Genomic DNA, 57,523 nt, shown 5'->3' on the forward strand with positions numbered 1-57,523 from the left:
GCCGGCGGGCCGGACGCGTCGTTGGCCCGCGGCCTGGCGGTCGACTACCCGGCCGACCCGGGGGTGCTGGTGGCGTTGCTGCTGCATCACGTCCGGCTGGCGCCGGGCGAGGCGATCTGGATGCCGGCCGGCAACCTGCACGCCTATCTGCGGGGCACCGGCGTGGAGATCATGGCGGCCAGTGACAACGTGCTGCGCGGTGGCCTCACGCCGAAGCGGGTCGACGTGGACGAGCTGCTGCGGGTGCTGCGGTTCGAGGTGCTCGACGAGCCGGTGATCGCGCCGCTTCCGGTGGCGCCCGGGGTGGTGACCTGGCCGGTGCCGGTCGAGGACTTCGCGCTGCACCGGGTCGAGTTGACGGCCGGCGGTCCGGGGGCGCGGTTGGCGCTGCCGGGGCCGCGGGTGGTGCTCTGCCGGGCCGGCCGGCTCGCCGTGGACGACGGGATGGGCACGGTCACCCTCGAACCGGGGCAGGCGGCGGTGGGCACCGCGTCCGGTGGCCCGCTGGTCATCGGCGGCGAGGGCGAGGCGTACGTGGCCACCTGCGGCCTGCGCTGATCCGACGGGTTCCGGGGCGGGGCCGCCGCAGCAGAGGGGCGAGTCCGACTTTCCCGGAATAGCTTGACGTCGGCCTTGCGCAGTGTGACTCTGTGGGTACGCAGCGTTGTCGCGACGAAGGTCTCGGCGACACGCGGGGAACCAAACCGGGGGGATGCACGGGGCGGCCGGGCCGTGGGCGGAGAGTCCGTTCACGACCGACCGCCCCGTGCGCTGTCCGCCGACCCGGGCGCGGTTTCTCGGCCAACCGGGCCCGGCCGCCGGACTCCACGCGCGTAAGGTGGAAGGCTGCGCAGCACATCGTTCGACAGGAGCTTCCATGACCAGCACCCTCCCGGCGGCCCCCAGCGGCGCGTCGTCCGGAGTCCGGCCGAGCACCCTCGCCGAGGGCGACTACAAGGTGGCGGATCTGTCGCTCGCCGAGTTCGGGCGCAAGGAGATCCGGCTCGCCGAGCACGAGATGCCCGGGTTGATGGCGATCCGGCGCGAGTACGCCGACGCCCAGCCGCTCGCCGGCGCCCGCATCACCGGCTCGCTGCACATGACCATCCAGACCGCCGTCCTCATCGAGACCCTGGTCGCGCTCGGCGCGCAGGTCCGCTGGGCGTCGTGCAACATCTTCTCCACTCAGGACCACGCCGCCGCCGCGATCGTCGTCGGCCCGAACGGCACCGCCGAGGCCCCGGCCGGCGTCCCCGTGTACGCGTGGAAGGGCGAGAGCCTGGAGGAGTACTGGTGGTGCACCGAGCAGGTGCTCACCTGGCCCGACGGGCACGGCCCGAACATGATCCTAGACGACGGCGGCGACGCCACCCTGCTGGTGCACAAGGGCGTCGAGTTCGAGAAGGCCGGCGTCGTGCCGCCGGTCGAGTCCGCCGACTCGGAGGAGTACGCGGTCATCCTCCAGTTGCTGCACCGCTCGCTCGCCGAGGACGGCCAGCGCTGGACGCGGATCGCCGCCGGTATCAAGGGCGTCACCGAGGAGACCACCACCGGCGTGCACCGGCTCTACGAGATGCACCGCAACGGCAGCCTGCTCTTCCCGGCCATCAACGTCAACGACTCGGTGACCAAGAGCAAGTTCGACAACAAGTACGGCTGCCGGCACTCGCTCATCGACGGCATCAACCGGGCCACCGACGTGCTGATCGGCGGCAAGATGGCCGTCGTGCTCGGCTACGGCGACGTGGGCAAGGGCTGTGCCGAGTCGCTGCGCGGCCAGGGCGCCCGAGTCGTGGTGACCGAGGTCGACCCGATCTGCGCGCTCCAGGCGGCGATGGACGGCTACCAGGTCTCGACGCTGGACGACGTGGTCGAGCAGGCGGACATCTTCATCACCGCCACCGGCTGCTTCAACGTCATCAGCAACGAGCACATGGCCCGGATGAAGCACCAGGCCATCGTCGGCAACATCGGCCACTTCGACAACGAGATCGACATGGCCGGCCTGGCGAAGCGCTCGGACGTCACCCGGGAGAACATCAAGCCGCAGGTCGACCTCTGGAAGTTCGACGACGGCCACGCCATCATCGTGCTCTCCGAGGGGCGCCTGCTGAACCTGGGCAACGCGACCGGGCACCCGAGCTTTGTGATGTCCAACTCGTTCGCCAACCAGACGATCGCCCAGATCGAGCTCTTCACCAAGACCGAGGAGTACCCGGTCGGCGTGTACGTGCTCCCCAAGCACCTGGACGAGAAGGTCGCCCGGCTGCACCTGGGCGCGCTCGGCGCGAAGCTGAGCACCCTCACCAAGGAGCAGGCCGCCTACCTGGGCGTGCCGCAGGAGGGCCCGTTCAAGCCGGAGCACTACCGGTACTGAGCGACACCCGGAGGGGACCGGGGTCGGCCGCCGCGCGGCCGTCCCGGTCCCCTTCGCGTACGCGGGGCACCGGTCGGTACGCGGACCGGGTGACGTTGTCGTGAACGACTTGACGTCCTGCCGTACGAGGAGGAAGGTATGGCTGCCCTAACTTAGCTGAGGCGTGCCTAACCAATCACGGAGTACCGATGTTCGCCACGTACCTGATCGGCCTGCGAGAGGGCCTGGAAGCGACCCTGGTGGTCAGCATCCTGGTCGCGTTCCTGGTCAAGTCGGACCGCCGCAACCGGCTGCCGCACGTGTGGCTCGGCGTCGGCCTGGCCGTGGCGCTGTCGGTGTTCTTCGGCTGGATGATCGAGTACACCTCGGCCACGCTGCTCAACACCTCTCGGGAGCGCGAGCTCTTCGACGCCGTCACCTCGGTCGCCGCCGTGGTCTTCGTCACCTGGATGATCTTCTGGATGCGTAAGGCCGCCCGGAGCATCGCCGGTGAGCTGCGGGGCAAGCTCAGCGAGGCGCTCGCCGTCGGCGCGTTCGCGGTGACCGGCATGGCGTTCCTCGCGGTCATCCGGGAGGGCCTGGAGACCGCCCTGATCTTCTACTCCGCGGCGCAGAGCGCGGCCGGCGGCGCGGGCCGCAGCGCGCTGTTCGCGCTGGTCGGCGGCATCCTCACCGCCGTGGTGATCGGCTTCCTGCTCTACCGCAGCGCCCTCAAGCTCAACCTGAGCAAGTTCTTCACCTGGACCGGGGCGCTGCTGATCCTGGTCGCCGCCGGCATCTTCAAGTACGGCGTGCACGATTTCCAGGAGGCCGATGTGCTGCCCGGCCTGAGCACCCACGCCTTCGACATCTCCGGGGTGCTCGACCCGAGCACCTGGTACGCGGCCCTGCTGAGCGGCATGTTCAACATCACGCCCACGCCGAGCCTGCTCGAGATGGTCGCCTGGGTGGCGTACGCGGTGCCGGTGATGGTGCTCTTCCTGCGCAAGCCGGGCCAGCCCGCCGCCAAGCCGGGCCAGCCCGCCGCCAAGCCGGCCGAGGCGGCGAAGGCCGTCGCCGAAGCCCCCGCCGGTCCCGTGCAGCCCGCCTGACCGCCCGCTTCCCGAGGAGACACGCACCGATGCGTACCAGCCGATTCGTCGTGCCCACCGCCGCCGGGCTGCTCGCCGTCGCCGGCCTGACCGGCTGCGGGGGCGGCGGCGACGAGAAGGACGCCAAGAGTGGCGGGCCGATCGCGGTCAAGGCCACCGACAGCGCCTGCGAGGTCGGCGTGACCGAGGTCGAGGCCGGCCAGGTGACCTTCACGATCACCAACTCCGGGTCCAAGGTCAACGAGTTCTACGTCTACGCAGCCGGTGACCGGGTGATGGGCGAGGTGGAGAACATCGCCCCCGGGCTGAGCCGTGAGCTGCGAGTCGAACTGACCGCCGGCACGTACGAGACGGCCTGCAAGCCGGGGATGAGCGGCCGGGGCATCCGGGGGGCGCTGAAGGTCACCGGCACCGCCGCGAGCGTGGCGCCCGACGCCGCGCTGAGCCAGGCCACCGCCAGCTACCAGCGGTATGTCCAGAGCCAGACCGGCGCGCTGCTGACCAGGACCGAGGAGTTCGTGGCCGCGGTCAAGGCCGGCGACGTGGCCAGGGCCAAGGCGCTGTACCCGGTGGCCCGCACCTACTGGGAGCGGATCGAGCCGGTCGCGGAGAGCTTCGGTGACCTCGACCCGAAGATCGACGGCCGGGAGGAGGTCGTCGAGGAGGGCATGGAGTGGACCGGCTTCCACCGGCTCGAGAAGGACCTCTGGACGACCGGCGACATCAGCAAGGACGGCCCGGTCGCCGACCAGCTCCTCGTCGACGTGAAGGCGATCGTGGACCGGGCGAACGCCGAGAAGCTCAGCCCGCTCCAGCTGGCCAACGGTGCCAAGGCGCTGCTCGACGAGGTCGCCAGCGGCAAGATCACCGGCGAGGAGGAGCGCTACTCGCACACCGACCTCTGGGACTTCAACGCCAACCTGGAGGGCTCCAAGGCGGCCATCGCGGCGCTGCGCCCGGCCCTGGAGCAGCGCTCGCCGGAGCTGGTCAAGCAGCTCGACACCGAGTTCGCCAACGTGGCGACCACGCTCGGCAAGCACCGGGCCGGTGACGGCTGGAAGCTGCACAACCAACTCAGCAAGGCCGAGCTGAAGGAGCTGTCGGACAGCATCAACGCGCTGGCCGAACCGATCAGCAAGGTCGCCGCGGTCGTCGCCCGGTGACGACCGGGCCGGGAGGTCGAGCGATGACGAGCGAGCAGGGCAGCGAGGCCGCGTCCGCCGAGGCGCCGCCCCGGGCCACCCTGTCCCGGCGGCGGGCCATCACCCTGGCCGGGGTCGGCGCCGCCGGCGTGGCCGGGGTGGCGGCCGGCGCGGGCGCCCTGATCGGCGGCGGCACCCACGCGGTCGCCACCGACACCGCCGCCGGGGCGGTGCCGTTTCACGGCGAGCACCAGGCCGGCATCACCACCCCCGCCCAGGACCGCCTGCACTTCGTCGCGTTCGACGTCATCACCCGGGACCGGGCGAAGCTGGTCGCGCTGCTGCAGGAGTGGACCGCCGCCGCGGCCCGGATGACCACCGGCAGGGACGCCGGGCTGATCGGCGCCGTCGCCGGCATGCCGGAGGCCCCGCCGGACGACACCGGCGAGGCGCTCGGGCTGCCGCCGTCGCAGCTCACCCTCACCGTCGGCTTCGGCCCGACGCTGTTCCGCGACGCCCAGGGCCAGGACCGGTTCGGCATCGCCGACCGGCGGCCCGCCGCCCTCGCCGACCTGCCGCACTTCGCCGGGGACGCGCTCAAGCCGGAGCTCTCCGGCGGCGACATCTGCGTCCAGGCCTGCGCCAACGACCCGCAGGTGGCGGTGCACGCCATCCGTAACCTGGCCCGGATCGGCATGGGCGCGGTCAGCGTCCGCTGGTCGCAGCTCGGCTTCGGGCGTACCTCGTCGACGTCGCGGGACCAGGCCACCCCGCGCAACCTGTTCGGCTTCAAGGACGGCACCGCCAACCTCAAGGCCGAGGACGCCAACCTGCTCCGCGAGCAACTCTGGGCCCAGCCGGGCGACGGGCCCGACTGGATGACCGGCGGGTCGTACCTGGTCACCCGCAAGATCCGGATGCAGATCGAGACCTGGGACCGCAGCTCCCTCGCCGAGCAGGAGCAGATCGTCGGCCGGACCAAGGGCAGCGGCGCGCCGCTCGGCAAGCGCGACGAGTTCGACGAGCCGGACTTCGCCGCCAGGGGCGACGGCGGGCAGCCGGTCATCGCCGAGACCGCGCACGTCCGGCTCGCCCACCCGAGCCAGAACGGCGGGGCCCACCTGCTGCGCCGCGGCTACAACTTCGTCGACGGCTCGGACGGGCTGGGCCGGCTCGACGCCGGGCTCTTCTTCATCGCCTACCAGCGGGATCCGCGCAAGCAGTTCGTGCCGATCCAGACCCGGCTCGCCCGGAACGACGCGATGAACGAGTACCTGCGGCACGTCTCCAGCGGGCTGTTCGCCTGCCCGCCGGGCGTACGCGACGCCGCCGACTGGTGGGGCAGCGCACTCTTCTCCTGAATCGTCAGGCGTGGGAGCGCTCCGACCCGACCGGGGCGGGCTGCCCGCGTACCGGATCGGGTTGGGCGGGAACGGCGCGCGCCGGCGCGGCGGGCCGCAGCGCGGGCGGTGCCGGCGCGGCAGGCGGTGCCAGCATGGCGGGCGGCGCTGGGACGGCGAGCGGTGCCGGCATGGCGGGCGACGCTGGGACGGCGAGCGGTGTCGGCATGGCGAGCGACGCTGGGACGGCGAGCGGTGGTGGGGCCAGCTCCGGCCAGAGCGTCGCGGTGACCGACCGGGTACGGCCCAGCCGGTACGCTGCCCGCCGGCCCCGCTCGGCCAGCACGGCGGCCAGGTACGCCGGTTCGGGCGCGGCCCACGGCGGAGGCGGCGAGGTGACGGCCGCGACCTCGGCCCACAGCTCCCGGCCCAGCCGGGTCCGGTCCGGCTCGGCGAGCTGGCGCACCCGGCCGAGGTACTGCCGGACGGCCAGCGCCAACCCGTCGTCCAGCCGGGTCAGGTCGAGCGTCCCCGCCCAGCCGAGCAGCGGCGGTGCGGCCGGCGGGGCCGGCCGCCAGATCCCCGCGCCCCGGGTGTGCACCACCATGGTGCCCGCCACGAGGTCGCCCAGCCGCCGCCCGCGCGGGTCGGTCAGCATCACGCTCACGCTCGCCACCCAGCTCAGCAGCGGCAGGACCAGGCCCGGCCACTCCACCGCGACGCCCACCAGGGCCCGGGTGAGCGACTGGCCGACCCCCACCGGGCCGCCGTCGGCGCGGACCACCCGCAGCCCCACGGCCAGCTTGCCGAGCGTTCGGCCCCCGGCGAAACGCTCCATCAGCATGGGGTAGCCGACCAGCACCAGGATCAGCAGCACGGTCTGCGACGCGCCGAACAGCGCGCCGTCCACGAGGTCGCCCGGCAGGGCGAGCAGCAGCACCACCATCAGGAGCACCCCGAGCAGCAGCGCCGCCACCAGCTGGACCACCAGGTCGATCAGCAGGGCGAGCACCCGGGAACCCAACCGGGCCGCCCGGACGTCCAGCTCCACCGCCTCGCCGCTGACCAGACCGGCGTCGGCCCACCTTGCCGCTGGGGGAGGTTGCGCACGCACCCCCACAGTGAACACTATGAGCGCCGAACGGGGGAGGACCGAGTGGATCTCGACGCGTACGTGGCGGCGCACGGCGCCGAGTGGCGGCGGCTGGAGCAGTTGACCGGCCAGCGCCGGCTCGACGCGGCCGAGGTCGACGAGCTGGTCGTGCTCTACCAGCGGGCCGCCACGAACCTCTCCGCGCTGCGCAGCCGCTCACCCGACCCGGTCCTGGTGACCCGCCTGTCCCAGTTGGTGCTCGCGGCCCGGGCCCGGATCACCGGCCGGCCACGGCCGTCCTGGGCGGCGGTGCGCCGCTTCCTCCTCGCCGACCTGCCGGCCGCCCTCTACCGGGCGTGGCCCTGGTGGTGCGCGGTGGCCACCGGGTTCAGCGCGCTCAGCTTCTTCCTCATGTGGTTCGTCGCGGGCCACCCGGACACCGCCGCCGTGTTCGTCGGCGAGGAGGCCGCGGCCGAGCTGGTCGACTCGGGGTTCGCCGGCTACTACACCGAGTTCTCCGCGCCGACCTTCGCGTTCCACCTCTGGACGCACAACGCCTGGCTCGCCGCGCAGTGCCTCGCCTCCGGGGTGCTGGTGGTGCCGGTGTTCTGGCTGCTGTGGCAGAACGCGCTGAACGTCGGCGTCGTCGGCGGCGTGATGATCTCGTACGGCCGGGCCGATGTCTTCTTCGGCCTGATCACCCCGCACGGGCTGCTCGAACTGACCGGGATCTTCGTCGCGGCCGGGGTCGGGCTGCGTACCGGGTGGGCGTGGATCGCGCCGCCGGCCCACCTCAGCCGCGGCCGGGCGGTCGCCGAGGCGGGTCGCTCGGCGATCGTGGTCGCCACCGGACTGGTCGGGCTCTTCGGGGTCTCGGCGGTGCTGGAGGCGTTCGTGACCCCGGCGCCCCTGCCGGTCGCCGTCCGCGTCGCCGTCGGCGCCACGGCCTGGCTGGCCTTCCTGGCGTACGCCCTGCTGCTCGGCCGCCACGCCGCCACGCCGCCGCCCCCACCTACCGCGCCCCCACCCCCGGTGGCCGCGGATTCGGGGACAGAGCGGCCGCCCGGCGTCAGAGTTGGCCGAGGGACTTGAGTCGGAGGTAGGTGTCGGCGACCGCCGGGGCGAGCCGGTCGGCGGGGGCGTCCACCACGGTCACCCCGTGTCGGGACAGCGCGGCCCGCACCCGGTCCCGTTCGGCCAGCGCCCGCCAGGCCGCCGCGGCGGCGTACGCGTCGTCCGGGCCGGCCGGCGGGGCGACGGTCAGCCCGGTGAGCACCGGGTCGTGGGTCGCCGCGATCACCACCCGGTGTCGGGCGGCCAGTCGGGGCAGCACCGGTAGCAGCCCCTCGCCGAGCGGGCCCGCCTCCAGGGCGGTGAAGAGCACCACCAGGCTGCGGCGCCGCTCCCGGCGCAGCACCTCGCCGACGATCAGCTCGAAGTCGGTCTCGACCAGCGCGGGCTGGAGCGGGGCGAGCGCCTCCACCAGCCGGGGGAGCAGCGCGGGCCGGCCGCTGCCGGTCACCGCCGCCCGGACCGTGCTGTCGGCGGCGAGCAGGTCGACCCGGTCACCGGCCCGGGAGGCCAGCGCGGTGAGCAGCAGCGCCGCGTCGATGGCGGTGTCCAGCCGGGGTTCGTCGCCGACGCGTACCGCCGCGGTGCGGCCGGTGTCCAGCACGCAGAGCAGGCGCCGGTCGCGCTCCGGCCGCCAGGTACGCACCAGCACGTCCGCGCGGCGTGCGCTGGCCCGCCAGTCGATCGAGCGCACGTCGTCGCCGACCACGTACTCGCGCAGGGTGTCGAACTCGGTGCCCTGGCCGCGCCCGCGGGTCACCTGGACCCCGTCGATGACCCGCAGCTTCGCCAGCTTCTCGGGCAGGTGCCGTCGGGAGTCGAAGCGGGGCAGCACGCGCAGCGTCCACGGTGGCGCGGCAGGGCGACCGGTGCGCTGCCGGAACGCCAGCCGCAGCGGCCCGAAGGAGCGTACGGTGAGCGCCGCCGCGGGTCGGTCGCCGCGGCGGGCCGGGGTGAGGCGGACCGGCAGGGCCGCCGTCCCGCCCGGCTCGACCGTCAGCAGCCGCTCCGGCGGTACGTCCGGCCGTGCGCCCGCCGAGGGCACCCACGCGTCGCGTACCTGGGCGCGCAGCGGGCGGTCGGCGGCGTTGGCCAGGTGCAGGGTGACGGTGGCGGTGCCGCCCAGCCGGACCGTCCGGTCGCCGGTGCGGGTGGCGGTGAGCGCGTGCAGCGGCGCCGCGAGGGCCCAGTCGAGGGCGACCAGCAGCAGCACCGCACCGGTCATCACGGCCACCCCGAGGAACGGCGCCGGCCAGGCCGGCAGGGTCGCCGCGCCCGCGCCGAGCAGCAGCGCCGCCCGCCAGGTCATCGCGGGGTCGGCACGGTGGCCAGCACCGCGTCCAGCACCGCGTCGACGGTCATGCCCTCCAGTTCGACCTCGGGGCGCAGCCGGAGCCGGTGCCGCAGGGTGGGCCGGGCCACCGCCTTCACGTCGTCGGGGGTGACGTAGTCGCGGCCGGCCAGCCAGGACCACGCCTTGGCGGTGCTGAGCAGCGCGGTGGCGCCGCGGGGCGAGGCGCCCAGCTCCAGCGCCGGGGTGGCCCGGGTGGCCCGGCACAGGTCCACGAGGTAGCCCAGGAGCGGCTCGGCCACGTGCACCCGGTGGACTGCCTCCCGGGCGGCGGCCAGGTCGGCGGCGGTGGCCACCGGGCGTACGCCGGCGGCGTGCAGGTCGCGCGGGTCGAAGCCGGCGTGGTGGGCGCGGAGCACGCCCAGCTCCTCGTCCCGGCTGGGCAGCGGCACGGTCAGCTTGAGCAGGAACCGGTCGAGCTGCGCCTCGGGCAGCGGGTATGTGCCCTCGTACTCGATGGGGTTCTGGGTGGCGGCGACGATGAACGGCTCGGGCAGCGGGCGGCGCTCGCCCTCGACGGAGACCTGCCGCTCCTCCATCACCTCCAGCAGCGCCGACTGGGTCTTCGGGGGCGTCCGGTTGATCTCGTCGGCGAGGAGCAGGTTGGTGAAGACCGGCCCCTCCCGGAAGGTGAACGCGGCGGTGTGCGGGTCGAAGATCAGCGACCCGGTGACGTCGCCGGGCATCAGGTCGGGGGTGAACTGGACCCGCTTGGAATCCAGGTCGAGCGCGGCGGCCACGGTGCGGATCAGCAGGGTCTTGGCCACCCCTGGTACGCCCTCCAGCAGCACGTGCCCCCGGCAGAGCAGCGCGATCACCAGGCCGGTGACCACGGCGTCCTGCCCGACGACGGCCTTGGCCACCTCGGCCCGCAGCCGGTGCAGGGCGGCGCGGGCGTCGGGCTGCGCGACGGCCGGCGCGATGACGGGTCCGGTCACCGGTGGTCTCCTTCGGTCGGGTGGGTGACGGTGCGGGTCAGGGTGTCCAGGTCGCGGGCCAGCGCCAGCAGTTCCTGGTCGGTGGTCGGTTCGGCGCCGTGCAGCAGCTCCGCCACCCGCTCGGGGTCGGCGCCGACGGCTCCGGCGACCCGGGCGGCCACCTCGGCGGGCGGTGTGCCCGGCGGCAGGTTGAGCCGGTACCGCAGCCGCTCCAGCGCGGCGGCGCGCAGGGTCTCGGCGGCCGGGCCCCGGGCGCCGGCCCGCCGGTAGAGCCGGGCCCGGCCGAGCACCGTCTCGGCGGAGCGGACGGTCACCGGCAGCGGCTCGGGCACGGGTGGGCCGAGCCGGCGGGCCCGCCAGAGCACCGCGAACAGCCCGGCCAGCGCCAGCTGGACCAGCAGCGCCCAGAACCAGGCCGGGAAGGCGTCCCAGAGCGGGTTGTCCGCAGGCGGCGGCGCGTCCGCCCGGTCGTCGGGGGGCGGGGACGGCCGGGGTGGCCGGCCCTCGCCGCCGGGGTCGGCTGACCAGCTCGGCGCGGGGGCCGGGCCGGGGAGGTCGAGCCAGACCAGCGGACGGTCGCCGCCGAGCAGGCCGGTGGCGAGGGCCCGGTTGCCCCACTCGTCGATCCGGTCGTCGCGGAACGGGTCGCTGCTCCCGATCACCACCACCTCGGTACGCCAGCCCAGCCGGACCAGCCCGCCGGAGTAGCAGCGGTCGGCCGTCGAGCCGGCCCGGGTCGCATACCGCTGCCGGTCGGCGGCGGCGGCGCCGGCGCGGACGGCCTCGCTCAGCGGGCAGGGGTGACCGTCGGCGTCCGGGGAGGTCACCCGGGTGGCCCAGCGGCGCTCGGCCGGCGCCAGCGGCAGGCCCAGCAGCTCCAGCACCCGCCGGGGCGGGTCGACCAGCACCAGCCGGCTGCCGGGCGGCAGGCTGGTCAGGGCGGCGACGGTGTCCGGGTGCACCAGTTCCGGGGCCGGTACGAAGAGGGTGGCCGGGCCGGGCGTGGTGGCCTGCAGCGCCCGCAGGGTGTCGGTCTCGCGGCGTACGGTCACGCCCTGCGCGCGGAGCGCCTCGGCCAGCCGGCTGCCGCCGTCGCCGTCGGCGGCGACCGGGGAGAGGAAGCCCGGGTCGGCGGCGTCGGGCTGGTCGACGGCGTGGAGGACCAGGGTGGCCACGATCGGCAGGACGGCCAGCCCGAACGGGATAAGCACCCGGTGCCGGCGGCGCCGGGCCGGGGCGGGGGCGCCGGGGCGGGACTGATCGAGGGTGGCGGTCACCGGGGCTCACCGTCCCCGGTCAGCTCGCGGTGCAGTTCGGTGGCGAGGGCGCGCATCCGTTGGTCGTGCTCCCGGGTGGCCGGCCGTTGGGCGTACCAGAGGTCGGAGAAGATGATGGTGGCGGCGTGCAGGGCGGGGTGCACCCGGGGCCGGACGTGGGCGGCCGCGGTGGTCAGCTCGGTCACCGTCATTCCGGGGCGTACCTCGACCACCCGCCGGTGGGCCAGTTCGCGGACCATGTCGCGCAGCCGTTCCCGGACCGCCTCGGCGTACCGGCCCTCGGCGGCGAGCCGGTCGGCGAGGCCGGCGGGTGTGGTGGCCATCGGCTCGGGTGCGCGGGGCGCGGGCACCGGCGGCGCCTCGTCCGCCGACCTCGTCTTCGGCCGGCGGCGGGGCAGCCGCAGCCTCGGCAGTCGTATCCGCAGCCGGAGTCGGGGCAGCCGGAGCCGGGGCAGCCGGGGGAGGCGCGGGCGGGGCAGGCGCGGTCGGGGGAGCCGGTGCGGCACCCAGGCCGGGAAGGAGTACCAGACCAGGGCGGCCAGCAGCGCGGCGAGCAGCAGGAGCAGGGCGGCCAGCGGCAGCGGTACGACGTCCCCGAGCGCGGCGGCCGCCTCGGTCCACCAGCGGCTCACCGGGGGACCGCCAGCAGGACCGGCTCCGGCACCTCGGCGGGGGCGCGGCAGAGCCGGATGTCCAGCCCCTCGGTGCGCATCCGGGTCTCCAGGTGCAGCACCGCGTCCAGGCAGGCCAGGGCCGGATACGCGAGCGCGTTCACGCCGGCCCAGGTGGCCGTGGCGACCGGCAGCGACCAGTCGGAGAGGTCGAACAGGCCGAGCAGCCCGAGACCGTGGTAGGCGCCGATGCCGATGCCGAGGCGGATCAGCCACCAGCCCAGGTAGCCGAGCAGCCGGATGCCGGCGGCCCGCCCACCGGCGCGTACCGCGAGGGTGAGCGCCCGTCCCGGTGCCCGCCACGCCGGGACCCGGTCCACGACCAGCGCCGGGACGAGGGCGCCGAGCAGCGCGTACGCGACGAACCAGACCGGCCCGGCCAGTCCGGCGAGGCAGACGGTGAGTCCGGCCGCCACCGCGGCCAGCAGCGTCGCGCCCCACCGGGCCCCGGCGGGGCGCAGCAGCTCGCCCGGCCCGGCCCGGCGGCCGAGCAGCGCCGCACCGGCGCCCCGGGCGGCCGGGTTGCCGAGCAGGGCGATGATCAGCGCCTCGGTCCCGGCGCCGACCGCCAGCAGCAGCCAGTACCAGCCGAGCCGGTCGGCATCGAGCCACCACTCGGGGGCCCGGGCGTCGGCCAGCAGCCGCAGCGGGTGCAGCAGCAGCTGCTCACCGACGGCCAGCAGGAGGCCGAGCGGCACCAGCAGCCGGGCCTGGCCGCGTAGCAGCAGGACCGCCGAGTCCAGCAGCTCACCGACGGTCAGCGGACGGCGCGGGAGCACTGCGGTCGGGCCGACGTCGGACACGCGTACTCCTGGCGGACAGGCGGTGGTGGCAGGCGGCGACGCGCCCGAGGGATCATGGTTGCACGGCCGGTCCTGCTGCGGTGGACCCGGACGCCACGGCGCGCCACGCGGCAGGTCCGTCCGGTCGGCTGTGGTGCCGGGCCGCTGGCCGCAGGTACCGTGCCGGGAAGACGCCGAACCCTTCGAACGAACGGGGATGGAACGATAAACCCCATGAGAGCCCGGGTACTGGTGGTCGACGACGACCCAGCGCTCGCCGAGATGCTCGGTATCGTCCTGCGCAGCGAGGGCTTCGTGCCCTCCTTCGTCGCGGACGGGGAGCGGGCGCTGGCCGCGTTCCGCGAGAGCCGGCCGGACATCGTCCTGCTCGACCTCATGCTGCCCGGTATGAGCGGAATCGACGTGGCCCGGGCGATCCGGGGCGAGTCCGGCGTGCCGATCGTCATGCTGACCGCCAAGAGCGACACGGTGGACGTGGTGCTCGGGCTGGAGTCCGGGGCCGACGACTATGTGGTTAAGCCGTTCAAGCCCAAGGAGCTGGTGGCCCGGATGCGGGCCCGGCTGCGCCGGGGCGAGGACGTCGCGCCGGAGCTGCTCACCATCGGCCCGCCCGGCAACCAGATCACCATCGACGTGCCGGCGCACACGGTCAGCCGGGACGGCGAGGAGGTGAAGCTGACCCCGCTGGAGTTCGACCTGCTGGTCGCGCTCGCTCGCAAGCCGCGTCAGGTCTTCACCCGCGAGGTGCTGCTGGAGCAGGTCTGGGGCTACCGGCACGCCGCCGACACCCGCCTGGTCAACGTGCACGTGCAGCGGCTGCGCGCCAAGATCGAGCCGGATCCGGAGCGACCCGAAATCATCCTCACCGTGCGGGGCGTGGGCTACAAGGCGGGCACCGGATAGCCTGGGCAGCACTGTGGTGACCTCCCCGCCCCCCGCCTCGCCGACCATCGCCGCCCGCTTGCTGCGGGTGGCGCGGTTGCTGCGTCGCGGCCTCCCGGCCCTGGCGTCCCGGCTGACCTCCGGCCTGCACGGCGCCTGGCGACGGTCACTCCAGCTCCGTGTGGTGACCATCACGCTGGTGGCGTCCAGCCTGCTGGTCGGCGGTTTCGCGTATCTGATCGCCGACAAGATCACCGACATCCTGGTGGAGAACGCCGAGAACGACGTCCTGTCGCGGCTGCGCAACGGCAGCGACTACGCCTCGAAGCAGTTCAACCTCTACAGCCAGCCGCAGGAGGCGCAGCTCCAGGACACCATCGACGGCACGGTCAACTACCTGGCCGGCGGGGACCCCGCGCAGACCAACGGCGTGGTGGTGGCGATAACCGCGGACAACTTCGCCGAGTACATCGAGCCGCGCACCTCCCCCGAGGTCGAGGTGGGGCCGCTGATCGGCCCGGAGCTGCGGGCCTCGGTCGCCGCCGGCAACGTCGCCCACCAGATCCGCACCGGGGTCCTGGTGGACCGGCGCACCAAGTACCTCGCGTACGGCTCGCCCGTGCCGGCCCGGTTTGGGCAGCTGGAGCTCTACTACCTCGTGCCGCTGGCCCGGCAGGACGCCACCGCCGCCGACGCCCGGGCCACCGTCGTCGCCACCGGCGTCGCCCTGGTGCTCCTGCTCGGCCTGCTCGCCGCCCTGGTCACCCGGCTGGTGGTGACCCCGGTACGGGTGGCCGCCCGCACCGCCCAACGCCTCTCCGCCGGGTTGCTCGACCAGCGGATGGTGGTCAACGGCGAGGACGACCTGGCCCTGCTGGCCGCCTCGTTCAATCAGATGGCGACCAACCTGCAGCGACAGATCCTCCGGCTGGAGGAGATGTCCCGGCTGCAGCGCCGCTTCACCTCGGACGTCTCGCACGAGCTGCGTACGCCGCTGACCACCGTCCGGATGGCCGCTGACTTGATCTTCGCCGAGCGGGACGGGTTCGACCCGGCGGTGGCCCGCAGCGCCGAGCTGCTCCAGGCCGAGCTGGACCGGTTCGAGGAGCTGCTCACCGACCTGCTGGAGATCAGCCGCTTCGACGCCGGCTTCGCGATGCTGGACGCCGAGCCGACCGACCTGGTGCCGGTGGTGCACCGGGTGACCGAGCGGCTGACCGGGCTGGCCGAGCGGGTGGGGGTGACCATCGAGCTGGACGTGCCGGACCAGCCGGTGATCGCCGAGGTGGACCCGCGCCGGGTCGAGCGGGTGCTGCGCAACCTGGTCGGCAACGCGGTCGAGCACGGCGAGGGCAAGCCGGTGCGGATCACCCTCGGGATGGACCAGAGCGCGGTGGCGATCACCGTGCGGGACCACGGGGTGGGGCTCAAGCCGGGCGAGGAGAAGTTGGTCTTCAACCGGTTCTGGCGGGCCGACCCGTCCCGGGCCCGGCAGACCGGCGGCACGGGCCTCGGCCTCTCGATCAGCCTGGAGGACGCCCGGTTGCACGGCGGTTGGCTGGAGGCGTGGGGCGCGCCCGGGCAGGGGGCCCAGTTCCGGCTGACCCTGCCGGCGCGGGCCGGCGACCGGCTGACGACCTCGCCGCTGCGGCTGGTGCCGGCCGACGCCGCGTTGCCGTTCGGTGGCCCCCGGGACGGTGGGCTGCTGGCCATCGGCCCAGGTGCCGCGGGGGCGTTGGCCGTCGGGCCGGGTGCCGCGGGGGCGCTTGCGGTCGGGCCGCGTCCTACCGGGGCATTGGCCGTCGGGCCGGGCGAAGAGGCGGGCCGGGCGGAGGTGACGTCATGAGGCGTGGGGTGTTGGCGGTGCTGCTGGCCGGGCTGTTCCTGCCGGCCGGGCTGGCCGGCTGCGGCATCCCCGCGCAGACCGAGGTCCAGGTGGACGGCCGCCCGGAGCCGACGGCCGGGGCCGGCTCGCTCAACGGCCGGGCCGCCCAGCCGCCCAGCCGGACGGCCAGCAGCGAGCCCGCGCAGTTCATCCGTAACTACCTCTCCGCGGCTGCGGGCGAGCGCGAGGAGGCGTACGCCCGGGCCAAGAAGTTCATCGCGCCGGAATCCGCACACCTGCTGCGGGCGAAGCAGCAGAGCAGCGAAGTCGACCTGACCGTGGTCCGGTTGGGGGAGGACCTGGTCGTCAGCCCGCCGAGCAACGACGGCACGAGCGTGGTCACGGTGGCGGTGCAGCAGGTCGGGGTGCTCCGCGCCGACGGCACCCTGGCACCGCCGGTGGCGAGCCAGACCAGGTACGTGTTCCATCTCCGCCCGGCCGACGCCGGCGGCACCGGGCTGTTCATCACCGACCCGCCGAACATGCTGCTGCTCAGCGACACCGCCCTGCGCAGCTACTACGACACGCACACCATCTACTTCTGGAACTCCGACCAGAGTCGGCTGGTGCCCGACCAGCGGTACCTGCCGTCGGCGGTGTCCCCGGAACGCCGGGTCACCGAGGTGGTCAGGTGGCTCGCCGGTGGTCCGCCCGACTGGCTCGCGCCCGGGGTGACCCGGCTGCCCGCCGGCACCGCGCCGATCAACAACGCCACCGGCGCGGGCGACCACTGGGAGGTCAATCTGACCATGCCCGGTGCCAACGACTTCAAGCTGGCCCGGCTCGCCACCCAGCTGGCGTGGTCGTTGCAGGATTTCACCGGCGAGCTCCAGCTCAAGATCCAGAATCAGAACCGGCACACCGTCGACCTCAAGAAGACCCGGGAGATCTTCCCGCTGTACGCCCCCTCCGGGGCTCCCGAGCGATTCTGCGTCTACGACGGCGTGATCCACTCGGTCTCCCTGGCCGGCGAGCCGGCCAGCGCGGTCCCGATCTCGGACGAGGTCAACAAGGGCGTGGTGGCGGCGGCGCTCAGCCGCGCCGGCGACGAGGTGCTGGCCGCGCTGGTGGTGAGCCGGTCGAATCGGCAGCAGCGCCTCCTGGTCGGCACCGACCCGGCCCCGGTCACCCTCTTCAACGGCGGCGGGAAGTGGTACGGCTCGGTCGGCCGCCCGACCTGGCTCCGCTCGCTCGACCAGGACCATCCGGCCGGACTGGTGGTGGCCGACGGTCGGCTCTACCGCTTCGACGACATGGCCGTGATGAACCCGGTCACGCTGACGGTCGACGGTACCGTCACCGCGGTGGCCGGCTCGTTCGACGGGCACCGGATCGCGCTGATCATCGGTGGCGCGCTCTACGTGGCGTCGGTGAGCGTCGACGGAAACGCGATCACGGTGAACCCGCCCCGTCGGCTGGTCACCCGGCTCACCGGGCTCACCGCCGTCGACTGGTACGCGGAGAACCAGCTCGTCTTTGCCGGTAACGACGCGGGCCGGCCGGCGGCGATCTACCAGACCACCGTGGACGGGGGGGTGGAGACCCCGCTCAAGCGGCAGATCGGCGCCGAGGTGACCCAACTGGCGTCGTACCCGGGCGGCTCGGCCGGCTCGCTGCCGCCCGTCATGTACGAGACGAACAAGGCGGCCTTCTGGAACAACCCGTTCACCATTATCAGGCGGGAGGAGGTGCTGGGCGTGGCGCCGCCGGCACCGGGCGTCCGGGCGCCCAACCCCACCGCCCCGTTCTTCCTCTACTGAGGCGTCGGGTGCGGGGCCCGGGTGGACTCTGGTCGGACCTGACCGACCTGGTGCTGCCGGCCGGGTGCGCCGGCTGTGCGGCGCGGGCCCCCGGCCTGACCCAGGGCTTCTGCCCGGGCTGTGTCGGCGAGCTGGAGGCCCTGCGCCCCGCGTCGGCCCGCCCCGATCCGGCCCCGCCCGACCTGCCGCCCTGCGTCGCCCTCGGGCCGTACGCGGGCCCGCTGCGGGAGGGGCTGCTGGCGTACAAGGAGCGGGGCCGGCACGGCCTGGCCCGGCCGCTGGGCGCGCTGCTCGCCGAGGCGGTGGCCGCCGCGGCGGCCGGTACGGCCCGGCCGGTGACCCTGGTGCCGGTGCCGGACACCGCGCGGGCGGCCCGGGCCCGCTACGGCGACCACCTGGACCGGTTGACCCGCCACGCGGCGGGCCGGCTGCGCGCGGCCGGCTGGCCGGTACGGGTGCTCCGGCCGCTGCGGGCGCTGCCCCGACCGGACTCGGTCGCCCTGGACAGCGCCGGACGGGCCGCTGCGGCCGAGGGGGCGTTCCGGCTGCGCCGGACCGGCGGGATGCCGGTGGACGGCCCGCTGGTGCTGCTCGACGACATCCTCACCACCGGCGCGACGCTGGCGGCGGTGAGCCGGGTCTTGCGGTCTGCGGGAATGACGCCAAAGGCCGCGGCGGTGCTGGCCGCAACGCAAAAGCGACCCCACCGGTGACGCTTCGTGTTTCCGTTTCACCCCTTGGTGTATGAGCTGCGCGAATTCGAGGGCAGCCGCGACAACGAGGGGTGACTGTAGGGGGAACACGAGTTAGCGTTTCTCATGTCGGGGTAGGAGCTTCGCCAAGCACCCCCGGCGTGGGAAGGGAGGCGTAGCCGTATCAACCGGTCGACGCCGAGCGGGATGCTCCCAGGGCGCGTCGGCCGAGTGCCGGACCAAACGACCGTCCGAACAAGGGAGGTCACGTGGACATCGTGGTCAAGGGCCGTAACGTCGAAGTGCCAGACCATTACCGGGTACACGTAGCCGAAAAGCTCGCAAAGATCGAACGCTACGACCACAAGCTCATTCGCGTGGACGTCGAGTTGTTCCACGAGCGCAATCCGCGCCAGGCCGATCACTGCCAGCGGGTGGAGATCACCTGCGTGACGCGGGGTCCGGTGATCCGGGCCGAGGCCTGCACGAGCGACTTCTACAGCGCGTTGGACGCCGCCATCGCCAAGCTGGACACCCGCTTCCGCCGGGCGGCCGACCGGCGTCGGGTCCATCGCGGGCGGCACGCGCCGCTCTCCGTCGCCGCCGCCACCGCCGGCCTGCCGGTCGCCGACCTCGACGGTCCGGGCCTGGCGGCGTTGAACGGCACCGGGACGGCCACCGCGGTCGCCGAACGCCCCGACCAGGACAGCCACGAGGAGTACGACGACGACCAGCCGTGGCACATCGCGCGGGAGAAGGTGCACCCGGCGGAGCCGATGACCGTCGACGACGCGCTGTTCCACATGGAACTCGTCGGCCACGACTTCTACCTGTTCCTGGACAAGGAGTCCGGCCGCCCGAGCGTCGTCTACCGCCGGCACGCCTACGACTACGGGATCATCTCGCTCGACACCTGCCTCTGATCACCCCTGACGACACCGGAGCCGTGGTGGGTCACCCACCACGGCTCCCCCTGTCGGGAAGGGCACCTTCTTGACGCCTGCCTGGAGCAGGGGTCCCCGGTCAACCGGGCAGGTCCGAGGCGAGCAGGCCGAAGAGGACCGAGTCAACCCGGGTGCCGTCCGGGCCGGGGAGCCGGCCGCGCAGCATCCCCTCGCGCCGGAAGCCGGCCTTCTCCAGCACCCGCTGGGCGGCGACGTTCTCGGGGCGGGTGCCGGCCCAGAGCCGGGCCAGGCCGATGTCGAACGCCCAGCCGACGAGCAGCCCCATCGCCCGGGTGGTCAGCCCCCGGCCGCGCGCCTCGGGCAGCATGCTGCAGCCGAGCATGGCCTGGCCGGTGGCCGGCTCGTCGTAGTGCAGGACACAGCCGCCGACCAGCGTGCCCGACGCCGCGTCCAGGATCGCGAGGTCGGCCGAGCGGCCGGCCAGCCAGTGGTTCTCCGCGCGGCGGCAGCGTCGCTCGATCGATTCCCAGGTCGGTGGCAGCGGCGGCACCCGGTTCGCCACCACCTCGGGCAGGGTGTGCAGCCGGTGCAGCGCGTCCGTGTCGCCGAGGGTGACCCGGCGCAGGGTCACCACGTCGTCGGTGAGCCGCCCGTCGGGCAGGTCGGGCAGCAGCCGGGCGGCCGGACCGGGCGGGTCGTCGGCGAGGCGTACCCAGGCGATCAGGTCGTGCCGGCCCCCTCCCCGGCTCGGGTTGGCCGCCCGGCGTACCCCCTCGTGCCGGAAGCCGGCGGCCAGCGCGACCCGCTGGCTGGCGGTGTTCTCCTCGTTGGTGAGCAGTTCCAGGCGGGCGCAGCCGGCGGCGAAGGCGTGCTCCGCGAGGGCGCGGGTGGCGGCCGTGGCGACGCCGCGGCCGCGGGCCCCGGGCGTCACCCAGTAACCGATCTCCCACTGCCCGCGGACGGGGACCGGCTGGCTGAGGCCGATGCCGCCGAGCAGCCGGTCGTTGGCCGGGTCCGCGATCGCGTACGCGGCGCCGCCGCCGGCCCAGGCCGCGGGCGCGCCCTCGGTGATCCACCAGCGTGCGCTCTCCTCGGTGTACGGGTCCGGCAGGCCGGAAATGCCCCGCTGGGTGACCGGATCCGCGCAGGCGACGGCGGTGTCCGCCACGTCGGCCAGGCGGAACGGCCGTAGCCGCACCCCGTACGCCTCGATGGTCTCCGGTGTCACGCCAGGTCCCCCGGCAGCAGCGCACCCACCCAGGCGTCCGGCCGCTCGCTCCGCTGCTGGAGGCCGTTGCGGGCGGTGCCCTCGAAGACGAATCCGGCCTTCTCCGCCGCCCGGCGGGAGGCGGTGTTGCCCACGTTGGCCCGCCACTCGATCCGGGCCAGGCCGAGGGTGGTGAACCCCCAGGTGCAGACCGCGGTCAGCGCGGCCGGCAGGTGGCCGCGGCCCCGGGCGTGCGGGGCGATCATGAAGCCGACGTCGGCCACGAGCGGGTCGGCGGGGGAGATCCGGAGGTCGACCGAGCCGACGTACCGGTCCTCGGCGTCGGCGACGGCGTAGGTGGCGCGGGTGCCCCGGGCCCAGGCTGCCTGGGCGACGTCGCGCAGGAAGCCCTCGGCGTGCTCCCGCCGGTAGGGGTGCGGGACGGTGGTCCAGCGGAGGGTGTCCTCGTCCCGGCAGGTCGTCACGAGCCCGTCGAGGTCGCGCTCCTCGAGCGGACGCAGCCGCAGCTCGGTGGCGCCGGCGGTGGCGAACAGGACGGGCTGCGGGCGGCCGAACACGGCGGCCCGGCGGGCTTCCAGGGTGTCCGGGCCGGCGGGACCGGGTTCGCCCGGTGCGGGAACCTCGCCCGGGAGCAGCGAGCCGAGCCAGCCCTCCCGGCGCCCGCCGGCGGCCGGCTGGGCGAGCCGCAGCTCGCCCTCGATCCGGAAGCCGGCGCGGAGCGCGACCAGCCGGGAGGCGTGGTTGCCGATCTCGGCCTGCCAGATCAGCCGGCGCAGCTCGCGTACGTCGAAGGCCCAGCGGGCGACGGCCCGGGCGGCCCGGACGGCCACTCCCCGGCCACGCGCCCACGGCGCGGTCCAGTAGCCGATCTCGGCACTGCTCAGGCCCCGGTCGATCGAGACCAGGCCGCAGGAGGCCAGCAGCTCGCCGGTGGCGACGTCGCACACGGCGAACTCCGCCCCGGTGCCGTCGGCCCAGGCCGCCGGGGCGCTGCCGGCGACGAAGGTGCGGGCGTGCTCGGGCAGGTACGGGCGGGGTACGGTGGTCCAGCGCTGGATGTCCGGGTCCTGGCAGGCGCGGTACACCGCGTCGGCGTCCTCGTCCCGCCAGGGACGGAGCAGCAGACCGTCCTCGATGATCTCCACGGGCTCCATTCGAGCCATCGTGCCGGATCGTTCGCCCTGGGCGTAACCCGATTACCGCCGCTGCGGGCGGCAAGCCTGGGTGTTATGTCCGGTTCTCGGACCCGGACCGCCGCCACCACTGACCATCACGGCGATGGAGCGCCTACGATGGTTCGAGACTGTCTAGGGGAGCGTTGATCCGTGTCGATTCTGGAAAAGGTCCTTAGCGCGGGCGCGGGCCGTATGGTGCGTCGGCTCAAGGCCATCGCCGCCGCCGTCAACTCGATCGAGGACGACTACGTCAACCTCACCGACGACGAGCTGCGCGCGATGACCGACCAGTTCAAGGAGCGGCTCGCCGACGGGGAGACCCTCGACGACCTGCTGCCCGAGGCGTTCGCGGTGTGCCGGGAGGCCGCCTCGCGGGTGCTCGGCCAGCGGCCCTACGACGTCCAGGTGATGGGCGGTGCGGCGCTGCACTTCGGCAACATCGCCGAGATGAAGACCGGTGAGGGCAAGACCCTGACCTCGGTCATGCCGGTCTACCTGAACGCGCTCGCCGGCAAGGGCGTGCACGTGGTCACCGTGAACGACTACCTGGCCGAGCGTGACGCCGCCTGGATGGGCCGGGTGCACGAGTTCCTCGGCCTCACCGTCGGCGTGGTGCTGCCCAACCGGCCGGCCAGCGAGCACCGTGCGGCCTACGAGTGCGACATCACCTACGGCACCAACAACGAGTTCGGCTTCGACTACCTGCGCGACAACATGGCCTGGTCGCGGGAGGAGCTGGTCCAGCGCGGCCACTTCTTCGCGGTGGTCGACGAGGTCGACTCGATCCTCATCGACGAGGCCCGGACCCCGCTGATCATCTCCGGCCCGGCCGAGCACTCCGCCCGCTGGTACCAGGAGTTCGCCTCCGTGGTGGCCCGCCTCCAGCCCGGCACCGACGGCGAGGGCGACTACGAGGTCGACCACGCCAAGCGCACGATCGCCATCACCGAGCGCGGTGTCGCCAAGATCGAGGACCGGCTCGGCATCGACAACCTCTACGAGTCGGTCAACACCCCGCTCGTCGGCTACATGAACAACGCGATCAAGGCCAAGGAGCTCTACAAGCGCGACAAGGACTACATCGTCAGCGACGGCGAGGTCCTCATCGTCGACGAGTTCACCGGCCGCATCCTGCACGGCCGCCGCTACAACGAGGGCATGCACCAGGCGATCGAGGCCAAGGAGGGGGTGGAGATCAAGCAGGAGAACCAGACCCTGGCCACCATCACCCTCCAGAACTACTTCCGCCTCTACGAGAAGCTCTCCGGCATGACCGGCACCGCCCAGACCGAGGCGAGCGAGTTCAACAAGGTCTACAAGGTCGGCGTGGTGACCATCCCGACGCACCGGCCGATGGTCCGCCTCGACCGGGCGGACGTCATCTACAAGACCGAGAAGGCCAAGTTCAACGCCGTGGTCGAGGACATCGCCGAGCGGCACGAGCAGGGCCAGCCGGTGCTCGTCGGCACCGTCTCGGTGGAAAACTCCGAGATCCTCTCCCACCTGCTGCGCCGCCGCGGCATCCCGCACTCCGTGCTGAACGCGAAGTTCCACGCCAAGGAGGCGGAGATCGTCGCCCAGGCCGGGCGCAAGGGCGCGGTCACCGTCGCCACCAACATGGCCGGCCGGGGTACCGACATCCTGCTCGGCGGCAACCCCGAGTTCCTCGCCGCCAACGAACTCCGCCAGCGCGGCCTCGACCCGGTCGAGCAGCCGGAGGAGTACGCCAAGGCGATGGAGGAGATCCTGCCGAAGTGGAAGCAGGCCTGCGACGCCGAGGCCGAGGAGGTCGCGGCCGCCGGTGGCCTCTACGTGCTGGGCACCGAGCGGCACGAGTCCCGCCGGATCGACAACCAGCTGCGCGGCCGCGCCGGCCGGCAGGGTGACCCGGGCGAGTCCCGCTTCTACCTCTCCCTGCAGGACGACCTGATGAAGCGCTTCCGGGCCGGTGCCGTCGAGGCGGTGATGGAGCGCTTCAACATCCCCGAGGACGTGCCCATCGAGTCGAAGATGGTCACCCGCCAGATCAAGAGCGCGCAGGCCCAGATCGAGGGCCAGAACGCCGAGATCCGGAAGAACGTCCTCAAGTACGACGAGGTGATGAACAAGCAGCGCCAGGTGATCTACGCCGAGCGCCTGCGGGTGCTCAACGGCGAGGACCTCTCCGACCAGGTCCGCAACATGATCGACGACGTGATCACCGCGTACGTCACCGGCGCCACCAGCGAGGGCTACGCCGAGGACTGGGACCTCGACCAGCTCTGGTCCAGCATCAAGCAGCTCTACCCGGTGGGCATCACCGTCGAGGAGCTGGAGGAGGAGGTGGGCTCCCGGGCCGGCCTCGACCAGGACTTCCTGCTCGCCCGCCTCAAGGAGGACGCGCACGCCGCGTACGACCGGCGCGAGGAGCAGCTCGGCGAGGAGGCGGTACGCCAGCTGGAGCGGATGGTCCTGCTCCAGGTGATCGACCGCAAGTGGCGCGAGCACCTCTACGAGATGGACTACCTCCAGGAGGGCATCAGCCTGCGGGCGTACGCCCAGCGCGACCCGGTCATCGAGTACCAGCGCGAGGGCTTCGACATGTTCGCCACCATGATGGACGGCATCAAGGAGGAGACGGTCGGCTTCCTCTACAACCTGGAGGTGCAGGTCCAGGAGCCGGAGCCGGAGGCCGAGGAGGTGGAGCTGCTGGAGAAGCCGGTGGAGATCCGCGCCAAGGGCCTCAACCGCGCACCGCAGCAGCAGGGCCTGCAGTACTCCGCGCCGGGTGTCGACGGCGAGGCGGGCCGGGGCGCGCCGGTCATCGAGCGGGCCGCCGAGCAGGCGCCGGCGCTGGGCATCGGCAAGCCGGACGACACCGCGCGGCCCGCCGCCCCGTCCCCGTCCGGCGGCCCCCGGCGTCCGGCGGCCGCCGGCATGAACGGCCAGGCGGTCGCCGCGAGCACCGCCCGCCGGGCGACACCGGGCCGGGTGGACGCCGGTGAGGGCCCGTCCCGCAACGCCCCGTGCCCGTGCGGCTCCGGCCGCAAGTACAAGCGCTGCCACGGCGCCCCCAACGGCGGCAACTGACCCGCCCGCACCGACGACGACGAGCCCCGGCCGAACACGGCCGGGGCTCGTCGCCATCCCGGCCACCCTTGGTCGTCAGAGGACGTCGAGGACGGTGCAGAGCCAGGCGCCGCGACGGTGCTCCAGGCGCAGGGCGACGGCCCAGCTGGCGCCGCCGGAGCCGGCGAGCACGGCGGCGGCCTCGACCGCGCCGGCCCGGGGCTCGCAGACTCGCAGCCGGCGGAGCTGGAGGATCGGCCGGGTGGAACGGCGGCGTACCGGCCCGACCCGACGGGCGGCCCGGCCCAGCTCGGTGGCGACCCGGGTCGTGGCGTCGGGCACGCAGAGCGGCCGGAGCTGGCCGGGCGGCCGGTAGCCGTTGACGATCTCCAGGAACATGCGGACGAACCGGTGGGCGGCCCGGGTGGCCTCGGGGGTGGCGGTGGCCAGGGCGGCCGGGGGTGGGCTGACCGTACGCCGCCCGGGGCCGGCCGGGGCGGGCCGGACGTCCACCGGACGGCCGGTGGGCCGGCCGGGATCGCGACGGCGGGAATCGAACAGGTCGAGGGCGAGCTGGTCGACGTCGGCCCAGGGCGAGCCCTCGTCGACGCAGGGCGGGTCGATCGGCGGGGCGGGGCGGAGCCGGACCGGGGGACGCGGTGCCAGTGGGCGACGGGTGTCGGCCATCCTCAACCCCTGTTCGTTGCGTTTGCCTTCGTTTGCCTCCGATGGCCTTCATTCTCGGACAGCACAGCACCGACAGTCAATGCCGCTGCGGAATCGCCCGGTCACTCGCTGTCGCGGTCGGCGAGCGGGTTGGTGCGCACCCACTCGGCGGTCTCCGCGTACTTGCGCTGGATGTACTCCTCGAGCCGGGCGCGTTCGACCCGCCACTGCCCGCGGCCACCGATCTTGATCGCGGGCAACTCGCCGCTGCGCACCATGTGGTACACCTGCGAGTCCGAGACGTTGAGCTCGGCCGCCACGTCGGACAGCAGCAGGAATCTCGGCTCCACGTAACTCTCCCGGTCGGCTTCGTTTGCCTCAGTTTGCCACCAGTCGCCGCCGCGGCCCAGCCTCCGTACCGGCGATCCGGCCGGGACACACCGGTGCGGAACTTCTCCCCGGCGGGTGCGAGGTGTATGACGGTCACGGCGTACGGCATGATCGGCGCCCGGGGCCGGCATCCGCCGGTCGGGCCTGAGCAGGGGAGAGACCGGTGACCGACGAGCTTGTCCGGGTGTACGTGCCGGCGACCGTCCCGATGCTGGCGCGGCTGCGCGAGCAGGGGCTCGCGGTCGACGAGGCGCACGCGGTCACCCCGGAGCTGCGCGAGTGGTACGCCGAGGGCGACGAGGAGGAACTGGAGTACGTCGCCTTCACCCGAGCCGCGCAGGACGCGCTGCCGCTGCTGCGGGCCGACCCGGGCGCGCCCCGGCGGCGGGTGGTCGTCTCGGCGGACCTGCCGGTGCCGTCGGTTCGCCGGGTCGACGGCGAGCTCGGTTCCAGCGTCGTCCGGTTGGCCGGGCCGGTGCCGGTGACCGCGGTCGCCGCGATCCACGTCGACGGCGCGGAGGCGGTCGGTGACGTGGCGGCCGCCGCCGAGGTGGTCGCCGACGCCCGGGCCGGTGACCCGGACGCCCAGTTCACCGTCGACGGCGCCGAGGACCACGAGCTGGAGTGGTACGACGTGACCGAGCTGGACCTGCTGCTGCGCGAGGCCTCCTGACCGCCGCCACCGACGGTCCAGCGGCCGACGACGAGCCGGTGGCGCACCCGGCCGCCAGCGACCTCGCCAGGCCGCCCGGGCTCGGTTGATCAGTCGTCGGCGGGTTCGTCCTCGGCGGGGCGCGGGCCGAGGGTGCGGCCGAAGGCGACGAGCGCGGTGAGCGCCCCGACGAAGAGCACCCAGATGCCGTTGTCGACCCGTGAGGTCCCCAGCGCCGTCTGCGCCACCTGGTCCGCCTCGCTGAGGGCGGCGGCCAGCTCCAGCAGGCCCCGCCCGCCGATCCGGATGATCACCTCGGTGAGCAGCAGGATCAGGCCCGGCCCGGCCCCGGCGACCAGGTACGCCGGCCAGCGCAGCTCCGCGGACCCGTCCCGGCGGGCGGCGCGGCGGCGGGCCCAGGTCAGGTAGCCGAAGGCCACCAGGCCGGCGATCAGCCCGGCGAGCAGGGACTCGGTGCGGGACACCCACTTCGCCGCGTCGAGCATCGACTGCTGGGTGTCGCCGGCCCCGAACAGGTCGGACAGCGGGTCCCGGGCGCGGCTGAACAGCACCACGAAGACCTGCGCGGCCAGCGTGGCGGCGGCGAGGCCGCCCACGGCCCGGGCGTTACGGGCACCGGCGATCGCGCCGCCGATGATCGCCGCCGCGGCGGTGGTGCCGGCGATGGTGTTGGTGGTCGCGTTGTCGGCGTACGTCAGGTTGGTGGCGACCGCGGCGGCGAGCCCGACCAGCAGGCCGGCGCCGACGGCGGCGAGGAACCGCAGGGTGGCCCGGCGCAGCGGGTTGGTCGCGGCCAGGGCGACTCCGGCACCGGCGACCAGCGCGGCGGTGATGACGCCGGGCAGCGCGTACGCGGAGAGGCTGATCGCGGTGATCCCGGCCGTGGCGCTGTTGATCGCCGCCCGGGTGGACCAGAGCATCGCCGCCAGCCAGCCGACCGCCACCAGCGCCAGCACCACGGCGCCGGGGGCGTACGCCGGCCGGCCCGGCGCCGCGCTCGCCTCGTCGGCCGGGGCCGGCTGCTCCGACACCTCGGCGGCGGCCGCGGGCTGGTCCGGCTCCGCGGCCGTGGAGCTGCCGGGCTGCTTGCTCATCGTGTTCCCTTCGACGGACGCCGGATCGGCCGCGGCGGGCCGGGCAGGTCACCGGCCATCCAGCGTACGCGTCGCCCCGGGTGCCCTTCCGGACCCGCCTCCGGGCCCGGTCGCCCGGCGGCGGGTGGGGGCGGGGGCCGCCGAGTCGGCCGACGGATCCCAGGGTGAAAGGGGGTCTGAGCTGAGGTTTCGTCGGATCACGTTCGTCCCGGCCTACGGTCCGGTGCGTGCGGGGGTGTCCCGCTCTCCGCCGCACCACCTCCGACAAGCGGGACGGCGGGGGCGGGTCGGCGGTGTCGCATGAAAGAATCGGCCCAGGTCCCGCCGCCGCGACCGGTCCGCCGCGCGGTGCCGGCACCGGCCGCCCGGCCGGTGCCCGCGGGTCCGATTTCGCCACCGCCGCCGAGATCGCACAGGAGCCGTGATGGACGCCGTGTTCTCCGTACCCGAGCCGCGCAACGAGCCGGTCCACACCTACGAGCCGGGCAGCGCCGACCGGGAGCGGCTCCAGCGGCGGCTGGCCGAGCTGGCCGCCGAGCAGATCGAGCTGCCCATGACCATCGGCGGCGAGCAGCGGATGGCCGGCGGTGCGCCGATCAACGTGGTCCAGCCGCACAAGCACGCCCACGTGCTCGGCGTGACCGGGCACGCCAACCACGACGACGCCCGCGCCGCGGTCCAGGCCGCCAAGGACGCCGCCCCGATGTGGCGGGCGCTGCCGTTCGAGGAGCGGGCCGCGATCTTCCTGCGCGCCGCCGATCTGCTCTCCGGCCCCTGGCGGGACACCCTCAACGCGGCCACCATGCTCGGCCAGTCCAAGACGGTCGTCCAGGCGGAGATCGACTCGGCCTGCGAGTTCATCGACTTCCTGCGGTTCAACGTGCACTTCGCCCGCAAGCTGCTGGCCGAGCAGCCGATGTCCTCGCCGGGTGTGTGGAACCGGTTCGACCACCGCCCGCTCGAAGGCTTCGTCTACGCGATCACCCCGTTCAACTTCACCGCGATCGCCGGCAACCTGCCCTCGGCGCCGGCGCTGCTCGGGAACACCGTGGTCTGGAAGCCGGGGCCGACCCAGCAGTTCGCCGCGCACTTCACCATGCGGCTGTTCGAGGCGGCCGGCCTGCCGCCCGGCGTGATCAACATGGTCACCGGGCGTGGCGAGGACGTCTCCGACGTGGCGCTCGCCGATCCGGACCTGGCCGGCATCCACTTCACCGGGTCGACCAAGGTGTTCCAGCACCTGTGGCGGACCGTCGGCGAGAACATCGCCCGCTACCGGGGCTACCCGCGGCTGGTCGGCGAGACCGGTGGCAAGGACTTCGTGGTCGCGCACGCCAGCGCGGACGTGGACGCGCTGCACACCGCGCTCATCCGGGGTGCGTACGAGTACCAGGGCCAGAAGTGCTCGGCCGCGTCGCGGGCGTACGTCCCCCGGTCGATCTGGGAGGGTGGCCTGCGCGACCGGCTCGCCGCCACCGCCGACTCGCTGACCTACGGCGACGTGACCGACTTCAGCAACTTCGGTGGCGCCGTCATCGACGACAAGGCGTTCGGCCGGCACACCGCCGCGCTGGAGCTGATCAAGAGCGACGACAGCTGCGAGATCCTGGCCGGCGGCACCGCCGACGACTCGGTCGGCTACTTCGTCCGGCCGACGCTGTTCGAGTGCTCCGACGCCGCGCACGAGACCTTCACCACCGAGTACTTCGGCCCGATCCTCGGGGTGCACGTCTTCGAGGATGCCCGCTTCGACGAGGTGGTCGCGCAGGCCGAGTCGATCGCCCCGTACGCGCTGACCGGTTCGATCTTCGCGACCGACCGCCGGGTGGTCGACCAGGTCGCCGAGAAGATGCGGTACGCGGCCGGCAACTTCTACATCAACGACAAGCCGACCGGCGCGGTGGTCGGGCAGCAGCCGTTCGGCGGTGCCCGGGCCAGCGGCACCAACGACAAGGCGGGCTCCTGGCACAACCTGATCCGCTGGATGTCGCCGCGGACGATCAAGGAGACCTTCGTCCCGCCGACCGACCACGCGTACCCCCACATGGGCTGACCTGAAAGGAGGGGCCCCCTTTTAACAGACGTCTGTTAAGAGGGGGCCCCTCCTTTCACCCGGTTGGGCGGGGGTGGCCGCGTCCGTGGCGGACTGTCGTCGGCCGACAGTGCACATCGGACGACTCATCGGGTGGCGAAAACGGCAAATCCTGGACGCCGGGTCGGGCAAAGTGGCAGCTTAGAGGGCATGGCGGAAACCGGAGTCAACCCGACGGCGGCGGCCCTGCTGGGGCTGCTGCACGACGGCCCGATGACAGGCGGCCAACTCATGGCCGCCGCTGAGCGGCGGCTGGCGCCGTACTGGTCGATGACACGCAGCCAGGTCTACCGGGAGCTTCCGGTGCTGGCGGAGAAGGGCCTGGTGCGGCTCGGCAAGCCCGGGCCGCGGATGAGCCAGCCGTACGCGATCACGGCCGCCGGGAAACGGACATTCTCCCGCTGGTTGGCCGAAAACCCCGGCAAGGACACCATCCGTAACCCGGTCGCGCTGCGGATCGCCTTCGGCAGCCTGCACTCGGCGAACCAGCTCAAGAACCTGTACGCCTCGGCGAACGAGTACCACACCGAAGCCCTCGCGGCGGCGCGTGAGCAGGTCAAGAACGCCAAGAAGGAAGGCGACAACTACGACGCCAGCGCGCTGGAGTTCGCCGTCGCCTACCACAAGGCGGCCCTGTCCTGGCTGAAGGCCGCCCCGGCCGCGAGCTGACCGCCTGCGGCGGCCAGCCCGACCGAGGCAGTACGCTTGTCTGTCGTGACCGCTGCCGACTTCGCCGAACAGCTCAAGGACCTTGACGCCACCCTGCGCAACATCGAGTCCGTGCTCGACCTCGACAAGCTGCGCGAGCAGAAGGCCCGCCTGGAGCAGGAGGCCTCCGCGCCGGACCTCTGGGACGACCAGGCCAAGGCGCAGCAGGTGACGTCGCAGCTGTCGTACGTCAACGGGGAGATCAACAAGCTCGGCGATCTCCGCTCCCGGCTCGACGACGCCGGGGTGCTGCTGGAGCTCGCCCAGGCCGAGTCCGACCCCGGCACGCTCGCCGAGGTCGAGTCGGAGATCACCGGGCTGACCAAGGCCATCCAGGAGATGGAGGTCCGCACCCTGCTCTCCGGCGAGTACGACTCCCGCGAGGCGCTGGTCGCCATCCGGGCCGGCGCCGGCGGCGTGGACGCGGCGGACTTCGCCGAGATGCTGCTGCGGATGTACCTGCGCTGGGCCGAGCGGCACGGCTACCCGACCGAGGTCTACGAGACCTCGTACGCCGAGGAGGCGGGCCTCAAGTCGGCCACCTTCGCGGTGAAGGTGCCCTACGCGTACGGCACGCTCAGCGTCGAGTCCGGCACCCACCGGCTGGTGCGGATCAGCCCGTTCGACAACCAGGGCCGGCGGCAGACCAGCTTCGCCGGCATCGAGGTGCTGCCGGTCGTCGAGCAGACGGACCACATCGAGATTCCCGAGAACGAGATGCGGATCGACGTCTACCGCTCCTCGGGCCCGGGTGGGCAGAGCGTCAACACCACCGACTCGGCGGTCCGGATCACCCACATCCCGACCGGCATCGTGGTCACCTGCCAGAACGAGAAGTCGCAGCTGCAGAACAAGGCGTCCGCGCTGCGGGTGCTCCAGGCCCGGCTGCTGGAGCGCAAGCGCCAGGAGGAGCAGGCCAAGCTCCAGGGTCTGAAGACCGAGGCCGCCGGCTCGTGGGGCGACCAGATGCGCTCGTACGTCCTGCACCCGTATCAGATGGTGAAGGATCTGCGGACCGAGCAGGAGACGGGCAATCCGTCCGCGGTGTTCGACGGCGAGCTGGACACCTTCATCGAGGCCGGAATCCGCTGGCGCAAGCAGCAGCAACTCGCCGCTGACGGTGCGTGATCAGTCTCGGACGGACCGCGTCATCGATCTCTGCCTGACCGGCTGAATCGATGACGCGCCTCGCATCGCCGGGGCGGGGGGCTTGGCTCTCCGGTTACACCGCGTAGACTCACGACCCGTGATTCAGCTTGAGCAAGTGACGAAGACGTACCCGAAGGCGTCCCGGCCTTCGCTCGACAACGTGTCCGTCTCGATCGAGAAGGGCGAGTTCGTCTTCTTCATCGGTCCATCCGGCTCCGGCAAGTCCACGATCATCAAGCTGCTGCTGCACGAGGTCCACCCGAACAAGGGGCGGGTCGTCGTCAACGGCAAGGACGTCACGTCGATGCGCTCCTGGAAACGACCCCACTTCCGGCGCTCCATCGGCTGCGTCTTCCAGGACTTCCGCCTCCTGCCGAACCGCACCGCGTACGAGAACGTGGCGTTCGCCCTGGAGGTGATCGGCAAGACCAAGGCGGTCGCCCGCCGGGTCGTGCCGGAGGTGCTGGAGCTGGTCGGCCTCGGCGGGAAGGAGCACCGCTACCCCCACGAGCTCTCCGGTGGCGAGCAGCAGCGGGTGGCGGTGGCGCGGGCGTTCGTCAACCGGCCGCTGATCCTGCTGGCGGACGAGCCCACCGGAAACCTGGACCCGGACACGTCGATCGAGATCATGCGCCTGCTGGACCGGATCAACCGCACCGGCACGACCGTCGTGATGGTCACCCACGACTCCAACATCGTGAACCAGATGCGCCGCCGGGTCGTCGAGATCGAGAGCGGTCGCATCGTGCGCGACCAGGCCCGCGGCGTCTACGGCTAGCCGTCCGCGCTGACGATCCGTAGACCCTGACGACGAACATCTCACCCCGGAGAGCCGGAGGATTTTCCCGATGCGGATGAAGTACGTCCTGTCCGAGGTACTGGTCGGACTGTGGCGCAACGTCACGATGTCCATCGCGATGATCATCACGATGACGGTGTCGTTGTTTCTGCTGGGCTTCGGCGGCCTTCTTTACCAGAAGGTCGGCGACATGAAGGACCTCTACTACGAGCACGTCGAGGTCTCCATCTTCCTCAAGACCGACGTCAACGACCAGCAGCGCAACGACCTCAAGGCCAAGCTGGACAGCGACCCGCTGATCAAGGGCGTCACGTACGTCGACAAGCAGCAGGCGTACGAGCGCTTCCAGAAGATGTACGCCGACGCTCCCGACCTGGTGAACGCGGTCAAGCCCGACCAGTTGCCCGAGTCGTTCCGGCTCACGCTGAACAATCCGGAGCAGTACAAGAACATCTACGACGAGTACAAGGCCTCCGAGGGGGTCGACGAGATCGTCGATCAGAGCAAGCTGCTCGACAAGGTCTTCGGCGTCCTCACCGGGATCCAGAACATCACCCTGTTCATCTCGGTCGTGATGGCCGCCGCCGCGTTGCTGCTGGTCGCCAACACCATCCAGGTGGCGGCGTACAGCAAGCGGCGTGAGGTCGCGGTCATGAAGCTGGTCGGTGCCTCCAACTGGTTCATCCAGGCCCCGTTCGTGCTGGAGGCCGTGGTCGCCGGTCTGATCGGCGCCATCCTCGCCCTGGGGTGGCTGGTCGCCGGAAAGGTCCTCCTCGGGAGCGGCTCGATGGCGGCCCTGCAGGGCCTGATCACGCCGGTCTCCTGGTCCGAGATCTTCCTGATGTTCCCGTTGATCGCCGGTGTGGCCGCGCTGGTCACCGCGGCCACCGCCTGGGTCACGCTCCACTTCTACCTGCGGGTCTAGTTTTCTGGGTACGGCTCTCCGAGGGCCCTCCCGCGCCGGAATAAACGGCGCGGGAGGGCCCTTGTCCCTGGGGTAGCATGATCCCCGCTTCGCGGCCGGTGGCCACGGACCGATGGGAAGGGAGGTGGCACCGATGCCACGGGAAAAGGGCCGCAAGGTGGTCGCCTCCAACAAGAAGGCGCGCCACGACTACGCCATCCTCGACACGTACGAGGCGGGCATGGCGCTGACCGGCACCGAGGTCAAGTCGCTGCGGGCCGGGCGGGCGTCGCTGGTCGACGCGTTCGCCCAGGAGCGCGACGGCGAGCTCTACCTGCACGGCATGCACATCCCGGAGTACGTCCAGGGCACCTGGACCAACCACGAGCCGCGGCGGACCCGGAAGCTGCTGCTCAAGCGGCTGGAGATCGACCGGCTGATCGGCAAGACCCGGGAGAGCGGTCTCACCCTGGTGCCCCTGCAGGTCTACTTCTCCGACGGCTGGGCAAAGGTGGAGATCGGCCTGGCCCGGGGTAAGAAGGCGTACGACAAGCGCCATGACCTGGCCAAGCGGGACGCGGAGCGGGAGATGGTCCGCGCCGTCGGCCGGCGCGGCAAGGGAATGGATGAGTGAAACGTCCGGTTCGTCCGGGTATCGGTCGGCGGCCGACCTGGGGATGAATCCGGTTGCGCCAGGCGTTAGGCTTGGTGGTGCTGCCGACAGGGGCAGCCGTCGAGGGGGTGACTGGTTTCGACTTCGTACGTTGCGGCAGGGGAAGCGAGCCGAGGAAGCCGACGTCGTCTCGTGAATCGGTCGTCGGAAACCAATAAGCGCCAAGAACAATCGCGCTGACTTCGCTCTCGCCGCCTGAGGCGAGTAGCAAGTCTGTCGGCCTGGGAGCGCCTTCGACCCAGTTAGCCGGCATCAGCTAGAAGGCTGGCCAACCGGACCCGGTCGCGGGGTCCGTGCGGCGAGATCAATCAGCGACTGGGCCCGTCACACCGACTCGCTCGCGTGATCGGAGGGGCCGAGTAGAGGCACAGCGAGCTGCGCTCGGAGAAGCCCTGACAAGGCGGCGAAGGACCCGGGTTCGATTCCCGGCACCTCCACCACCTGACGTGTGCGCCCCGGTCCACCCGGACCGGGGCGCACAGTCGTCTTCCGGTCCGTTGCTCCCACGATCTAGGCTGCCGCCCGTGACGAACGAGAGGATCCGGCTGTCCGTGGGTGCCGGGCCGGGGCAGCGGGCCTTCACCACGGTGGTGGCCGTCGTGTTCACCGCCCTCGGGGCGGTCTTCCTACTGCTGCCGGTCTTCGCCGACGGCCTGCTGGCCCGGCTGACCGGCTACGGCGAACCCTTCCCGTCGTACGACGAGGCGCGGGACCTGCCGCCCCGGATGCTCCCGCCGGATCTGCATGACAATGCCGCGCCGGAGCCGTTCCGGCTCCTCGGGCTGTGCGGCCTCCCGGTCGTCCTGCTCGGGCTCTACGTGCTGCTGCGGGTGCTGCGCACCGCCGCCTGGCTGGACGGCACCCGAGCGTCCGTGCGCGGCGCGCTCGGTACCCGCACCGTCGACCTGGCCACCGCCGAGGTCCACGGCGGGACCGCCGCCTACCGGGCCGGCGAGAACGTGGTCCTGCCGGTGCCGACGGTGGTCGCCCGCGACCGGGACACCGGCCGCCGGGTCACCATCCCGCTACGGGGCCTGGGGCTGGCCACCCTGCCGCCGTACGAGCTGCGGGCGCTCGCCGACGCGATGACCACGGGTCGGCCGGACAGTGGCCGGGACGCCGACGCGCACGTGCTCGCCGGCCAGCTGCGCGCCATGGCGGACAATCCGCTGGGCCGGTAGAGGCTGCTGCGCCAGCTGGGACGGATGGGGCGAATGAGGCTGCCGTGGGGCCTGGACAGGCACTGCCTACGGGTTCACCATCTCCGTACGCGGTAGCCCAGCAGCGCGGGAGGTGCCCATGGTCACCGGTCCGATCCAGCAGCCGCCCGCCGTCGCAGCGGCGGCCCGCCCGCCCGCCGCCCGCCAGTCCCGGTCCAGTTTCCTCGGCGACGTGCACGCCCTCGCCCGGGCGCACGCCGCACCGTGCGGGGAGCCGCGCTGGCGGGAGCGGCTGATCCGGCACCTCGGCCCGGTCGGGCAGGGCTTCGCCGAGCATGTCCGGGTCACCGAGGGCCCCACCGGTCTCTACGCCGCACTGCTCCACGAGGCACCCCGGCTGGACCGCGGCGTGCGGCTGCTGACCGGCGAGCACGCCGCTATCGTCGCGACGATCGCCGCCGTGCAGCAGGCGGCCGTGCTGCCCGGCGTGCCGATCGAGGAGCTGCGGGACCGGGTCAGCCGGTTGCTGCGGGCTCTCGACCAGCACCGGCAGCGCGGCGCCGACCTGCTCTGGGAGGCGTACCAGGCCGACCTGGGCGGGGAGGACTGACCACGGGAACCGGTGCGGCCGGTCCGGCGTCAGAGCGGTATGCGTCGCTCACTCGCTGTGCTCTGCCTGCCCCTGCTGGTCGTCGCCGGCTGCGCCCAGCCCGGTTCGGAGCCGAATCGGGTCGGTCCGGCGGCCACCCCGCTGCCCTCCGACGACCCTCGCTGGGAGGGGTTCCACCAGCGGGCCGCCGAGGTGGCCGACGCCTGGCGCCCCGGCGAGACGTGGCGCAGCGGCTACGTGCCGCTCCAGGACGCCACGGTGCTGACCGGCGATCCGGGCTTCACCGAGGAGACCAAGGTCGCCTTCAGCTTCGGCTGGTACCGGGAGCAGATCGAGCTGCCGACCACCACCCCGGCCGACGGGACCGTGCGCTTCCCCGACGGCACGCTGCGGGTGCCGCTGGTCAGCGCTGCCGAGGCGTACGCCCAGCTCGACCAGGGGGACGCGCCGCCCTGTGACGGGCGCCCGGCCACTCCGCCCGCCGGGCCGCCCCCGAAGCCGGGCGGCGGGCCCACGGTCGAGCCGGGCCCGGACGGCTCGGTCAGCACCCAGGCGGCCAGGCCCTGCACACCGTTGACCGTCACCGCGGTGAAGCTGGGCAGCGCGTCGGTGCGGACCAGCCGGGGGACCGCCGAGGTACCCGCGTGGCTGTTCACCGTGGCGGAGCTGCGGGTACCGGTGGCCCGGCTCGCGGTCGCGGCGCCAGCGGTGGGCGCCGTACCGGAGGGCGTGGCGCCCACCCGACCGGCGCCCGACGGGGTGGTCACCGTGATGAGCCTCGACGCCGTGGACGGCGCCCGGCTCGACTTCCGGGCCGGTACGGGCGCGTGCGACAGCGGCCTGACCCCGCTGGTGCTGGAACGGGACGACGTGGTGGTGCTCGGGGCCTGGGTGACCCGGTCCACCGGCCCCTGCACGCTGCAACTGGTGCTGAAACCGACCAGCGTCACGCTGAAGGCCCCGCTCGGCGACCGGGTGGTGCTGGACGTGGGCAGGGGCGTTCCGCTGCCGCTGGGCCAGGCGCGCTAAAGGATCCTCGGCACGTCCGTGCTGATCGGCACCGGCAGCACGGTCGGCCGGTCCGCGGCCAGTGCGACGGCGAGCGCCGGGCCGAGGCCGTCCAGCGACTCCACCACCTCCGCCCCGCAGCCGTAGCCGCGCGCGACCGCGGCCACGTCCAGCCCGGGCAGGTCCAGGGCGGGCACCCCGGGCGTGTGCTTCAGCTCGGCGAACGCCTTGAGGATCGCGTACTGCTGGTTGACCGGGACCACGACGGCGAGCGGCAGGCGCAGCTGCGCCGCGGTCCACAGCGCCTGCACCGAGTAGTGCAACGAGCCGTCGCCGACCACCGCCACCACCGGCCGGCCGCGCCCGGTGTCCCGTTCGGCCAGGGCGATCCCGACCGCGGCCGGCAGGCCGAAGCCGAGACCCCCGCTGGCCATGGTGAAGTACGACCGGGGCCGGTTCATCCGCAGCCGGCGGCGCAGCGCGGCCAGGTTGGACGGTGACTCCTGCACCAGCACCCCGTCGGCCGGCCAGTGGCTGGCCAGTGCGGCGAAGAGCGCGTCGGCGCTCGGCGGGGTGGCCGACGCGGGCGGCTCCGGTGCGGGGCGGGCGGACGGCGCCGGCCGGTCCGCCGGCGGCAGCAGCTCCAGCAGCTCGGCCAGCGCCAGTCCCGGGTCGCCGAGCAGGCTCTCGCCGACCGGGGCGCGGGCCGCCTCGTCCGGGTCGTCGGTGACGTGCAGCAGCCGCGCCTCGGCCGGCAGGTAGTCGCCCGGCACGTGCGGGTAGTAGCGGAACACCGGGGCACCGACCACCAGCACCGTGTCGTGCCCGTGCAGCGCCTCGGCGAGCGGGCCGATCGCGTACGGCAGCACGCCCCGGAAGTGCGGGTGGTCCTCGGGGAACACGGAGCGTTCCGGTGCCGGCGCCGCCCAGACCGGAGCGGCCAGCCGCTCGGCCAGCGCCACGGCCGCCGGCCAGGCGTCGGCCCGATCCACCGCCGCGCCGAGCACCAGCACCGGGGCGCGGCTGGCGGCCAGCGCGGCGGCGAAGCCGCGCAGCCGGTCGGGGTCGGGGGCGAACCGGGTGGCCACCGTGCGTACCTGCGGGGGCGGGTCGGCGGGCTGATCCCAGTCGTCCATCGGCAGGGAGAGGAAGACCGGCCCGGACGGGGGCTGCACCGCCGTGGCGTACGCCCGCATGAAGGCCGCGGGGATGTCCTGCGCGCGGGCCGGCTCGTGGGCCCACTTGACGTACGGCTGGGTCAGCTCCGCCGCCCGGCGGCTGACCAGCCGGGGCTCGATCAGCAGCATCTGCCGGGTCTGCTGGCCGGCGGTGACGATCAGCGGGGTCTTGTTGTGCCAGGCGGTGACCAGGTTGCCCATGCCGTTGCCGGTGCCCGGGGCGGTGTGCAGGTTGACGTGCGCGGGCCGGCCGGTGGCCTGGGCGTACCCGTCGGCCATGCTCATCGCCGACGCCTCGTGCAGCGCGTGTACGTAGCGGAAGTCGGCCGGGAAGTCCCGCAGGAAGGGCTCCTCGGTGGAGCCGGGGTTGCCGAAGACGGTGGTCAGGCCCAGGTCGCGGAGCAGGTCGTACGTCGCGTCACGGACCGTTGCCATCGCCGAGGTGCCTCCGTCGTTCACGGTGCCGGAGACGAATTGGTGATCAGTCTCCCGACCAGCCGAATGTATCGGGCGGCAGGCGACTTTTCGGGGGTTCCCCTGCTTACCGGTCTTTCCGGGCGGCAGGGCGGCTCAGGGCAGGTCAGGGCGGGCCGGGGCGGCTCAGGGCAGCGGGAAGGGCAGCTTGATCCCGTCGAGCGCGTGCCGGCACGGGCACGCCCGTTCGGCCGGCAGCGCGGCGACCGCGTCCAGCAGCACCCCGCGTAGCCGGTCCGTGTTCTCCGCGAAGACCCGGAAGACCTCCTCCTGGGTGACCGACTCGCCGGCCTCGACGCCCGCGTCCAGGTCGGTGACCAGCGCGATCGAGGTGTAGCAGAGGGCCAACTCGCGGGCCAGTACCGCCTCCGGGTGACCGGTCATGTTGACCACCGTGCCGCCGATCGAGGCGAACCAGCGCGACTCGGCCCGGGTGGAGAAGCGCGGCCCCTCGACCACCACCACCGTCCCGCCGTCCACCGCCGGCACGGCGCGCCCGGCCGCCGCGTCGAGCAGCGTCCGCCGCCCCACCGGGCAGTACGGGTCGGCGAAGGGGACGTGCACCGCACCCCGGTCGTAGTAGGTCTGGGCGCGCCCGCTGGTGCGGTCGATGAGCTGGTCCGGCACCACGAACGTGCCCGGGCCCAGCTCGGGCCGCAGCCCGCCGACCGCGCACGGGGCGAGCACCTGGCGTACGCCGAGGGAGCGCAGCGCCCACAGGTTCGCCCGGTACGGGATCAGGTGTGGCGGATAACGGTGGTCGCGCCCGTGCCGGGGCAGGAACGCCACCCGCCGACCGCCCAGCTCGGCGATGGTGACCGCGTCCGACGGCGGCCCGTACGGCGTGTCCAGCACGTGTTCGGTGGCGCCGTCGAGCAGGGCGTACAGGCCAGACCCGCCGATCACCGCCAGCTCGGCCGTGGGACCCATCCTGGCCCTCCCTCGATCCCGTCGCGATCACCTGCAGAGGAGACCTTAACCAGCGGGCGGGCCGCAGGCTATCGTGCGTGGATGGCGTTGACAGCGCGGCTGGTCGACGGCGTCGGATCGACAACAGCGGCGTACGGCTGACGGGTGTCGGACATGCAGGGTGAGGGACAGGCGATCGGTGGCCGAGCCATGGAGTCGATGACCGGGCGGCTGCTGGTGGCGACTCCGGCGCTGAAGGACCCGAACTTCGACCGTACGGTGGTGCTGCTGGTCGCCCACGAGCCCGGCGGCGCGCTCGGCGTGGTGCTGAACCGGGCCACGGAGGTACCGGTCGCCGACGTCCTGGGCGACTGGAGTGAGCTGGCCCGACACCCCGCGGTGCTGTTCGAGGGCGGCCCCGTGCAACCCGACGCGGCCATCTGCCTGGCCCGGATGCGCCATCCGGTGAAGCCGGTGAAGGGCTTCCACCGGGTCTCCGGCGCGGTCGGCACGATCGACCTCTCCGCCGACCCCGAGCGGCTGCGGGAAGCGATCGGCGGGATCCGGGTCTTCGCCGGCTACTCCGGCTGGGGCGCCGGGCAGTTGGAGCAGGAGATCGAGGAGGGGTCGTGGTTCGTCCTGGACGCCCTCCCCGGGGACGCGTTCGTCGACCGGCCGGACGACCTCTGGCCGATGGTGCTGCGCCGGCAGGGCGGCATGATGGCGGCGGTGGCGCACTTCCCGCCGGACGTGACGTTGAACTGATCCCCGGAGGGGCACCCCGCGAGATGACCATGCGGGCCGGCGTGTGTATAGTTCTCTGCGTGCCCGGGCGACCGGGGACGACCGCAAGGGGCCGTGGCGCAGCTGGTAGCGCACCACACTGGCAGTGTGGGGGTCAGGGGTTCGAGTCCCCTCGGCTCCACCCAAGCGAAAAGCCCTGGTGAGGGACACAATCCCCACCAGGGCTTTCCTCGTTTCCGCTGTTCGCAACCCCGCTACGGCCGGACGTGCCAGATCACGTACGGATCTCGCCCCCCGCGCCTCCTCGACCAGCGCGTCCAGCGCGGCGGCGGTGCCGTGATCCCGGTCACGGGCCGCGTGCTTGGCGTCCGAGAGGTTCCCTGGATGCACGGTCCCCTCGGCGGCCGTCAGCTCAGCTGTTCAGCCAGTCCGACGATGATGCCCTCGGGGCCGCGCACGTAGCAGAGCCGGTAGATGTCCTCGTACTGCGCCAGCTCGCCGACGAGTTCGGCGCCGTGCGTGCGCAGGCGGGCAACGACGTCCTCGATGTCGTCGACGGCGAACATGATGCGACGAATGCCCAGCGTGTTCGCCGGCGCATCCGTCGGCTCGGCACTGATCGCCTTCGGCCTGTGGAACATCGCCAGCTCGATCCGGCCGTGGCCGTCCGGCGTCCGCAGCATTGCGATGTCCTGCCGGACGTCGTCGATCCCGATGACCCGCTCCACCCAACGTCCCTCGATCGGCGCCCTGCCCTCCAGCTCCATGCCGAGTTCGACGAAGAAGGAAATAGCAGCGTCAAGGTCTTCGACAACGATGAGGACGTTGTCCAGCCGCTGGATCGTCATGCTGGGTCTCCTTGGTGTGGTACGTCCACGGTGGCCGCATCCGCCCCTGAGACGGAGCCGCCGGGCCGTCCTCGACATCCTCTGCGACGTCTTCCTCGGAACCTCGTGACGCGGCCGCAACCCGGCCGGTGATCGGGGCGGCGGTGGCACTGTTGTCGGTCGCCCAACGCCCGAGGATTCTTTCTCCGGCACCTGTGGGCGTGATCCTGCTGGCCGGGTCCCGGTGCTGCTGGCCGCCCTCGGCCTCATGCCTGCGCACTGACCACCCGCCGCCGGCGGCAGCACCCGGTGGGCTCGTGCGAACGCCCTGGTGAGGGATGAGACCCCCACCAGGGCGCTGGTCGCGTTCCGCTCGCCGGCCCGGATCCGCGCCATCAGCTCCGTGGCGCGTCCGCAGGCGATGGTGCCGGCGTGCGGCCGGTTGGTCCGGCGTCAGCAGCCGCAGGTGTAGTACAGGATGTCCCAGTGGTTGCCCTCGTCGGTGTAGAGGTTGCCCGACGGAGCCCGCCACTGGTAACCCCAGCCGGATACGTAGCCCACGTATGTGTAGGACCGGCTGATGTAGTTGTAGACGCAGGTCGTCTTGGTGATGTCGACCTTGTAGCCGTTCCAGTGGCTGTAGGTGCCGCTGGCGTGCCCGGTCTCGGTGCCGCCGGTGATGTTGATGGCGCAGCCGCTGGCCCGCTTGAAGGTGATGATGCCGTCGATCGTGGCCTGGCGGATGCCCTCGAACGAGGTGCAGGTCGAGTTGTAGCGGTCGCTGCAGTTGCCGCTGGAGCTCCAGGTGATCCCGGCCGCGCTCAGCTGGGACGTGGCGCTGGAGTGGCTGATCGCGAAGGCCGGGGTGCTGAAGCCGAGCACGGTGCCGATCGCCGCGACGCCCGCGAGGAGCAGGGTGAGCATGCGGCGGCGCACCGCAGGACGGATCGTTGACATGGCATCTCCTGATTTCGCAGTAGGGACAGGTGTTTCGCGAAACGGAGGCCGGCCCGTGAAAGTTCTACCATGTATCGATCGCTATGAATAGATGCCGGAGTCGTTTCCCGGGTCGCGGCGGCTGTCCGGCTTGTTCAGGCGGGCGGAAACGCCCGCTTTCCGGCGCATTTGGAAAGCCATGTCCGTTCGCTCGGCGACGGGTGCCGGCAGGCCCGTGCGGCTCTCGACCGAATCTCGAGCACGGCTCCGGATGCTCGACGCCGCAAGCGGCGTCGAGTCACCCGCGCCGGCTGCCGCCTGTGGAGAAGCCGACACGCTGACCGGTTGGGGTCAGCGGACGGTGACCGGCGACCGGGTGCGACCGCTGCAGCGATGACACGGACAGCAGGCGGGTCGGATGCCCGGCGGGCTGGGTGGAGTCGAGGTGCCGAGTGACTGAGAAGGAGTGTTCATGAACCTGTGGCTGCGGAGGATGGTCCCGCTGGCCGTGCTCGCGCTCGCGACCACCGCCTGCTCCGACGGCGGCTCGTCGTCCGACGAGAACGACCTCAAGGGCAAGACGGTCAACGTGATCGGCACCTGGGGCGGGGACGAGCAGGCCGCGTTTCTGAAGATGGTCGAGCCCTGGGAGAAGGAGACGGGCGCCAAGGTGAAGTACACCGGCACCCGGGACATCAACACGGTGCTGACCACCGGCGTGGCGTCCGGCGTACTGCCGGATCTCGCCGGGCTGCCCGGCCCCGGGCAGATGGCCGAGTACGCCAAGGCGGGCAAGCTGCTGCCGCTGGACGACGTGCTGGACGTCCAGACGTACCAGCGCGACACGGCGCCGGCCCTGGTGGAACTGGGCAAGACCGACGGCAAGATCCACGGCGTCTTCATCAAGGCCGCGATCAAGGGGCTGATCTGGTACAACCCCAAGGTCCACGACTACGGCACGAACCCGCCGAAGACGTGGGACGACCTGATGAACCAGGCGAAGGCGAACCAGGGCCGGGCGAAGTCCGTCTGGTGCCTGGGCCTGGAGTCCGGGGCGGCGTCCGGTTGGCCGGCGACCGACTGGATCGAGGACCTGGTGCTGCGCACCGCGGGCCCGGAGGTCTACATCAAGTGGTACGAGGGCAAGGTCAAGTGGTCCGACCCGGCCATCAAGAAGGCCTTCCAGATGTACGCCGACCAGGTGGTCGCCAACAGCTACGGCGGCGGCAAGACGGCGGTCGCCACGAACTTCGGCAACGCCGGCGACCCGCTGTTCGCCAACCCGCCCGGCTGCGAGTTCCTGCACCAGGCGAGCTTCATCACCGGGTTCAGCCAGTTCAAGTCGCACACCGCGGGCACGGACTACAACTTCATGCCGTTCCCGGACATCGACCCGCAGTTCAGCGGCGCGGTCGAGGGCGCGGGTGACCTCTTCGGCATGTTCCACGACACCCCGGCGGCCAAGTCGCTGATGAAGTACCTGGTGACCGCGCCGGCACAGGACATCTGGGTGAAGGCCGGTGGCGCCCTCTCGGCGAACAAGAACGCCGCGAGCTACCCGGACGACGTCAGCAAGCGGTCCGCCCAGATCCTCGCCGACGCCAAGACCTTCGTCTTCGACGCGTCGGACAGCATGCCGACCGCGATGAACGACGCGTTCTGGAAGGCGATGGTGGCGCTCACCAACGGCAGCAAGACCATCGACCAGGTGCTCTCCGACCTGGACAACGCGCAGAAGGACGCGTACACGTCCTGACCCGGCGCGGGTGGGGGTGGCCCCGGCCGCCCCCACCTCCCTTTCCGAACCAGCCGTCCGACCTGGAGGTGCATGTGGAGGAGTCACGCCTGCTCACGGCGGTCGAGGTGGTGCTGGGGGTGCCGGCCGTGCTGGTCGCGTACATCTGGCTCACCGAGCGACTGCTCAGCCCGGCGGGCGAGCGGTGGCAGCGGCGGATCCGGCCGTGGCTGTGGCTGCTGCCGGCGCTCGGGTTCCTCGGCTTCTTCCTGGTCTACCCGACGGTCCGCACGATCGCCCGAAGCCTGTACGGCAGGAACGAGCTGGATCAGAAGTTCGTCGGCCTGGACAACTACCGCTGGTTCTTCACCAACGGCGACGCCCTGGGCGCCCTGGTCAACAACATCCTGTGGCTGGTCTTCTTCACCGGCTTCACGGTCGGGCTGGGTCTGCTGGTCGCCGTGCTGGTCGACCGGGTCCGGTACGAGGCCCTGGCCAAGAGCATCATCTTCCTGCCGCTGGCGATCAGCATGGTCGCCGCCGGGGTGATCTGGAAGTTCATGTACGACTACAAACCACCGGGGGCGGCGCAGACCGGTACGGCCAACGCCCTGATCGGCGCGGTCGGGCTGGGGCCGGTCGGCTGGCTCCAGTCGCCCGGGTTCCGGCTCAGCACGTTCGCGCTCATCGCGGTGATGGTGTGGATGTGGACCGGGTTCGCCATGGTGATCATCTCGGCCGCGTTGAAGGGGGTCGACCCCGAGCTGCTGGAGGCGGCGCGGGTCGACGGCGCCAACGAGTGGCAGGTCTTCCGGCGGGTGACGCTGCCACTGCTGGGCCCGACCCTGGCGGTCGTCTCCACCACGATGATCATCACGTCGCTGAAGACGTTCGACATCGTCTACACGTTGACCAACGGCAACTACGACACCGAGGTCATCGCCAATCTCATGATCAAGCAGATGTTCACCGTCGGGGACTTCGGTCGGGCCAGCGCCGTGGCGGTCGTCCTCCTGCTGGCGATCGTCCCGATCATGGCCTTCAACATCCGCAAGTTCCGTGCCCAGGAGGCGATCCGATGACCGCGATCGCAACGCCCAAGGCCCCGGGCACCCGGGCCGCAGCCACCCGCAAGCCCGCCCGTCCCCGCCGCCGTCTCGTGCTGCACCTGGTGGTCGTCGCCCTGATGGTCGTCTGGGCGGTGCCGACGGTCGGGCTGCTGGTCAGCTCCTTCCGCCCGCAGTCGGAGCTCTCCACCTCCGGCTGGTGGACGGCGTTCGCCCCGCCGTACCACTTCACGATGGACAACTACCGGGACGTCTTCCAGCAGAGCGGCATCGGCGAGGCCTTCGTCAACAGCCTGTTCATCGCGGTCCCGGCCACCATCATCCCGCTGTTCGTCGCGGCGTTCGCCGCGTACGCCTTCAGTTGGATGCAGTTCCCCGGCCGTGACGTGCTCTTCGTGGTGGTCGTCGGGCTCCTGGTCGTCCCGCTCCAGACGACCCTCATCCCCGTGCTGAAGCTGTTCGCCGAGTGGGGGCTGACCGGCCAGTTCCTGGCCGTCTGGCTGGCGCACACCGGGTACGGCCTGCCGTTCGCGGTCTACCTGCTGCGCAACTTCATGGGCTCCCTGCCGCGCGCGGTGTTCGAGTCGGCGTACCTGGACGGGGCCTCCCACGTGACGGCCTTCTTCCGGCTCGCGGTGCCGATGAGCGTGCCGGCCTTCGCCGCGCTGGCGATCTTCCAGTTCCTGTTCGTCTGGAACGACCTGCTCGTCGCGCTGATCTACATCGGGCTCGCGAACTCGGACAACCTGCCGATGCCGGCGGCGATCGCCAACCTGGTCAACTCCCTCGGCGGCGGCTGGTACCTCCTCGGCGCGGCGGCGTTCGTGTCGATGGCCCTGCCGTTGGCGGTCTTCTTCGGCCTGCAGCGGTACTTCGTCCGCGGCATCGTGGGCGGAGCGGTCAAGGGCTGACGATCCATCCCGGGGGCCGGGCCGCGTGGAGCGACCCGGCCCCCGGCGTCACCTGCGGCTCTTGGGCAGGTCGAACTGGTCGGCCTTGCGGCAGTCCTTCGGCCCGCCGATCGCGCCCTTGCCGAGCCGGTCGAGCTCCTGCCGGGCCTGGTAGCGGCCCAGGTTCCAGGCGTACCAGGGGTCGGACTCGTCCAGGTCGTCGGCGATCCAGCTCAGCGTGCAGCGGCGTACCGGGTCGGGCAGCTTCGCCAGGGCGGGAGTGGCGTCCGCGGAGAGCGCCCGCAGATACCAGGCGTCGATCTTGCCGGTCTGCTCGTACCGGAGGATGTTGCGCTTCGCGGCGTAGTCCTCGGGGTTGAGCACCGCCAGGCCGAGCAGCATCGCCACGGCCAGGGCGACGGTCGTGCCGGGGATCCAGCGGCCCCGCCAGCGCACGCCGGCCGCCAGGATCATCAGGAAGACCGCGCCGAGCAGCAACTCGAACGCCATCACGAAGATCCGCTCGCCGGTGAAGCTGTAGACCTTCTGGTACGTCCACATCCGAGACAGCGCCGACACCACGATCACCACGCTGAGCGCGCTGAGCAGGCCGAGCAGGACCCGCAGCGCGCTACGTTCGATCGGCTGTTCCCGGCTGGCCCAGCGGCTCACCCCGGCCAGCACGGCCAGGGTCAGCAGGGTGACGAAGAGCAACTGCCAGAAGCCGCTGCGGGCGTACTCGGAGTAGCTCAGCCCGGCCACCTTCTGGACGTGCCGCTGGCCGCCGAAGAGCACGGTGAACTGCACCACGACGAAGCCGGCGAAGAGCAGCGTGAGCGCCCCGATGGCGGGGGCCCACTCCAGCAGGCCGAGGCGGCGGGTGCTCGGCTTGTCGACGGTCGACAGGTCGGGCGGGGCGGCCAGGGTGTAGACCGCCGCGACGGCGATCAGCCCGCCGACCGCGGCAAGGAAGATCCCGCGGAACATCGCCCCGACGTCCGTCTCCGGGACGGTCGCGCCGATGAGTTCGGAGAACGCCGCGTCGGCCGAGGCGAGCAGGCTGCCGAAGACCACCAGCACCAGCACGGTGGCGACCACCGAGCCGGCGACCTTGCGGACCATCCCGACGTTGGGGGAGGCGGTGATGTGCCGACGTACCCAGGGCAGGCCGCGGAGGGCCGCGAAGGGTGCCGCGAGCAGGCCGAAGAGGATCGAACGAACCAGCTTGCCGCCGACGATGGCGAGGGTCGCGCAGCCCAGCGCGCCGAGGACGCAGAACGTCACCAGCCACCAGGCGTTGCGGAAGGCGAGGACGGCGAGCAGGGCCAGCGCGGCCGCCGCCCAGCCGCCGCGGATCAGGCGTTCGGTGCGGGGCAGGTCGGCGGTGCTCCGGCGGACCGCCAGCAGCACGCCGAGCGTCAGGGTGAGCCAGCCGAGGAACCAGCCGATGCCGACCCGGCTCAGCGGTACGAAGAACGCGCTGCCGAGTGCACCGGCCAGCACCGCGAGCGGGACGGCCCGCCCGGTGGCCGGCTTCGGTCCGGGCCAGCGCGCGCCGAGGAACGACGTGCGGGGCACCGGTGGGCGGGGTGCCCAGCCGCCTCCGGGGTGCAGCACGGGCTGCGTCACGGCGTACGGCGGCGGATAGCCCGGGGGCGGGGGCGGATAGCCGGAGGGCGGGGCCACCATCGGCGCGGCGGGCGCCTGCTGCGCGGTGGACGGGCTGCTGCCGGCCGGCGGCGGCGTCGGGCGAGTTGCCGGGGTGCCGTCGGTCGCCGATTCGTCGGCGGCCTTCTCGTCGGCCCCCGTTTCGTCGGTCGCGCGCCGGCCGGTCACCGTCTCCCCGGCCGCCGTCGCGTCGGTCGCCGTTGCGTCGGTCGCCGTTGCGGCCGGGTCGCGGTCGGTGGGCGGAGTGTCCGCGTCGCCCGCGTCGATCGACGCGGGGCCAGCGGGTGCGGCCGGGGCGGCTTCGACCGAGGCGGTCGGGTTCGAGGCCGGCGCAGTGCTGGTGGGGTTCGAGATCGGGGTGGTCCCGCTGCCGGCCCGGGCCGGAGCACTCCCCACGGCCTCGACAATCGGCGGGGCCGCCTGGGCGGGCACGCCCGGCGTGGGCACCACGGACCCGGGCGCCGCCGCCGGCTGCCCGGCGACCGGCGGGGCCTCGCCCGGCGACACCAGGGGTAGGAACAGCGCGTAGCCGCGGGTGCCCGGCGGCACGGTCACCGGGATCGCCCAGGCGGGCTGGCCCTCCCGGCCCGGCCAGACCATCCCGGGCGGCGCTCCGTCCATCGTGGGCATGACGAGCAGGTACGGCGTGACGTCGGCGGGGACGTCACCCGCGCTCGGTTCGGCCGCCGGGGCGGCTCTCGGGGAATCTGGCACCGGTGGCGGCTCGGACACGGCACGCTCCTTGATCACTCGGGTGCCGACACTGTAGGCCCGACCCCGGTTCGCCGCCGCCCCGCGCCGCCACGGCGGCCCGTTCGGTCCGGGCAGCCGGGCCGGCTGGGTGATCCCGCCCGCGCCAGCCGTTACAGGGGTGGGATGTGCAGTTTTCAGTACAGATAGCGTCGAGGAGGTGCCAGCAAGGACGACCTGGAGATGGTGGCCTGCCGCTACCACTACGGCGACTGAGCGGCCCGGCCGGCTCCTGCGGATCAGCGCAGGAGGCGGTCGATCTCGGCCAGTTCCTCGGTGGTGAAGTCGAGGCTGTCCAGCGCGGCCACGTTCCCCTCCAGTTGCGCCACGCTGCTCGCGCCGATGATCAGGCTGGTCATCCGCGGGTCGCGCAGCGCCCAGGCCAGCGCGAGCTGGGCCAGCGACTGCCCGCGCCGCTCGGCGATCGCGCCGAGGCCCCGGATGGTCGCCATCCGCTCCTCGCTGAGGTCGCTCTCGTTGAGGAAGACGCTGGTGCGTACCCGCGAGTCGGCCGGGATCCCGCCCAGGTAACGGTCGGTGAGCAGGCCCTGGGCGAGCGGGCTGTACGCGATGCAGCCCGCCCCGACCTCCTCCAGTGTGTCCAGCAGCCCGTCCGCCTCGGTCCAGCGGTTCAACATCGAGTACGCCGGCTGGTTGATCAGCAGCGGCGTACCGAGGTCGCGCAGGATCGCCGCGGCCCGGGCGGTCTGCTCGGAGTCGTAGTTGGAGATGCCCACGTAGAGCGCCCTGCCGGAGCGGACGATGGCGTCCAGCGCGCCCATCGTCTCCTCGAGCGGGGTGTCCGGGTCGAACCGGTGCGAGTAGAAGATGTCGACGTAGTCGAGGCCCAGCCGGCGCAGCGACTGGTCCAGTGACGAGATCAGATACTTGCGGGAGCCCCACTCGCCGTACGGGCCGGGCCACATGAGGTAGCCGGCCTTGCTGGAGATGATCAGCTCGTCCCGGTACGGCTTCAGGTCGGTGGCGAGCAGCCGGCCGAAGTTCTCCTCCGCCGCGCCGGGCGGCGGGCCGTAGTTGTTGGCCAGGTCGAAGTGGGTGATTCCGAGGTCGAAGGCGCGCCGGACGATGTCCCGCTGCCGATCGTACGGCCGGTCCGGCCCGAAGTTGTGCCACAGCCCGAGCGAGATGGCGGGCAGGCGCAGCCCGCTCCGCCCGCTGCGCCGGTAGGTCATCGAGTCGTAGCGGTCTTCGCTGGCGAGGTAGCTCACGTCCCCGACCCTAACCGCACCCCCGTCGCCCGTCGCCGCCCCACCCGCCCACGTTGATCAAGGAGTTTGCGTCGTCGGAGGCCGTGTTCCTGACGCAAACTTCTTGATCAACGGAAGTGGAGTCAGAGGTTGTGGCGGAGGCGGGGGAGGGTGCGGCCGGTGGAGGGCGAGACGGAGGTGCCGGCGGGGACGGCGCCGACGTGGCGGTAGAAAGGTTCCGCCCCCGGGTCCGCGTCGATCCACAGGGTACGGGCGCCGGCGGCGCGGGCCGCCGCCACGGCGTGCTCGAACAACACCCGGCCGACCCCGCTGCCGATCGCCGGCGGGTCCACGAAGAGCATGTCCAGGTCCAGCTCGGGCGGGGCGCCGGCGAGCACCAGCAGGCCGACGACCTGACCCTCCCGCTCGGCCACCGTCACCTGCCGGGTGGCCATGTCCGCCGGGGTCAGCGTCAGCTCGGTGCGGCAGCGGGCCAGGAACTCGGCGTCGTAGCCCCAGTGCCCCTTGGAACGCAGGGCCAGCTCGGTCAGGTCGCCCGCCTCGGCCGGCCGGGCGGGGCGGATGAGGAGATCCACCCGGCCATTGTGCCGGGACGCCGGAACGGGCGTGCAACCCCGCTTGTCCCGGTAGCTTCGGTGCCATGCGTTTCGTCCAGCTCGACACTCCCAAGCCGATCTCCAAGATCGGCCTCGGCACGTGGCAGTTCGGGTCGAAGGAGTGGGGTTACGGCCCCGACTACGAGCGCCGGGCGACGGACATCGTGCGGCGGGCGATCGAGCTGGGCGTCACCCTCTTCGACACCGCCGAGCTGTACGGCTTCGGCCGCAGCGAGCGGATCCTCGGCGCGGCCCTGGGCGAGGACCGGGCCAAGGTCGTGGTGGCCAGCAAGATCTTCCCGGTGCTGCCGGTCGCCGCGGTGGTGCAGCAGCGGGCGGTCGCCTCCGCCGCCCGGCTCGGCGTCACCAGCATCGACCTCTACCAGGTGCACCAGCCCAACCCGGTGGTCGCCGACGCCACCACCATGCGCGGCATGCGCGCCCTGCAGGACGTCGGGCTGGTCGGCGAGGTCGGGGTCAGCAACTACAGCCTGCGCCGCTGGCAGGCGGCCGAGGCGGCGCTGGGCCACCGGGTGCTGAGCAACCAGGTCCGCTACAGCATGATCGACCGCGGCCCAGAGGAGGACCTGATCCCGTACGCGGAGCAGGCGGGGCGGATCGTGATCGCGTACAGCCCGCTCGCGCAGGGCTTCCTCTCCGGCCGGTACGACGCCAGGCACCCGCCGCGCGGGGCGGTGCGCCGGGCCAACCCGTACTTCCTCCCGGAGAACCTGGAACGCGGCGCGGCGCTGATCGCCACCCTGCGTGAGGTGGCCGAGGCGCACCACGCGACTCCCAGTCAGATCGCCCTGGCGTACCTGCTGCGGCCCCCGAACGTGGTGGCCATCCCCGGCGCGTCCGGGGTGGAGCAGATCGAGCGCAACGCCGCCGCCGCCGAGATCGACCTGGCCGAAGACGAGTACGCGGCGCTGGCCACGGCCGCCCGCCAGTTCCGGCCGGTCACCGGGCTGGCCGCCGTACCCAAGCTGATCCGCGCCCGGACCCGGAGGTGACCCTGTCATGGACGACATCACCGCGCTGATCCTCGACGACCACGCCGCCTTCCGGCGGGGTTTCGCCCGGCTCGACGACGCCCGCGACCCAACCGAGATGCTGGCCATCTGGGAGGCGCTCGCCCTGCACCTGGACATCCACGCCGAGGCGGAGGAGGCGATCCTCTACCCGCACCTGGTGAAGCGCGGCGACGACGGCGAGGAGGAGAGCGAGGACGCCATCGGCGACCACAACAAGATCCGCGACGCGATCGCCGAGTCGAAGCTCCATCCGGTCGGTTCGGACGAGTGGTGGGCGGCGGTGTGGACGGCCCGCCGGGAGAACAGCGAGCACCTGGCCGAGGAGGAGGACGAGGCGCTGCCGGACTTCCGCCGGCACGCCGACGTCGAGCTGCGCGCGCAGCTGGGGGCGCGTTGGCTGAAGTTCTACGGCGAGCACAAGAACGGTCGTAACCTGCCCTTCCTCGACAAGGACCCGGAGAAGTACGTGCAGGAACACCGCTGAGCTGTGGCCGATCTCCCCGACGTGGGGGAGGTGGTGGGGTCGAGCCGGGCGGAAGAATGGCCGGGTGAGGACCCGCAGGGTGCTGGGACCGCTGGTGCGCGGGAGCACCTGGCGACGTGCCGTGTTCCTGCTGCTCGGCGGGGTGCTGGCGCTGCCGTACGCGCTGCTCGCGGGGGCCTTCGCCCAGATGCTGGCCATCGACGACGTACCCCGGGCGGTGGTCTTCGGGCTGCTGCTGGTGGCCGTGGTGCTCGCGGCCGTGCCGGTGTTCCTGACCGGCAGCCGGGCCCTGGAGATCGCCGCCGCGCGGGCGCTGCTCGCGGTCGAGCTGCCCGAGCCGGCGGCGGGTCACCGGATCGACCGGGAGACCCGGCTGCGCGCCGCGCTCTGGATCGCCCTGCACCTGCTCAGCGGCGGTCTGGTGCTGTTCGCGGCGATCAGCGCCCTGCCGATGGCGCTCGTCTTCCTGGCCGGACCGATCGGCATCGACCCGGGCTCGGTCCCGGAGGACGGCTTCGGGCCGCTGATCGCGGACCCGCTCGGGGCGACGTTGACCGGGGCGGTGCTGCTGGTCGGGCTCGGCTACGCGGTGGCCGGGCTGGGCGCGCTCGCCGCGTCGATGGCGCCGGTGCTGCTCGGCCCCTCGCACGGGGAGCGGATCGCCGCGCTGGAGGCCCGGGCCGCCCGGCTGGCCGAGCGGAACCGGCTGGCCCGCGAGCTGCACGACTCGGTCGGGCACGCGCTGACCGTGGCCACCCTCCAGGCCGGTGCCGCCCGCGAACTGCTCGACGTCGACCCGGAGTTCGCCCGGCGGGCGCTGCGCGCGATCGAGGAGACCAGCCGGCACGCGATGGACGACCTGGACCACGTGCTCGGGCTGCTACGGGAGTCCGAGGACGACCGCCGGCCCGCCCCCACCGCCCCGCAGCCGACGCTGGCCCGGCTGGACCGGTTGGTGGCCGACACCCGGGCCGCGGGCCTGGTGGTGGAGTTGCGGGTCAGCGGGGCGGTCGGGGAGTTGCCGGCGGCGGTGTCCCGGGAGGGCTACCGGATCGTGCAGGAGGGGCTGACCAACGCGGCCCGGCACGGCCGCGGCCCGGTGACGGTGCGGGTGGACGTACCTGCCCAGGCAGCGGTGCCAGGTCCCGGCGCGACGCGCGAGAGCTGCCGAGGGTTGGAGATCGAGCTGGTCAACGGCCTGCGCGGCGCGACCGGGCCGGGGCCCGGCGGGCGCGGGCTGGACGGCATGCGGGAGCGGGTGCTGCTGCTCGGCGGGCGGCTCACCGCCGGCCCGGAGGGTGAGCGGTGGCGGGTGCGGGCGTCCCTGCCGGTGCCGAGGGGAGAGACCGGGTGAGCATCGACGTGGTGATCGTCGACGACGACGAGCTGATCCGCTTGGGCCTGCGAGCGATCATCGACGCCCAGCCGGATCTGCGGGTGGTCGGCGAGGCGGCGGACGGGGCGGAGGTGCCGCCGCTGGTGGCGAAGCTGCGCCCCCGGGTGGTGCTGATGGACGTCCGGATGCCCGCCATCGACGGCATCCAGGCCACCCGGCGGCTGCTCGCCGCCTCCGCCGACCCGCCCCGGGTCCTGGTGATCACCACGTTCGCCAACGACGAGTACGTCTACGACGCGCTGCGCGCCGGGGCGAGCGGCTTCCTGCTGAAGCGGGCCCGCCCGAGCGAGGTGGTGGAGGCGATCCGGGTGGTGGCGGCGGGGGAGTCACTGCTCTTCCCGGCGGCGATCCGGCAGCTCGTCGGGGCGTACGGGGGGCAGGGCGGGGACGGACTGCGCTCGGCGCGGCTCACCGAGCGGGAGGCCGAGGTGCTGCGGCTGATGGCCACCGGCCTGTCCAACACCGAGATCGCCGGGCGGCTGGTGGTCGGGGTGGAGACGGTGAAGACGCACGTCGGGAACGTGCTGGCCAAGCTGGGCGTACGGGACCGGACCCAGGCGGTGATCGCCGCGTACGAGTCCGGCTTCGTGGTGCCGAGCGGTTGAGGTTCCCCCGATCAGGGGAACGGTTTCCCCATGGCACGGGAGGGTACCGAGGCTTGGCCGGCCGAGGGTGGAGTCATGACGACGACATCGATGCGCCGACCGGACCGGGCCGCCCCGCTGGCCGCCGGTTGGCTTGGGTTCTGGGGCGTACTCGCCCTGGTCGGCACGCTCACCGGTGCCGGTTACCCGCTCGGCGCGAACGACGCGTACGGCGACGCGAGTCTGCTGCGGTTGCTGCCCGTCCGGTACGGGCCACCGGTCTTCGCCGCGGTGCTGCTCGGCGCCGCCGTCGCCGCGCTCGCCATGGCCGGCCACGCCCGCCCGGCCCGGCCGCTTCGGGTCCTGCTGCTCGGCTACGGGTGGGCGGTGGCGGTCGCGCTGGCCGTGGTCGTGCCGGACGTGCGGGTGCTGGTGATCCTCGGTTACCTGCCCATGATGGTCATCGGTTTGCCGTTCGGCTGGCCGCCGGTCGACTACGCCCAGATCTTCGACTGGACGCTGGCCGCGAAGTTCGCCGCCCTGGCCGCAGGGCTCCTGCTCGCGGCCGCCGTGCTCGCCTGGCAGCGGCGTACCGCGGGGGCCTGCGAGGCGTGCGGCCGGGACGGCGACGAGGCCGGCTGGACCACCCCGGCGGCCGCCGCCCGGTGGGGCCGCTGGGCGGCGTGGACGGCTGCCGCCGTTCCCCTCGTCTACGCGGCGACCCGCTTCGCCTGGGCGCTGGGCTTCCCGCTCGGCATCTCGCGGGACCTCTTCGAGGAGCTGCACCGGACCGGCCTGGTCTGGGCCGGTGTGGGGCTCGGCGCCTTCGCCCTGCTCGGCTCGGTGCTCACCCTCGGGCTGGTCCAGCGCTGGGGCAAGGTGTTCCCCCGCTGGCTGCCGGGCCTGGCCGGTCGTCGGGTGCCGCCGATGCTCGCCGTCGTCCCGGCCACCCTGGTGGCGGTCGCGGTGACCGCCGGCAGCCTCGGTGAACTGGCCACGTCCGAGTTCTGGCACGTGGAGGGTGGGCTCAGCTCGGCCACGCTTCCGATGCTGTTCTGGCCGCTGTGGGGGCCGGCGCTGGGGGCGGCGACCCTCGCGTATCACCTGCGCCGGCGCGGGGCCTGCGCCCGCTGCCGGCGGCCCTGGCCCGGCCCGGTTCCCCGCCGTTGACCGGCGTCGGATTCCCGGCGGTTGCGAAGACGGGTGATTTGTCACCCGACCGAGCTAGCGTGTGTCGGGTGACTGCGCCCAACGAGGTTTCCCCGGTCCCGCCCGCCGACCTGCCCGGCACGCTCGGCGCACTGCGGGCGTCCGGCCACCGCTACCGCACGGTCAAGCAGGAGATCCGCGGCAACCTCCTGGCCCGGATGCGCTCGGGCGAGGACCGCTTCCCCGGCATCGTCGGGTACGCGGACACGGTGCTGCCCGAGGTCGAGCGGGCCCTGCTCGCCGGCCACGACATGGTGCTGCTCGGCGAGCGGGGCCAGGGCAAGACCCGGCTGATCCGCTCGCTCGGCGCGCTGCTGGACGAGTGGACCCCGGTCATCCCCGGCTCGGTGCTCAACGAGCACCCGCTGCACCCGCTCACCCCCGCCTCCCGCGCCCTCGTCGAGGAGCGCGGCGACGACCTGCCGATCGGCTGGCTGCACCGCTCGATGCGGTACGGCGAGAAGCTGGCCACCCCGGACACCAGCGTGGGTGACCTGATCGGTGACGTCGATCCGATCCGGCTCGCTCAGGGGCGTACCCTCGGCGACCCGGAGACCATCCACTTCGGGCTGGTGCCGCGTACCAACCGGGGCATCTTCGCCGTCAACGAGCTGCCCGACCTGGCCGAGCGGATCCAGGTGGCGCTGCTCAACGTACTGGAGGAGCGGGACATCCAGGTTCGCGGCTACCAGCTGCGGCTGCCACTGGACCTGCTCCTGGTGGCCAGCGCCAACCCGGAGGACTACACCAACCGGGGTCGGATCATCACCCCGCTGAAGGACCGTTTCGGCGCGGAGATCCGTACCCACTACCCGCTGGAGCTGGAGCTGGAGCTGGCGCTGATCCGGCAGGAGGCCGAACTGGTCGCGGCCGTGCCGGAGCACGTGCTGGAGGTCCTCGCGCGATTCGCCCGCGCCGTCCGGGAGTCGCCCTCGGTGGACCCGCGTTCCGGCGTCTCCGCCCGGTTCGCCATCGCCGCCGCGGAGACCGTCGCGGCCGCCGCGTTGCGCCGCGCCGGCCTGCTCGCCGCCGGGTCCGCCGTGGGTGAGGTGTTAACAGGGGGCCCCGCTACAACGGAAGGCGTTAACCGGGGGCCCTTCCTTTCGCGGGAGGCGGCGGTGGCGCGGGTCGGCGATGCCGTCTCGGTGACCTCGACGCTGCGCGGGAAGGTGGAGTTCGAGAGCGGCGAGGAGGGGCGGGAGATCGAGGTCCTGGCCCACCTGCTGCGGACCGCCACCGCGGAGACGTTCCGGGCCCGGCTGGCCGGGCTGGACCTGTCCGGGTTCACCGCGCTGGTCGCCGAGGGTGGGGTGATCGAGACCGGCGAGCTGGTCTCCTCCGCCGAGCTGCTGCGCCAGGTCGGCACCGTGCCCGGGCTGGCGAAGGTGCTCGACCGGCTCGGCCTGGGTGACGCGCCCAGCCCGGAGGAGGCCGCCGCCGGCATCGAGTTCGTGCTGGAGGGGCTGCACCTGACCCGCCGGCTGGGCAAGGACGTCACCGACTCCGGGCGGACCGTCTACGGCGGCCGGGACTGACCGTGGCCGGCAACCGGTTCCGGTACGGGCAGTGGCGCGGCGGACCCGACCCGCTCGCCCCGCCGTACGACGTGCGGGCCGCGGTGGACGCGGTCGGCGCGGAGGTCCTCGCGGGCGGCAGCCTGCGGGAGGCGCTGCGCGACCTGCTGCGGCGCGGCCCGCAGGGGCGTGGCGGCCTGGACGAGCTGGCCGCCCGGGCCCGGCGGCTGCGGCGGGAGGCGCTGCGCCGGGGCGACCTGGACGGCGCGGTGACCCGGGCGCGGGCGCTGCTCGACCAGGCCCTGGCCGCTGAGCGGGAGGAGTTGCGCGGGCGGGACGGCGACGACGCGCGCTTCGCCGAGACGGTGCTGGACAACCTGCCCCGCTCCACCGCCAGCGCCGTGGCGGCGCTGTCCGGGTACGACTGGGCCAGCGACGAGGCTCGGGCCACGTACCAGCGGATCCTGGACGGGCTGCGCGGCGAGGTGCTGGAGCAGCGTTTCGCCGGGCTGCGGGACGCGGCGCGGGCCGTCGCCGAACCGGCCGCCCAGGAGCAGCTCGCCGAGCTGATGCGCGACCTCAACGACCTGCTCGCCCGGCATGCCCGGTCGGAGGACACCGCCGACGCGTTCGCCGAGTTCATGCGCCGGCACGGCCAGTTCTTCCCGGAACGGCCGAAGGACGTCGACGAGTTGATCGACGTGCTGGCCCGGCGGGCCGCGGCCGGAGAGCGGCTGATGCGGTCGCTGTCGGAGCGGCAGCGCGAGGAGCTGGCCGGGCTGATGCGCCAGTCGCTCGGCGAGCGGTTGGCCGGGGAGCTGTCGCAGTTGGATGCCCACCTGCGGGCCCTGCGCCCGGACCTGAACTGGCAGCGCGGCGAGCGGGTCCGCGGCGACCGGCCGCTGGGCTACGGCGAGGCGGCCGGGGCGCTCGGCGAGATCGCCGAGCTGGACGAGCTGCTCGACCAGCTCGACCAGGACCAGCCGGGCGCCACCCTGGACGACGTGGACGTCGACGCGGTGGCCCGCACGCTGGGCCGGGACGCCGCCGACGACGTACGCCGGCTGCGGGAGCTGGAGCGGGAGCTGCGCCGGCAGGGCTGGGTGACCCGGGACGCCGAGGGGCTGACGCTGAGCCCGAAGGCGCTGCGCCGGCTCGCCGGCACCGCCCTGCGGCGGGTCTTCGCCGACCTGACCGCTGGCCCGCGCGGCCAGCACGACCTGCGGTCGGCGGGCGCGGCCGGCGAGGTCAGCGGTGCCTCCCGGCCGTGGGAGTACGGCGACGAGCAGCCCCTGGACGTGGTGCGCACGCTGACCCGCGCGGTGCGCCGGGCCGGCCCGAGCGTGCCGGTGCAGCTCGCCGTCGAGGACTTCGAGGTGGTGGAGACCGAGAAGCGGGCGTCGGCGGCGGTCGCCCTCTGCGTCGACCTGTCGTACTCGATGATCTCGCAGGGACGCTGGGGCCCGATGAAGCAGACGGCGCTGGCGCTGTCGCATTTGATGGCGACCCGGTTTCCGCAGGACGCGTTGCAGATCGTCGGGTTCGGCCGGACGGCGATGCCGCTGACCCAGCAGGAGCTGGCCGCGGTGGAGCCGGACCTGCAGCAGGGCACCAACCTCCAGCACGCGCTGCGGCTGGCCGGCC

At 72.9% G+C, this 57,523-nt stretch carries 50 protein-coding genes, 1 tRNA gene, 1 other RNA gene and 1 pseudogene (1 of these 53 cut by a window edge); 35 read left to right on the top strand and 18 right to left on the bottom strand.

What is annotated here, in order from left to right; genetic code table 11:
- The 5 genes and pseudogenes from ABZ570_RS17335 to efeB all read left to right on the top strand — a co-directional run.
- Positions 1-558, top strand: a pseudogene (locus ABZ570_RS17335) (mannose-6-phosphate isomerase, class I); the annotation flags it as partial.
- A gap of 319 nt (positions 559-877) precedes the next feature.
- The gene (gene ahcY, locus ABZ570_RS17340; protein ID WP_358063896.1) at positions 878-2,377 is read left to right on the top strand and encodes an adenosylhomocysteinase; all 1,500 of its coding nucleotides are present in this window, start codon (positions 878-880) and stop codon (positions 2,375-2,377) included.
- Between the two features lie 188 nt (positions 2,378-2,565).
- Positions 2,566-3,468 (top strand): iron uptake transporter permease EfeU, encoded by a 903-nt coding sequence (efeU, locus tag ABZ570_RS17345; RefSeq protein WP_358063899.1) that lies wholly within the window; start codon positions 2,566-2,568, stop codon positions 3,466-3,468.
- A gap of 29 nt (positions 3,469-3,497) precedes the next feature.
- Positions 3,498-4,631, top strand: coding sequence for an iron uptake system protein EfeO (gene efeO / locus ABZ570_RS17350; RefSeq protein WP_358063902.1), 1,134 nt, complete (start codon positions 3,498-3,500; stop codon positions 4,629-4,631).
- Between the two features lie 23 nt (positions 4,632-4,654).
- Entirely contained in the window at positions 4,655-5,971 is a 1,317-nt protein-coding gene (gene efeB, locus ABZ570_RS17355) for an iron uptake transporter deferrochelatase/peroxidase subunit (RefSeq protein WP_358063905.1), read from the top strand.
- 4 nt (positions 5,972-5,975) lie between these two features.
- Here the strand turns inward: efeB and ABZ570_RS17360 are convergent, their stop codons facing one another.
- On the bottom strand, positions 5,976-7,070 hold the full coding sequence (locus ABZ570_RS17360; protein ID WP_358063908.1) for an RDD family protein: 1,095 nt from the start codon (positions 7,068-7,070) through the stop codon (positions 5,976-5,978).
- 36 nt (positions 7,071-7,106) lie between these two features.
- Between ABZ570_RS17360 and ABZ570_RS17365 the strand changes: the two genes are divergently transcribed.
- Entirely contained in the window at positions 7,107-8,135 is a 1,029-nt protein-coding gene (locus ABZ570_RS17365) for a stage II sporulation protein M (protein ID WP_358063911.1), read from the top strand.
- Here ABZ570_RS17365 and ABZ570_RS17370 read toward each other — a convergent pair.
- Genes ABZ570_RS17370 through ABZ570_RS17390 form a run of 5 tightly spaced genes read right to left on the bottom strand, consistent with a single transcriptional unit; the run spans position 8,113 to position 13,154 of the window.
- Entirely contained in the window at positions 8,113-9,423 is a 1,311-nt protein-coding gene (locus ABZ570_RS17370; protein ID WP_358063914.1) for a DUF58 domain-containing protein, read from the bottom strand. The two genes, ABZ570_RS17365 and ABZ570_RS17370, sit on opposite strands and share 23 nt — an antisense overlap.
- Positions 9,420-10,403, bottom strand: a complete 984-nt coding sequence (locus ABZ570_RS17375) for a MoxR family ATPase (protein WP_358063917.1) — start codon at positions 10,401-10,403, stop codon at positions 9,420-9,422. Before ABZ570_RS17375 ends, ABZ570_RS17370 begins: the two co-directional genes overlap by 4 nt.
- Complete coding sequence (locus ABZ570_RS17380; RefSeq protein ID WP_358063920.1) at positions 10,400-11,680, bottom strand: DUF4350 domain-containing protein; 1,281 nt, start codon at positions 11,678-11,680, stop codon at positions 10,400-10,402. Before ABZ570_RS17380 ends, ABZ570_RS17375 begins: the two co-directional genes overlap by 4 nt.
- Positions 11,677-12,312: a DUF4129 domain-containing protein gene (locus tag ABZ570_RS17385; protein ID WP_358063923.1), complete on the bottom strand. Its 636-nt coding sequence runs from the start codon at positions 12,310-12,312 to the stop codon at positions 11,677-11,679. Before ABZ570_RS17385 ends, ABZ570_RS17380 begins: the two co-directional genes overlap by 4 nt.
- Positions 12,309-13,154, bottom strand: a complete 846-nt coding sequence (locus tag ABZ570_RS17390; RefSeq protein ID WP_358063926.1) for a hypothetical protein — start codon at positions 13,152-13,154, stop codon at positions 12,309-12,311. The genes ABZ570_RS17385 and ABZ570_RS17390 overlap by 4 nt, the downstream gene beginning before the upstream one ends.
- A gap of 213 nt (positions 13,155-13,367) precedes the next feature.
- On the opposite strand from ABZ570_RS17390, the gene mtrA reads away from it, so the two are divergent.
- The 5 genes from mtrA to raiA all read left to right on the top strand — a co-directional run bounded on the left by mtrA (position 13,368) and on the right by raiA (position 19,296).
- Entirely contained in the window at positions 13,368-14,057 is a 690-nt protein-coding gene (mtrA, locus tag ABZ570_RS17395; RefSeq protein WP_358063929.1) for an MtrAB system response regulator MtrA, read from the top strand.
- A gap of 67 nt (positions 14,058-14,124) precedes the next feature.
- Positions 14,125-15,882 carry an MtrAB system histidine kinase MtrB gene (gene mtrB, locus ABZ570_RS17400; protein ID WP_358064042.1) on the top strand — a complete coding sequence of 586 codons (1,758 nt, stop codon included), beginning with the start codon at positions 14,125-14,127 and terminating at the stop codon, positions 15,880-15,882.
- The gene (locus tag ABZ570_RS17405) at positions 15,879-17,681 is read left to right on the top strand and encodes an LpqB family beta-propeller domain-containing protein (protein WP_358063932.1); all 1,803 of its coding nucleotides are present in this window, start codon (positions 15,879-15,881) and stop codon (positions 17,679-17,681) included. The genes mtrB and ABZ570_RS17405 overlap by 4 nt, the downstream gene beginning before the upstream one ends.
- Before the next feature lie 8 nt (positions 17,682-17,689).
- Positions 17,690-18,394: a ComF family protein gene (locus ABZ570_RS17410; RefSeq protein ID WP_358063935.1), complete on the top strand. Its 705-nt coding sequence runs from the start codon at positions 17,690-17,692 to the stop codon at positions 18,392-18,394.
- 248 nt (positions 18,395-18,642) lie between these two features.
- The gene (gene raiA / locus ABZ570_RS17415; protein ID WP_358063938.1) at positions 18,643-19,296 is read left to right on the top strand and encodes a ribosome-associated translation inhibitor RaiA; all 654 of its coding nucleotides are present in this window, start codon (positions 18,643-18,645) and stop codon (positions 19,294-19,296) included.
- A 100-nt stretch (positions 19,297-19,396) separates the two neighbouring features.
- Here the strand turns inward: raiA and ABZ570_RS17420 are convergent, their stop codons facing one another.
- Together ABZ570_RS17420 and ABZ570_RS17425 are read right to left on the bottom strand one after the other, a co-directional pair.
- Positions 19,397-20,506: a GNAT family N-acetyltransferase gene (locus ABZ570_RS17420; RefSeq protein WP_358063941.1), complete on the bottom strand. Its 1,110-nt coding sequence runs from the start codon at positions 20,504-20,506 to the stop codon at positions 19,397-19,399.
- A complete protein-coding gene (locus ABZ570_RS17425; protein WP_358063944.1) occupies positions 20,503-21,660 on the bottom strand; it encodes a GNAT family N-acetyltransferase in 1,158 nt (385 codons plus the stop codon). Before ABZ570_RS17425 ends, ABZ570_RS17420 begins: the two co-directional genes overlap by 4 nt.
- Positions 21,661-21,831: 171 nt before the next feature.
- On the opposite strand from ABZ570_RS17425, the gene secA reads away from it, so the two are divergent.
- Positions 21,832-24,750: a preprotein translocase subunit SecA gene (gene secA, locus ABZ570_RS17430; RefSeq protein ID WP_358063947.1), complete on the top strand. Its 2,919-nt coding sequence runs from the start codon at positions 21,832-21,834 to the stop codon at positions 24,748-24,750.
- 75 nt (positions 24,751-24,825) lie between these two features.
- Here the strand turns inward: secA and ABZ570_RS17435 are convergent, their stop codons facing one another.
- Positions 24,826-25,416 (bottom strand): Rv3235 family protein, encoded by a 591-nt coding sequence (locus tag ABZ570_RS17435; RefSeq protein WP_358063950.1) that lies wholly within the window; start codon positions 25,414-25,416, stop codon positions 24,826-24,828.
- A gap of 101 nt (positions 25,417-25,517) precedes the next feature.
- Positions 25,518-25,745: a helix-turn-helix domain-containing protein gene (locus ABZ570_RS17440; RefSeq protein WP_358063953.1), complete on the bottom strand. Its 228-nt coding sequence runs from the start codon at positions 25,743-25,745 to the stop codon at positions 25,518-25,520.
- A gap of 203 nt (positions 25,746-25,948) precedes the next feature.
- Here ABZ570_RS17440 and ABZ570_RS17445 point away from each other — a divergent pair, with 203 nt between their 5' ends.
- Positions 25,949-26,458, top strand: coding sequence for a hypothetical protein (locus ABZ570_RS17445; RefSeq protein WP_358063956.1), 510 nt, complete (start codon positions 25,949-25,951; stop codon positions 26,456-26,458).
- An 89-nt stretch (positions 26,459-26,547) separates the two neighbouring features.
- Here ABZ570_RS17445 and ABZ570_RS17450 read toward each other — a convergent pair whose 3' ends face one another.
- Entirely contained in the window at positions 26,548-27,552 is a 1,005-nt protein-coding gene (locus ABZ570_RS17450) for a hypothetical protein (RefSeq protein ID WP_358063959.1), read from the bottom strand.
- 424 nt (positions 27,553-27,976) lie between these two features.
- Here ABZ570_RS17450 and pruA point away from each other — a divergent pair, with 424 nt between their 5' ends.
- The 10 genes from pruA to ABZ570_RS17500 all read left to right on the top strand — a co-directional run bounded on the left by pruA (position 27,977) and on the right by ABZ570_RS17500 (position 36,676).
- Positions 27,977-29,605 (top strand): L-glutamate gamma-semialdehyde dehydrogenase, encoded by a 1,629-nt coding sequence (gene pruA / locus ABZ570_RS17455; protein WP_358063962.1) that lies wholly within the window; start codon positions 27,977-27,979, stop codon positions 29,603-29,605.
- Between the two features lie 189 nt (positions 29,606-29,794).
- Positions 29,795-30,313, top strand: a complete 519-nt coding sequence (locus ABZ570_RS17460) for a PadR family transcriptional regulator (protein WP_358063965.1) — start codon at positions 29,795-29,797, stop codon at positions 30,311-30,313.
- A gap of 45 nt (positions 30,314-30,358) precedes the next feature.
- Complete coding sequence (gene prfB, locus ABZ570_RS17465) at positions 30,359-31,480, top strand: peptide chain release factor 2 (protein WP_358063968.1); 1,122 nt, start codon at positions 30,359-30,361, stop codon at positions 31,478-31,480.
- A gap of 118 nt (positions 31,481-31,598) precedes the next feature.
- Complete coding sequence (gene ftsE, locus ABZ570_RS17470; protein WP_358063971.1) at positions 31,599-32,279, top strand: cell division ATP-binding protein FtsE; 681 nt, start codon at positions 31,599-31,601, stop codon at positions 32,277-32,279.
- Positions 32,280-32,349: 70 nt separating this feature from the next.
- Positions 32,350-33,225, top strand: coding sequence for a permease-like cell division protein FtsX (gene ftsX / locus ABZ570_RS17475; RefSeq protein ID WP_358063974.1), 876 nt, complete (start codon positions 32,350-32,352; stop codon positions 33,223-33,225).
- A 133-nt stretch (positions 33,226-33,358) separates the two neighbouring features.
- The gene (gene smpB / locus ABZ570_RS17480; RefSeq protein ID WP_358063977.1) at positions 33,359-33,838 is read left to right on the top strand and encodes an SsrA-binding protein SmpB; all 480 of its coding nucleotides are present in this window, start codon (positions 33,359-33,361) and stop codon (positions 33,836-33,838) included.
- Between the two features lie 103 nt (positions 33,839-33,941).
- Positions 33,942-34,317: a transfer-messenger RNA gene (gene ssrA / locus ABZ570_RS17485) on the top strand.
- Between the two features lie 84 nt (positions 34,318-34,401).
- Positions 34,402-35,058, top strand: a complete 657-nt coding sequence (locus tag ABZ570_RS17490) for a hypothetical protein (RefSeq protein ID WP_358063980.1) — start codon at positions 34,402-34,404, stop codon at positions 35,056-35,058.
- Positions 35,059-35,176: 118 nt separating this feature from the next.
- Positions 35,177-35,647 (top strand): hypothetical protein, encoded by a 471-nt coding sequence (locus tag ABZ570_RS17495; RefSeq protein ID WP_358063983.1) that lies wholly within the window; start codon positions 35,177-35,179, stop codon positions 35,645-35,647.
- 39 nt (positions 35,648-35,686) lie between these two features.
- Positions 35,687-36,676, top strand: a complete 990-nt coding sequence (locus ABZ570_RS17500) for a hypothetical protein (protein ID WP_358063986.1) — start codon at positions 35,687-35,689, stop codon at positions 36,674-36,676.
- Here the strand turns inward: ABZ570_RS17500 and mdlC are convergent.
- Entirely contained in the window at positions 36,673-38,268 is a 1,596-nt protein-coding gene (gene mdlC, locus ABZ570_RS17505; protein ID WP_358063989.1) for a benzoylformate decarboxylase, read from the bottom strand. The two genes, ABZ570_RS17500 and mdlC, sit on opposite strands and share 4 nt — an antisense overlap.
- 165 nt (positions 38,269-38,433) lie before the next feature.
- Positions 38,434-39,237, bottom strand: a complete 804-nt coding sequence (locus ABZ570_RS17510; protein WP_358063992.1) for an S-methyl-5'-thioadenosine phosphorylase — start codon at positions 39,235-39,237, stop codon at positions 38,434-38,436.
- A gap of 153 nt (positions 39,238-39,390) precedes the next feature.
- Here ABZ570_RS17510 and ABZ570_RS17515 point away from each other — a divergent pair, with 153 nt between their 5' ends.
- Positions 39,391-39,981 carry a YqgE/AlgH family protein gene (locus tag ABZ570_RS17515; protein WP_358063995.1) on the top strand — a complete coding sequence of 197 codons (591 nt, stop codon included), beginning with the start codon at positions 39,391-39,393 and terminating at the stop codon, positions 39,979-39,981.
- Between the two features lie 87 nt (positions 39,982-40,068).
- Positions 40,069-40,141 (top strand) — tRNA-Ala (locus ABZ570_RS17520).
- Positions 40,142-40,367: 226 nt separating this feature from the next.
- Here the strand turns inward: ABZ570_RS17520 and ABZ570_RS17525 are convergent.
- The gene (locus tag ABZ570_RS17525; RefSeq protein WP_358063998.1) at positions 40,368-40,808 is read right to left on the bottom strand and encodes a VOC family protein; all 441 of its coding nucleotides are present in this window, start codon (positions 40,806-40,808) and stop codon (positions 40,368-40,370) included.
- A gap of 432 nt (positions 40,809-41,240) precedes the next feature.
- The gene (locus ABZ570_RS17530) at positions 41,241-41,744 is read right to left on the bottom strand and encodes a hypothetical protein (RefSeq protein ID WP_358064001.1); all 504 of its coding nucleotides are present in this window, start codon (positions 41,742-41,744) and stop codon (positions 41,241-41,243) included.
- A 451-nt stretch (positions 41,745-42,195) separates the two neighbouring features.
- On the opposite strand from ABZ570_RS17530, the gene ABZ570_RS17535 reads away from it, so the two are divergent.
- From ABZ570_RS17535 to ABZ570_RS17545, 3 genes are all read left to right on the top strand, one after another.
- On the top strand, positions 42,196-43,479 hold the full coding sequence (locus ABZ570_RS17535; RefSeq protein ID WP_358064005.1) for an extracellular solute-binding protein: 1,284 nt from the start codon (positions 42,196-42,198) through the stop codon (positions 43,477-43,479).
- A gap of 74 nt (positions 43,480-43,553) precedes the next feature.
- Positions 43,554-44,540 carry a sugar ABC transporter permease gene (locus ABZ570_RS17540; protein ID WP_358064008.1) on the top strand — a complete coding sequence of 329 codons (987 nt, stop codon included), beginning with the start codon at positions 43,554-43,556 and terminating at the stop codon, positions 44,538-44,540.
- Positions 44,537-45,436, top strand: a complete 900-nt coding sequence (locus ABZ570_RS17545) for a carbohydrate ABC transporter permease (RefSeq protein ID WP_358064010.1) — start codon at positions 44,537-44,539, stop codon at positions 45,434-45,436. The genes ABZ570_RS17540 and ABZ570_RS17545 overlap by 4 nt, the downstream gene beginning before the upstream one ends.
- 48 nt (positions 45,437-45,484) lie before the next feature.
- Here ABZ570_RS17545 and ABZ570_RS17550 read toward each other — a convergent pair whose 3' ends face one another.
- From ABZ570_RS17550 to ABZ570_RS17560, 3 genes are all read right to left on the bottom strand, one after another.
- On the bottom strand, positions 45,485-47,815 hold the full coding sequence (locus tag ABZ570_RS17550; RefSeq protein ID WP_358064013.1) for a DUF4153 domain-containing protein: 2,331 nt from the start codon (positions 47,813-47,815) through the stop codon (positions 45,485-45,487).
- A gap of 257 nt (positions 47,816-48,072) precedes the next feature.
- Complete coding sequence (mgrA, locus tag ABZ570_RS17555; RefSeq protein ID WP_358064015.1) at positions 48,073-49,062, bottom strand: L-glyceraldehyde 3-phosphate reductase; 990 nt, start codon at positions 49,060-49,062, stop codon at positions 48,073-48,075.
- 122 nt (positions 49,063-49,184) lie between these two features.
- Positions 49,185-49,637: a GNAT family N-acetyltransferase gene (locus ABZ570_RS17560; RefSeq protein ID WP_358064018.1), complete on the bottom strand. Its 453-nt coding sequence runs from the start codon at positions 49,635-49,637 to the stop codon at positions 49,185-49,187.
- Positions 49,638-49,702: 65 nt separating this feature from the next.
- Here ABZ570_RS17560 and ABZ570_RS17565 point away from each other — a divergent pair, with 65 nt between their 5' ends.
- The 7 genes from ABZ570_RS17565 to ABZ570_RS17595 all read left to right on the top strand — a co-directional run.
- Positions 49,703-50,671, top strand: coding sequence for an aldo/keto reductase (locus ABZ570_RS17565; protein WP_358064021.1), 969 nt, complete (start codon positions 49,703-49,705; stop codon positions 50,669-50,671).
- 7 nt (positions 50,672-50,678) lie between these two features.
- Positions 50,679-51,176, top strand: coding sequence for a hemerythrin domain-containing protein (locus tag ABZ570_RS17570; protein ID WP_358064024.1), 498 nt, complete (start codon positions 50,679-50,681; stop codon positions 51,174-51,176).
- Between the two features lie 64 nt (positions 51,177-51,240).
- Complete coding sequence (locus ABZ570_RS17575) at positions 51,241-52,530, top strand: histidine kinase (protein ID WP_358064027.1); 1,290 nt, start codon at positions 51,241-51,243, stop codon at positions 52,528-52,530.
- Complete coding sequence (locus ABZ570_RS17580; RefSeq protein ID WP_358064030.1) at positions 52,527-53,177, top strand: response regulator transcription factor; 651 nt, start codon at positions 52,527-52,529, stop codon at positions 53,175-53,177. The genes ABZ570_RS17575 and ABZ570_RS17580 overlap by 4 nt, the downstream gene beginning before the upstream one ends.
- A gap of 75 nt (positions 53,178-53,252) precedes the next feature.
- Positions 53,253-54,326 carry a hypothetical protein gene (locus ABZ570_RS17585; RefSeq protein WP_358064033.1) on the top strand — a complete coding sequence of 358 codons (1,074 nt, stop codon included), beginning with the start codon at positions 53,253-53,255 and terminating at the stop codon, positions 54,324-54,326.
- A gap of 59 nt (positions 54,327-54,385) precedes the next feature.
- Positions 54,386-55,900 (top strand): sigma 54-interacting transcriptional regulator, encoded by a 1,515-nt coding sequence (locus ABZ570_RS17590; protein WP_358064036.1) that lies wholly within the window; start codon positions 54,386-54,388, stop codon positions 55,898-55,900.
- Positions 55,901-55,902: 2 nt separating this feature from the next.
- Positions 55,903-57,523, top strand: partial view of a VWA domain-containing protein gene (locus ABZ570_RS17595; protein WP_358064039.1) — the 5' portion only. Its footprint extends 332 nt past the window's final position; 1,621 of the gene's 1,953 nt are visible here — the first part of the coding sequence; the start codon lies at positions 55,903-55,905; its stop codon lies beyond the right edge, outside the window.

Origin of the sequence: Micromonospora sp. NPDC007271 (assembly GCF_040634005.1) — a bacterium.
Classification (GTDB): domain Bacteria; phylum Actinomycetota; class Actinomycetes; order Mycobacteriales; family Micromonosporaceae; genus Micromonospora.

Excerpts from the sequence above, each read along its gene's own strand:
- ahcY (WP_358063896.1), top strand. The coding sequence starts at position 878 with ATGACCAGCACCCTCCCGGCGGCCCCCAGCGGCGCGTCGTCCGGAGTC.
- efeU (WP_358063899.1), top strand. The coding sequence starts at position 2,566 with ATGTTCGCCACGTACCTGATCGGCCTGCGAGAGGGCCTGGAAGCGACC.
- efeO (WP_358063902.1), top strand. The coding sequence starts at position 3,498 with ATGCGTACCAGCCGATTCGTCGTGCCCACCGCCGCCGGGCTGCTCGCC.
- efeB (WP_358063905.1), top strand. The coding sequence starts at position 4,655 with ATGACGAGCGAGCAGGGCAGCGAGGCCGCGTCCGCCGAGGCGCCGCCC.
- ABZ570_RS17370 (WP_358063914.1), bottom strand. The coding sequence starts at position 9,423 with ATGACCTGGCGGGCGGCGCTGCTGCTCGGCGCGGGCGCGGCGACCCTG.
- mtrA (WP_358063929.1), top strand. The coding sequence starts at position 13,368 with ATGAGAGCCCGGGTACTGGTGGTCGACGACGACCCAGCGCTCGCCGAG.
- ABZ570_RS17405 (WP_358063932.1), top strand. The coding sequence starts at position 15,879 with ATGAGGCGTGGGGTGTTGGCGGTGCTGCTGGCCGGGCTGTTCCTGCCG.
- ABZ570_RS17425 (WP_358063944.1), bottom strand. The coding sequence starts at position 21,660 with ATGGAGCCCGTGGAGATCATCGAGGACGGTCTGCTGCTCCGTCCCTGG.
- ABZ570_RS17435 (WP_358063950.1), bottom strand. The coding sequence starts at position 25,416 with ATGGCCGACACCCGTCGCCCACTGGCACCGCGTCCCCCGGTCCGGCTC.
- ABZ570_RS17450 (WP_358063959.1), bottom strand. The coding sequence starts at position 27,552 with ATGAGCAAGCAGCCCGGCAGCTCCACGGCCGCGGAGCCGGACCAGCCC.
- pruA (WP_358063962.1), top strand. The coding sequence starts at position 27,977 with ATGGACGCCGTGTTCTCCGTACCCGAGCCGCGCAACGAGCCGGTCCAC.
- ABZ570_RS17460 (WP_358063965.1), top strand. The coding sequence starts at position 29,795 with ATGGCGGAAACCGGAGTCAACCCGACGGCGGCGGCCCTGCTGGGGCTG.
- ftsX (WP_358063974.1), top strand. The coding sequence starts at position 32,350 with ATGCGGATGAAGTACGTCCTGTCCGAGGTACTGGTCGGACTGTGGCGC.
- smpB (WP_358063977.1), top strand. The coding sequence starts at position 33,359 with ATGCCACGGGAAAAGGGCCGCAAGGTGGTCGCCTCCAACAAGAAGGCG.
- ABZ570_RS17495 (WP_358063983.1), top strand. The coding sequence starts at position 35,177 with ATGGTCACCGGTCCGATCCAGCAGCCGCCCGCCGTCGCAGCGGCGGCC.
- ABZ570_RS17500 (WP_358063986.1), top strand. The coding sequence starts at position 35,687 with ATGCGTCGCTCACTCGCTGTGCTCTGCCTGCCCCTGCTGGTCGTCGCC.
- mdlC (WP_358063989.1), bottom strand. The coding sequence starts at position 38,268 with ATGGCAACGGTCCGTGACGCGACGTACGACCTGCTCCGCGACCTGGGC.
- ABZ570_RS17510 (WP_358063992.1), bottom strand. The coding sequence starts at position 39,237 with ATGGGTCCCACGGCCGAGCTGGCGGTGATCGGCGGGTCTGGCCTGTAC.
- ABZ570_RS17515 (WP_358063995.1), top strand. The coding sequence starts at position 39,391 with ATGCAGGGTGAGGGACAGGCGATCGGTGGCCGAGCCATGGAGTCGATG.
- ABZ570_RS17525 (WP_358063998.1), bottom strand. The coding sequence starts at position 40,808 with ATGACGATCCAGCGGCTGGACAACGTCCTCATCGTTGTCGAAGACCTT.
- ABZ570_RS17530 (WP_358064001.1), bottom strand. The coding sequence starts at position 41,744 with ATGTCAACGATCCGTCCTGCGGTGCGCCGCCGCATGCTCACCCTGCTC.
- ABZ570_RS17535 (WP_358064005.1), top strand. The coding sequence starts at position 42,196 with ATGAACCTGTGGCTGCGGAGGATGGTCCCGCTGGCCGTGCTCGCGCTC.
- ABZ570_RS17545 (WP_358064010.1), top strand. The coding sequence starts at position 44,537 with ATGACCGCGATCGCAACGCCCAAGGCCCCGGGCACCCGGGCCGCAGCC.
- ABZ570_RS17565 (WP_358064021.1), top strand. The coding sequence starts at position 49,703 with ATGCGTTTCGTCCAGCTCGACACTCCCAAGCCGATCTCCAAGATCGGC.
- ABZ570_RS17570 (WP_358064024.1), top strand. The coding sequence starts at position 50,679 with ATGGACGACATCACCGCGCTGATCCTCGACGACCACGCCGCCTTCCGG.
- ABZ570_RS17585 (WP_358064033.1), top strand. The coding sequence starts at position 53,253 with ATGACGACGACATCGATGCGCCGACCGGACCGGGCCGCCCCGCTGGCC.